This is a genomic window from Thermococcus aggregans (assembly GCF_024022995.1).
GTDB classification, from domain to species: Archaea; Methanobacteriota_B; Thermococci; order Thermococcales; family Thermococcaceae; genus Thermococcus_A; species Thermococcus_A aggregans.
This window is the reverse complement of sequence record NZ_CP099582.1, coordinates 666,709-720,675: the sequence shown is the minus strand read 5'-3', so window position 1 is coordinate 720,675 and position 53,967 is coordinate 666,709. Positions and strand designations below refer to the sequence as shown.

The window sequence follows — 53,967 nt, the reverse complement described above, 5'->3', positions numbered from 1 at the left end:
TAGTCTCCTTTTTTGTAGTAGTATTCAGCGTCGCTATAGTAGCTCTTTGCCATGGTTAAAAAGTCTTGCGCTACAGAGAAGAGGAGACTTTTTTCATGGACTGCTATCTCAAGCTTCTCAAGGGCTTTTCTTGTGATTTCAAAATACTTCTTAAGTTTCTCTTCGGTGATCTCTCGCTCCACCGGTCTCGCCTCTCTTGACTGTTTTGAGACCCATATAAATCTTAGCTTTTATACCTTTTTCGGTGAATGGGTGAGTAGGTATAAGCTCTTTACTCGGGCAGGAAAGTTTGCCAAAGGGTTTAAAACGCTGGTTTTGGTGCATCTCTCTTGCTATTGGGGGATTTTTCTCTTAAAACGAGAACCTTTCTGACTGATTTTCTTGAAGAGTTGCTTTGGTTAAGAAAATAAGAGCGGCTGAGGAGATAAAGTAGGGGGAGCACTACCATAATTTTGAGCGAAAGATTTATATTTGGACTTTTACTTTAATGCTTTGGGCGGGCCCGTGGTCTAGACTGGTTATGACGCCACCCTTACGAGGTGGAGGTCCGGGGTTCGAATCCCCGCGGGCCCACCAACACAAACTTCGCCTTCGCGAAGTTTGACCAAGGTTTGTGATTCTTCTTCAAAGAGCTATTCTGGGAGGTTTGTACTTTTGAGGTGATTTGGATGGCAGAATTCTCCTTAAAGGATGTTATGAAAAAGGGCTTTCTCTTTGAATAGCTTGTAGCTGAAGTGAGAACTTCTTAAATTGCCTTGGAGTAACGAGCTTAAGGTCAAATCGATGCCCAAAAGGTGTCAAAAGTGGGGGGACCCTGTGTCTAAGCTTGTCTTGAGTTGTTCTCCTCCCTAAAGTGAACATTATTTGGTTAAAATCTCCCACTGTGGGCACTCAAGGGGGAGCTACAAACTTTAATGGGACTGCCTTTGCAGAGGTTCTCTGCTTGCGCAAAAGCAATAAACCCCTATGCGGTGCTAAGTGTGGTGGTGATTATGAAGATTCACTATGAGTGCTTTGCCTGCGTTGCGAACCAGTGTCAGAGAATAGTTGAAATGGCTACCGAGGATATAGAGCTTAGAAAAAAGGGCATCATAGAAGCCGCTAGACTAATGAGCTCCATCAGTGAAAATTCAATTCCAGCGATCTTTGGGAGCGAGGTATTTTTAGGCGTTTACAGAACAGTTGGGAATTATGACCCATTCAGAAAATACAAAGAGCTCTCCAACAAGCTTGCAGAGGAAATCGTAAAGGATTTCGAAGATGTGGAGCTTAAAGAAGCCATCAAGCTTGCCATCATAGGGAACGTGGTGGATTTTGCCGTTGGCTATTCTCCCGAGGAGCTGGAGGACGATGTGAGGGCAATGATGAAGGAACAGCTTTACATAGATGAATCGGAGGAACTGCTTAAGGAACTTTCAATGGCTAAAAGGCTTCTCTATCTTACGGACAATTGCGGCGAGATATACTTCGACTTGTTGTTCCTTAAAAAGCTCAGGGAGACATTTCCCCACCTTGAAATCTACATCGCGGCTAAAGATGGCCCTATAATAAACGACGCTACAGTTGAAGACTTAAAAAAAGTTGGCTTCGAGGAAGTCGGCAAGGTAATCTCGACGGGAACGCGCATCGTGGGAGTTCCTTTTGGTTTGGTCTCGAAGGAGTTCATGGAGGTCTTTGAGAAAGCGGACGTGATAATAGCGAAAGGACAGGGGAACTTTGAGACCCTCAGCGAGAGGAAAGATAGAAGGGTTTTCTACCTTCTAAAGGCCAAGTGCAGGCCGATAGCCAGGGAACTCAACCTGCCTCAGGGGAGCTTGCTTTGCATTCGGGCTCGTTAGTGCTTAGGTTGGTCTTTTCTCCTCCTCAGGAAACTTCCACTTCTTGGTGATTTTTGTTACCTGTTTGACGACTTCCCTTTCTTCCTTGCCCTTCTCAAGAAGCTTCTCGAGAAAAGATATCAGGTCATCGTAAGTGCCCCTCTCAACGGGAAACGGCACCCTATCCTTTCCACCGACGGCGTAGGCGAACTTGAAGGGGTCAGGTGGATGAGTGACGGGGTCTTTCCACGATGGGTGGACGTCATAAACAAGCTCAAGAACGAGCGATAGAGCTCTCAAGGTGCTTGGCCCCAGACCTTTGATAAGCAGAAGTTCATCATAGCTGCTTACTCCAAGCTCCCTTGCCAGTTCCAGGGCTCTTTTGTTGAGCTCAATTTTTCCGAGGCTCTCGTATCTTTTCAGTATTGACAAAACCTCTCTCTTTTCATAGGGCTTATAGAACGGAATGTACCCTTTTGAAAGCGCCTCTACACTTTTGACTTCCCTTTCAATTTTTGTGGGGCTTTCTGAAACTACGTCGAGCAGAGTCTTTTGGTATTCTTTGCTTTCCCGGGCGATGGTGTTTAAAGCATGCTCTGCTTTAATTCCGCTTATACCTTTGTGCGGCTCTAAGGTAAAGGACTCAACTTTTTCAGAGAACCAGTGGAAGCGCCTGGCGAGCTTTACCTGGGGATTCATACCTTGCTGTACAATTGCCCATCTCCCTTCTTGGTCAACAAAGAAGACGTGATGATAGAGCTGGTAGCCAGTTTGGAGGGCAACGCTATCGACTTTGGCAACCAATCTTGAGGTTTTTATGTATTCCTCTGCCTCCAGATCATAGAGTCTGCTTATCTGCTTTAATTCCTCCGGTGTCTTTCTGCTCTTTGCCCCTTTGCCACCGGCCGCTTTTATCCCAAGGTCCTCTTTTGAGAGGACTTCCTTTACTATGCCAGCTGTTACGGTGGTGCTTCCCGAAGAATCCCAGTCCATGCCTATCAAGTTGTTGAGAGCTTGGAACCAAACCGGGTCTGCAAGTCTTTCAAGAACACCTTGAGTGCCATATTCGTCCACAAGAAGCTTTATAACAAGCTCAGCTAACCGCTTCATTCTCAATGCCAGCCATCTTGGCACGTGTCCACCGTGAAGGGGGAGCTCTGCGATTCCTCTTCTCATCATAAGTAATTCGAGTTTCGTTCATTAAAAGTTTTTGAGATAATTTAATAAATCCCAAATGCGGAAAGACCTCTCATGAGGGAGAAACCAAAGACTTTACCTCCAACGCTTCGCGACAAGCACCGCTACATAGCCTTTCAGGTAATTGGGGAGAGACCCTTCAACAAGGACGAAATAAAGAAAGCGCTGTGGAATGCTTCCCTTAAAACCTTGGGCGAGCTTGGCACAGCAAGGGTAAAACCATGGTTTATAAAATTTGATGAGAAAACCCAGACTGGAATAGTGAGGTGTGATAGAAAATACGTAGAAGAACTTCGCTTTGCTTTAACTATGGTTACTGAGATAAACGGTTCAAAAGCGATAATAAGAACGCTTGGAGTGTCTGGAACTATAAAGAGGCTTAAGTTAAAATTCTTGAAAGAGTTTGGGTGGAAATAACTTTAGAGAAAAATTTTAATTATTGGCCGATAACTTACACATCGGAGGGTATATAAAGGGAATTAAGGAATTCCTAATATAACCTATTACGATAACTTTAGAGGTGATGAAAAATGGCGTTTGTACCACCGCAAGCTGGGTATGATAGGGCAATAACGGTTTTCAGCCCTGATGGAAGACTTTTCCAAGTCCAATACGCAAGAGAGGCAGTTAAGAGAGGAGCAACTGCCGTGGGAGTAAAGTGTAAAGATGGAGTTGTTTTGGCTGTAGAAAAGAGGGTAACAAGTAAGCTTATAGAGCCGGAAAGCTATGAGAAGATTTTCCAGATTGATGACCACATAGCTGCTGCTTCAAGTGGAATAATAGCCGATGCGAGAGTTCTTGTGGACAGGGCTCGTTTAGAAGCTCAAATCTATCGCTTAACCTATGGAGAGCCAGTTCCGCTCACCGTTTTGGTGAAGAAGATTTGTGATCTGAAGCAGATGCACACGCAATATGGCGGAGTTAGGCCTTTTGGTGTCGCCCTTTTGATGGCGGGTGTAAATGAAAAGCCTGAACTTTTTGAAACAGACCCAAGTGGTGCATACTTTGAGTGGAAAGCGGTTGCAATAGGAAGCGGAAGAAACACGGCAATGGCAATCTTCGAGGAGAAGTACAGAGACGACATGACACTTGAAAACGCTATAAAGCTTGCCGTGCTTGCTCTTGCAAAAACCATGGAGGAGCCATCTCCGGATAACATAGAAGTTGCAGTGATTACAGTAAAGGAGAAGAAGTTCAGGAAGATCAGCAAGGAAGAAGTTGCTAAGTGTCTTGAGGAAGTGTTGAAAGAAGTTGAGGCCGAAGAAGTTCCAGAGAAGGAAGAAGACTACAGCGAGCTAGACACCAACTACTGAGGTGATCAATATGCCCATAAGCGTCGACAAAGCAGTGATTGCTCGGTTAAAGACTCACGGCGAGGTTTTTGAGATACTAGTGGATCCATACCTGGCCAGAGACTTCAAAGAAGGCAAAGATGTTCCAATTGAGGAAGTCTTAGCCACTCCTTATATTTTTAAAGACGCCCACAAGGGCGATAAAGCAAGCGAACACGAAATGGAAAAGATTTTTGGAACAAGCGATCCCTACGAAGTGGCAAAGATAATCCTCAAGAAGGGAGAGGTACAGCTTACCGTACAGCAGAGAAGGGAAATGCTGGAGGATAAGAAAAAGCAGATTGCGATGATAATCCACAGGCACGCAGTAGACCCAAGAACTGGGTATCCGCATCCACCTGAAAGAATCCTGAAGGCGATGGAAGAGGTTGGAGTCAGAGTGGACATATTCAAAGACGCAGAATCTCAGGTTCCAGAAGTAATAAAAGCTCTAAGGAGAGTTTTACCCCTTAAAATCGAAAGAAAGGTCATAGCAGTGAAGATACCTTCGGAATATGCCGGAAAAGCTTATGGAGAAGTTAGAAAGTTTGGAACCATAAAGAGGGAGGAGTGGGCAAGCGACGGCTCCTGGATGTTTTTAATAGAAATTCCGGGTGGAGTTGAGGAAGAATTTTATGAAAAATTAAACGCCCTTACAAAGGGCACCGCAATAACTAAACTTATAGAGAGGAAGGGACTATGAAGAAGATTTTTGTAAAAAATAGGGAATTAGTGGTTCCAGGGACGCTTTTGGCTCAGGGACCGTTCAAAAATGGACGAGGGACTTTTAAAGAAGGAAACAGAATTTATTCAACTGTAATCGGACTGGTCAGGATTTCAAATGACACGGTGTCAGTAGTCCCACTGGAAGGTCCGTACATCCCAGAGGTAGGGGATAACGTAATAGGAAAGATAGTTGATGTAAAATTCTCAAACTGGGTAGTTGACATAGGTGCCCCCTATCAAGCTACGCTGAGAGTTCAAGATGCAGTTGAAGGGAAGATAGACATCCTAAAAACCGATTTGAGAAAGATATTTGACATAGGGGACATAATCTATGCAAAAGTGAAGGCTTTCAATGAGATTAACCAGATAGACCTGACAACAAAGGGGATGCCCTTCAATGGAGGGCCTCTAAAAGGGGGACAGCTGGTAAAGATAACGCCTTCTAAAGTACCCCGCCTTATAGGGAAAGGGGGCTCAATGATAAACATGATCAAACAGCTCACAAACACGAGGATAATTGTAGGGCAAAACGGATGGGTATGGGTTAGTGGAAGGAACGAGGAATTAGAAAAGCTGGCCATAGAGGCTATTCTAAAAGTAGACAGAGAAAGCCATACTCAAGGATTAACTGACAGAGTTAGGGAGATGGTGATTAAGAGGTTGCATGAACTTAAAGAACAGGGGATTATTGAAGAAGTTCCCCAAACTGGAGAGGGTGAAGAGAAATGATGGGAAAGCCTGAGGGACTCAAGCTTATTGATGAGAACGGCAAAAGGCTTGATGGAAGAAAGAAGTACGAGCTGAGGCCAATTAAAATGGAAGTTGGAGTTTTGAAGAGTGCAGATGGTTCTGCATATGTAGAATGGGGTAAGAATAAAATTTTAGCAGCAGTTTATGGGCCTAGGGAGATTCATCCAAAACACCTTCAAAAACCTGACAGGGCAATTTTGAGAGTTAGATACAATATGGCACCCTTTAGTGTTGAGGAAAGGAAAAAACCTGGCCCAGATAGGAGGAGTGTTGAGATAAGCAAAGTTATTAGAGGGGCCCTTGAACCGGCTGTTATTCTTGAGCTCTTTCCAAGAACTTCCATAGATGTATTCATAGAGGTGCTCCAAGCCGATGCAGGCACAAGGGTGGCTGGAATTACAGCAGCATCTCTTGCTTTGGCAGACGCTGGAATTCCCATGAAAGACCTTGTTGCAGCGTGTGCCGCTGGAAAGATAGATGGAGAAATCGTCCTTGACCTAAACAAAGAAGAGGACAACTATGGAGAAGCCGATGTTCCAGTGGCTATAATGCCAATCAAGAACGATATAACATTGCTCCAGATGGACGGATACCTAACCAAAGAGGAATTCCTCGAAGCGGTAAGACTGGCAATAAAGGGAGCTAAGGCAGTGTATCAAAAACAGAGAGAGGCGTTGAAGGAGAAGTATCTCAAGATAGCGGAAGAGGTAGGTGAGTAAAATGGAAATAATGGCCTCAATAATGAAGGATCATATCCTCAATCTTTTGAGGGAAGGTAAAAGAATCGATGGAAGGGGCGTAGAGGATTTAAGGCCTCTAACCATAGAGACGGACGTAATAGAGAAAGCTGAGGGATCTGCACTTGTGAAACTTGGCAATACTCAGGTTCTTGTAGGGATAAAAGTTGATTTTGGAGAGCCATTTCCAGATTTGCCAGAAATGGGTGTTATGACGACCAATGTTGAATTTGTGCCTTTGGCGTCTCCAACCTTTGAACCAGGCCCGCCGGATGAGAGGGCCATAGAACTTGCAAGAGTTGTGGACAGAGGAATAAGGGAAAGCCAAGCCATAGATTTGAGCAAGCTTGTAATCGTTCCAGGAAAGCTTGTAAGGGTGGTCTTCATAGACGTGCATGTTCTCGACCACGACGGAAATCTGTTAGATGCCTCTGGAATCGGTGCAATTGCGGCATTGCTAGGCACAAAAATACCCAAAGTTGAATACGATGAAGAGGCCGGCGAAGTGAAGGTTCTGGATGAATATGAACCACTGCCCGTGACAAAGATACCAATTCCGGTTAGTTTTGCCAAAATAGGCAACACCCTAGTAGTTGATCCAAACTTTGAAGAGGAGCAGGTAATGGACGGCAAACTGACAATAACAACCGACGAAAATGGATACATCTCAGCAGTGCAGAAAAGCGAAGGGGGAAGCTTCAAGCTTGAGGAAGTAATTTATGCAGTTGATCTTGCATACAAAAAGGCAGAAGAAATAAGAAAAGTAGTCCTTGAGAGCGTTAAGAAAGAGTGACCCTTTTGTTTTCCCATTTTTAAACTCATTTTAGCAAAAGTTTATAAAGGGGATAGCTTCACTATTTGCTGGCTTAACTTAAAGGAAAGGCTTTTAAATGGCTTCCTAAAATTCATCTCAGTCATACATCATTAGGGGTGATGATCATGGGAAGAACAAAGAAAGTTGGATCCGCTGGAAGATTTGGCCCAAGATACGGTCTCAAGATCAGAAGAAGAGTTGCTGCAGTGGAAGAAAAGATGAGACAAAAGCACACTTGCCCAGTATGTGGAAGAAAAGCCGTTAAGAGGATAAGCACCGGAATATGGCAGTGCCAAAAGTGTGGTGCAACCTTCGCTGGAGGAGCATACCTCCCTGCAACTCCTGCCGGAAAAGTCGCTAAGAGAATTGTAGCGGCTAAATAAACCCTCTAAAATATTTTTTGGTGGTTGTTATGGTGGAAGCATTATATAAATGTGCAAAATGTGGAAAAGAGTTTAAAATGGACCTCGCCATTGTAAGAGAAATCCGCTGTCCCTACTGTGGAGCAAAGATAATCTACAAGCCCAGGCCTAAAGTTGCCAGAAGAGTTAAGGCAATTTGAGCTCTGTCTCTTCTCTATTGAAAAGCTTTATAACCCCTTTCTGTTAAATTCCCAAGTGATCGGAGATGATACTGATAACAACATCCCACAGACCCACAAGAAGAACGAGAAGCTTTGGGCATGACCTAGAGAGGGTTTTCCCCAACTCGACCTATCTAACTAGAGGTAAGAAGACTATTCAAGACCTTCTTATGGAAGCATACGATAGGGGTTACGAGAGACTCCTTATAATCAATGTTTGGAAGGGTAATCCGCTCAAAATAACATTCATAAAGGTTTCTCCAGATGACTGGGGCTACTTGGGTTATCTCTACCTTCATGGAATTAAGCTGCAAAGAGAAATGGGGTTTAGAAACATCCCCCCAATTAGGGAGGAGATGCCCTTTATAGTTACGACTGCCAAAAGAGTTGGGCTTGACCACATTGTCTTTGGTCAGGTTTTTGCCGAGCTTACCAACGGAAAATTTGTCCCAAGGGGAGAAAAAAGCCTGCAATATATAGCCGACAAGTACAATACTGATGTCTTGGGCGTTATTGAGCGTCATCCAAGAGGAATGGCCATAAACTTCTATCGCCTTGATATCTCGCGAGAAAGACCTGTAGGACCTTTGATAAGTGTCAAAATATGGATAATGGAAGATGGAAGAAGATGGGACTACAAGGAAAAGCTTGGCATCAAAAGGGATGGGAAATGATAAGAGGAGTTATCGAGATTGAGTTCCCCAGCGAGGAGATAGCGAAAGTTGTTTATGAGAGTGTTCTTTTTGAGCATAAAACCGTCCCTTACCGAAGAAGCAAGGTGGACTTTTCTCTGAGAGAAAACAAAATTGTAATGGAATTTACCGCAAAGGATAACTCCGCTTTGAGGGGAACCTTAAACTCTTATCTCCGATGGATTAAAGTTGCCCTTGATGTAGTTGAGCTTTAGTTAATTATTTAAAGCTTCTCTGAGAGTATAGCCTCGGACTAAAAGGAGGTGTTGTCATGCAGAACATTCCACCTCAGGTGCAGGCTTTATTGGGACAACTTGAGAGTTATCAACAGCAGCTTCAACTTGTAATCCAACAGAAGCAAAGAATCCAAGTAGAGCTTAACGATGCCAAAAAAGCCCTTGAAGAGATTGAGCAAGTTGAGGAAGGAGCTCCAATATACAAGACAGTGGGCACTCTGATAGTCAGGTCAACAAAGGAGAAGGCATTGGAAGAGCTTAAAGAGAAAGTCGAAACCCTGGAGGTTCGCCTAAGGGCATTGGAGAGACAGGAGCAGAAGCTTAATGAAAAAATTAAGGAGCTTACACAACAGATACAGAGCTCTCTGAGAGGAACAGCCGGGTGAACTTTCTTTTTAAAATTTTATGGGGGGTGCAAATGAAGAAGGTACTCCATATAGGGCTTCCAGAGCTCAGCGAGGAGGAGTTAATATCCATCGGAGAGCTAGCCCAAGAGGTTATTATAGATTACATCTTCGAGCATTTGACGAGAAGTGAAGTGAAAGACATAGAGGTAACTACGAGGATAAACCGTGAAGACACTCTGGATTTGGAGATAGAGGTCTATCTTGAGGTGCCGATATTCGTAAAAGTTGATGTTGAGAAGTTGATCGACGAAGCGCTTGAAAAAGCATATGAAAAAGTTGAAAAAAGGTTGAGGGAAATTGCGGGGCAAAATAAAGCTCAAGAACTTCCTGAATAAAGCAAAGGAAAATAATTATTCTTTCTTGTTGTTATGCCATCATAACGCTGACCCAGACTCTTTGGGTAGTGCTATTGCTTTTTCAAGATACCTCACGAGTATGGGCTTAAAGAATAGGATAGGCGTTGCTCAAAGCGTTTCATCCTACGCAAAACGCCTCCTTCAATTTGCCCAGGTAGAGAAGAACCCATCTGTTTTGGAAGACGTTATTATGATTTTTGACACTTCCTCTCTTGAACAGCTGGAGCCAATTGAAATTCCTAAGGACAGGTACATCATCGTAATTGACCATCACATTGAAAAGGAGAATCCAATAAAGGCTGACATAAGGATTGTTGACTCATCGAGAACTTCAACTGCAGAAATTGTGTGGGAACTTTTGGAGTACTTTGGTTTTTATGATGAAGTTTCTGCCAAGGCTATTTTAGCGGGGATAGTTACGGATACTGCCAATTTTAGATACGCGAACTCAAAAACATTCAAAACAGTGGCTAAAGTCTTAGAAAAGTTCAATATTCAGATGGGAGAAATATATAACCTGGTCGCTCCAGTTACCGATGAAAACATAGACCAGGCAAAGAGAATGGCCATATTAAAGGCGTGTCAGAGAATGGAAATCAAAAAAGTCGGCAATTATATAATAGCTATTTCAAAGGTTTCTGCTTATGAGTCTTTGGCTTGTAAGGTCTTCCTCCAGCTTGGAGCCGATGTTGCTATTGTTGGGAGCGAGAAAAAGGGTGTTAGGATTTCCGCGAGGGCAAAAGAAAGCTTGGTTAAAAAAGGTCTTCACTTAGGCAAGCTTATGGAGAAAGTTGGTCCTATCATAGACGGTTCCGGCGGAGGACATTCGGGAGCGGCTGGTGCAAATGGAAAAAGAAATCTTGAGGAAGCCGTTAAGTTTTTAGTGAAAGAAATCGAAATGTTTCTAAAGAAGTTGAGGTGATTTAATGTCCAGATGCCCCGTATGCGGGAAAACGATTAAATGGGAAGACTTAATAGAGCAGATGCTCATCGTTGATAATTTTAGGGAACTGCTTAAAGATAAAAGCGTGTTCCTCTCAGCTTTAGAGGAATTTGTATTTAAATGTCCTGAGTGCAGTGAGGAATTTTATGGGAGGAATCTTAATCTCAAAGAAGCTGAAAAAGTTTTTGAGCTGCTAAATGAATTTAATGGTTCAATTGACTACGACAATGGTAAGGTCAGGCTTAAGCTCACGAATCTTCTGGCTTTGGACTTAATGCTTGAGGAGTGGGATAAGAGGGTTAAAGGTGCTCGGTGATATTTATGATGGACGACATCTCAGACCTTCTACAAAAAGGAGACTTTTCAAGTGCTCTTGAACTTGCCCTTCGAATTGATGACCTCTTCTCAAGGCTTGAGGCTCTCTCTTTCATCTATCAATATGTGGAAGAGAATGAGTACAGGGAGGCAGTACTGGGGAGGATGCTTGAAATAGTTGACTCTTTTGAGGGACTTTTGGAAAAGGCAAGGGCATTGGCGTTAATTGGGTATACTCTCTCCATTACCGGCGACAAAAAAGGGGAATACTTCTTCAAAAAGGCTCACCAAGTTGTTAGGGCTATTGACTATTCCCTATGGAAGGCCCAGGGTTACGGCTACCTCGCGTATTACATGGCGCTTGCAGGGAAGGTTAGCGACGCCTTTTACTATTACAATATAGCATATGAAAGTGCTCAAAGGTCTTCTGAACCGTACTCAAAGGTTCTAGCGTTTTTATATCGCTTAGCCGAGCAGATTCGGGAAAGCGCTGAAAAGATACGCTCCTTTGAAGCCAAGGAATTCTATGAACTTGCTGCAGAAATTTATGAAGACATAAAGCGACATTTAAGTGCCCAAGAACTAAAAAAGAAGGCATCATTAATAGAGATGGCACTTGAAAAAGGTAGCAAGCTCGTTTCTGAGTTCCTTGAGAGAAGGGATGTTGACAATGCGGTGTTTGTGATCAAATATCTGCCAGATGAAGAAAAAGTCTTGGCGCTCTTGGAGATAGCGTACTGGCTCTTTCTCCACGACAAAAGAGGTCTGGCAAAGGGCATTGTTGAAGACGCATTTAGAATGACCGCAGAGAGAAAAATAAAGCCAAACGATGAAAAGTTGGAAAAAATTGCACTAAAATTCCTGAAAATAGGGCAACTCGAAGAGGCTTTAACTGTAGGAGCGATAATTTCGAATGAGAGAATAGCATCTAGAGTTTTTGAAAAGATTGCTTTAACTTATGCAAAAAGAGGTGAGAAGCTCAAGGCAATTACGGTTGCCGAGGCGATTTCGGACGAAAATATTAAGAGAGATGTTTTAAAAGCGATTGAGGGTGAGGAAAATGTGGGACACGAGTAAAGATTACAGGCTACTGGTTGCTGAGAAAGCAGTTGAGCTGTTCTTGAAAACTATTGAAGGTGCTAAATTTAAGGGTAAGTGGGACAAAAAGAAGGTAATAAAGTTAGCAAAAGAGATGATCCCAGAGATTCAGGCGTTACGCTACTCCTATCTGGAGCCTCAAGAGTTAATCGATACGCCCCAGATGAAGGAGCTGAAGGAAAAAGCCTTGGGAATAATCGAGGCGCTGGGCGGTGAAGATTGGTACGTTAAGTTCCTCGAACTTGCCGACAAAAACGAGAGGGAAAAGGTCGAGGAAAGCGTTGCCAAGGTCCGCTTTTTCTTGAACACGATTCTTAACCTCGATAAGAGGCTGGCCTTAGGTAAGATAAACGATCCCGTCATTGCCGTGGACATAAAAGTGGGCGAAGTCATGAGCGCTGGCAAACACCCAAACGCGGATAAGCTCCTCGTATGCAATGTTAACATAGGCGATAGGGCCGTTACGGTAGTTACAAACGATTTGAGCGTTAAGGAAGGGCATAGAGTTGCGGTAGCCCTTCTGCCCCCAGTGAACTTTAGAGGAATAACGAGTGAGGGAATGTTCTTGGGAGCGGGAGAAGGTGTTTTGAAGGATGTGAAAGGTGAAATCGGTGGTCTTCCAAAAGGAATCCCACTGGAAGCCCTAAAAGAAACAAGGAACTTGGTTGAGTCATTTTTGAAGAGTTGAGTTTACTTCTTTTTTATTAGTTTTTGCCCATTGTTGAGATTCCAAGCTGTTGGAGTGCCAAAAACCTATAAACCCCAAAGCTTGAGAATATACTGGTGCTGGGGATGGTGAGCTCACATTTCAAAAATCTTCTTCTTGAGTTGGGCATTAGTCGGGAGCGTATTGAAATACTGGAAAGTAAAGGGGGTATAGTCGAGGACGAGTTTGAAGGGATAAGGTACCTTAGATTTAAAGATTCTGCCGGAAGCTTAAGGAGGGGAACTGTGGTTTTTGACTCTCACAACATAATACTTGGCTTTCCCCATATAAAGAGAGTAGTTCATCTGGAAAACGGAATAAAACGGGTATTCAAGAGAAAGCCGTTCTATGTGGAGGAAAAAGTTGATGGATACAACGTAAGGGTTGCCCAGATTAATGGTAGAGTTTTCGCCTTTACTAGAGGTGGTTTTGTATGTCCTTTTACAACGGAACGGATTGAAGATTTTGTAAACATGGAATTCTTTAAGGATTATCCCAACTTGGTTCTCTGCGGAGAAATGGCGGGGCCTGAAAGTCCCTACCTTGTTGAGGGGCCGCCCTATGTAAAGGAGGACATAGAGTTCTTTCTTTTTGATATCCAAGAAAAGAAAACTGGACAGTCTCTTCCTGTAGAGGAGAGACTCAAGATTGCGGAAGAATACGGAATTCCAAGTGTTGAAGTGTTTGGGTTATATGATATATCCAAAATCAACGACCTCAGGGAGCTTATAGAAAGGCTAAGTAAAGAAAAGCGAGAAGGAATAGTAATGAAAAGCCCAGATATGAAAAAAATTGTAAAATACGTGACCCCTTATGCGAACATCAACGATATCAAAATTGGCTCGAAAATATTTTTCGACCTTCCACATGGGTACTTTATGCAGAGAATAAAGCGGCTCGCTTTTTATTTAGCTGAAAAAAGAATAAGAGATGAGGAATTTGAAAAATACGCAAGTGCTTTGGGAAGGGCTCTCCTACAGCCCTTTGTGGAAAGTATATGGGATGTCGTTGCTGGAGAAGAAATAGCAGAGGTTTTCACGGTAAGAGTAAAGCACGTAGAAACTGCTTATAAAATGGTGTCTCACTTTGAACGTTTAGGATTAAAGATTCACATAGAGGACATAGAAGAAACTCCCCAAGGCTACTGGAGGATTACATTTAAGCGAGTTTACCCCGATGCTACAAGAGAAATTAAGGAGCTTTGGAACGGACATCCTTTCGTCGATTAGCTTAAAGTTTTTATATTTTGCCATTAAATCAAAAGCAGAGGTGAAAAAATGGATTGGAAGCGAGGTGCATATCCAGAATTTGAAATTGAAGATGTTGTGGTCGTGCTTTTCTTGTTAAAAACACCTAAAGGACGAAAACAGATTTCTGAAGAGTTAAATCTTGGAGAGGGAACTGTTAGAACGCTCTTAAAGAAACTTTCTTCAATTGGATTGGTTGAATCCCAGCAAAAAGGACATTCTTTAAGCGAAAAAGGCGCTGAAGTCGTAAAGGAGATATCAAGATTGTTCTCGGAACCTTTGGAAGCGACTCCTCTCGATGGTTTTGTAACTTATGCACTTGTTGTGAAAAATCCCCCAGAATTTAAGAGCATAGAGCTCAGGGACGAAGCAATTCGATTTTTTGCGCGAGGAGCCATGATTTTAGTAGTCCAGGATAATGAAATAATCTTTCCGGAGGATAGAAGACCTTTAAAGGAGACTCTTCCCAAACTCTCCGAGGATCTTAAAAAACTTCCCATTGAAAATGGCGATCTTGTAATTGTTACATGGGCTGACACTAAAGCCGATGCCTTGAAAAGTTTAATTCACGTTGCGTTGACCTTAAAGGGAGAACTGCTACCTGAAGAAATCAAAAAACTTGTTGAGTGAGGTGCTAGGGATGAAAATAAAACATCCTCTCAGCAAAAAAGAAGTTAAGAAAATAATAAGCGAAATGGCTAAAATATTTGGAGAAGAAGTTGCTGAGAAGTTAATATCAAAGAACGATCAGGTTTTAGTAGGCGAATTTGACAAAACTACCCAGATTTTGTTTGTTAATGGAAAGCCTCGGTTTATACGGCGGGAAGGGCTTATATTTCCGCTTGTTATAACTCTATACGAGCTTTCTGACAAGGAAGACTTAAGGAAATGGAAGCGCAGAGTTGTTGTAGATAAAGGGGCAGTACCGTATATATTGAACGGTGCCGATGTAATGGCTCCAGGCATAGTAGATGCAGATGAGGAAATAAAAGAAGGAGATTTTGTGTTTGTGGTAGAAGAGGAATATGGAAGGCCGTTGGCAATCGGGATTGCACTGATGGATGGAAAAAGCATGAAAGAGAAAAAGAGAGGAAAGGCAGTAAAAGTAATACACCACGCAAAAGATAAAATCTGGGAGTTGACTGCAGTATGAATGAAACAAAGGAAAAGAAAAAGATAAGAGTTGTTGTTGGGGGAGTGTTTGATATTCTCCATGTTGGGCATGTTCACTTTCTTAAAAAGGCAAAGGAAATGGGTGATGAGCTCATAGTAATAGTTGCCCACGATGAGACAGTAAAACGGAGGAAAGGCAGACCTCCGATAAACTCTATGTATGAGAGGGCTGAGCTGTTAAAAGCACTCAAAATGGTAGATGAGGTTGTAATCGGTGAACCCGATCACATAAGTTTCGAACTTGTTAAAAAGCTTAAACCAGATATTATTGCCCTTGGACCTGACCAAAACTTCGATATATGTGCCCTTAAGGAAGAACTCAAAAAACACGGTATTGAAGCTGATGTCATTAGAATACCCTATGCATACAAAACAGATGTGGCTAAAACAAGTAAAATAATCCAAAGAATAGTAGAACTATTCTGTAAGTGATTTTAGCGAGTTCTGATTTTAACACTCTGATTTTACTCTTTCTGTTGATTATTATAAAGGAGATGATTATATGGTAAAAGGATTTAACTTAAGTCGTAATCTACAGCTCCTTTCACTATTCTCTCAATTTCGGGATTAATAATCACGTTTGCTTTTTTCTTCCTTGAAACTCCATCGAATAGGTTTTCAATTTCTGAATCCTTGCTTATTCTTCTATTTATTGGGTTTGAGATTATCACATTGTCTTCCGTTGTTAATGCATCAACTTCACTGCTGAGAATGTGCGGAGACTTTACCCCAGTCATAATGACCATTGCTCTGACTACTTTTCCAAGATCCTTGTCTATCCTTGCTCCCCATTTTATCTCTGACTTTGCTCCAAGCTTCTCATATACAATCTGCATAGCATCGTTTATTTCACCAAGGCTGACATCCGGACCGACGGTAAAGTGCACTAGAGCAGCTTCCCCACTTCCAAACTCCACTTCGAGCATTTTATTGTTTAAGGCGTTATTTATGGCATCAACGGCTCTCCTGTTTGAATCGCTTTCTCCTATTCCAATTAACGCAGCTCCACCGTTTTTCATGACGCTGTAGACATCTGCAAAATCTATATTTACCATTGAAGGAAGCATTATTGTTTCTGTTATGCCTTTAACCATTCTCGCTATTATCTCATCGGCAAACCTAAAAGCCGCACTAATTGGAAGCTTAGGTACTAATTCAAGAAGCTTATCGTTTTCTATTATTACAACTGTGTCTGAATACTTTAGAAGGGCTTGTATACCTGCCTTTGCTTTTTCGAGTCTCCTTGTTCCCTCATTCTTGAAAGGATAAGTGACAACACTCACAACAAGAGGTTCTTGAATTCTTCCGGAGTTTCTTGCCTCCTCCTTTATTACCTTAGCAACAACAGGCGCTGCTCCTGTTCCGGTTCCATTACCCATACCAGCGGTTATGAACACGAGATCTACGTCCCTAACAGCCTCTGCTATTTCATCTCTACTAGCTTCTGCAGCCAAATAACCAATTCTTGGATCTCCCCCTGAGCCCTTTCCGTGAGTAATGTTCTTCCCGAGGAGGATTTTCTTGTGAGCTTTAGTTCTTGAAAGATGCTGTGCATCCGTATTCATAGCTATTAACTCTGCCCCCTCAACGCCCAGTTCATACAGCCTTGTTATTGTATTGTTCCCAGAACCTCCAACGCCTATGATTGCTATTTTAATGAATGATTTTGACATTTCCAAATCACTGAAAGCTTCTTGTGCTTTGCTATCGTTGTTATTCATATCCAAATTAATACCGGCTTGTTCCAGCAGTTTAAACACCATCTCAATACCCCCCACTATCCTTATTCGACCACGTACTCTGGGAGTTCTTTCTCCTCTGCTTCTGTCGTATACAACTCTTTCTTTATGAGTTCCCTGATAGCTTCTCGAATTGCTTCGCTTCTGTTGGGATATACCCCTCTTTTGACTAAGACATCAAGGGCGTTTATGAGTCCTTGCGGCAACTGAACACTAATGATTCTCATCTTCGCCATTCTGCCCACCATTACACGACTGCATCTACAGTGAGTTTGGTTTTAATTAGTTAAATACTTTTTGCCTCTGTTTTAATATTGACGTATTATTAATTTCAAAAAATTTTTAGAAAACTTATGCGATGATTAAAATATTGTTACTGGATACCCAATTCTGTATAAGCAAAAAATTTAATAAACAACAAATCAATAAGCTTGGGGAGATAAAATGAAGGTATTAAACTACGGCACAATTAAAATCGCAGTTGCAAGGATTCTACTCGAAGATACATCAAATATTTTTGAAATTCTTCCAGATAACGTCCAGATATTAAACCTAGAATGTTGGGAACATGCAGTTTTTTCCACGATATTAGCATTAAGGTCGTTTGAAAGGAGTACAAACAAAGCAAAAACGATTAAGGGCGAGATACTTCTTAGGGCAAGCGGAACACTTCAGATCAAAGATGCTATTGAAGCTGTTGGAGCAAAAAAGGGAGAGAACTTCATAGTGGCATTTGGAGAGAATGCAGAAAAAGATCTCCACGAACTGCTCTCAAAGATACCTGCTAAGGAAATTCCGTTCGGAGACTGTGAAAAGGAATACGTTAAGAAACTCTTTGAAAAGGCTGCTTTAGTTGATGTCCGTTGATGTCGACTTAATTGCGTATTTTTTGTTAGAATTTCGAAGAATGTTTATGATTTGTGCCAAATTTTGGAACTTTTCTCTCGATAAGTTTATAAGAATCTGACATCACTCATAAAATGCTCTTGGAGGGATGAATCATGCGTTATAAAAAGCATAAATATTTCGTTGCAAGCCGTATAAACCTTATCCAGAGATCAAAGATTAGAGAACTCTTTGAAAGAGCCTCGAAGATGGAAAACGTTATTTCCCTTGGAATAGGTGAACCCGACTTCGACACTCCCCAAAATATAAAGGAAGCTGCAAAAAGAGCCCTTGATGAGGGATGGACTCACTACACACCAAACGCAGGAATTCCGGAGCTTAGAGAAGCTGTCTCAGAGTACTACAAAAATCACTATAACTTGGAAATTCCGCCAGAAAGGGTAATCATAACGGCTGGAGCTTACGAAGCAACTTATTTAGCCTTTGAAACCCTGTTGGAAAGCGGTGATGAGGTAATAATTCCAGACCCTGCTTTTGTGTGTTATGTCGAAGATGCAAAAATTGCAGAGGCAAAGCCAGTTAGGTTGCCTTTAAAGGAGGAAAACGGCTTTCAGCCAGATCCGGATGAACTTCTTGAACTTATAACCAAAAGAACTAGGATGATCGTGGTTAATTATCCAAACAATCCTACCGGCGCTACGTTGGATGAGGAAGTTGCAAAGGCTATCGCGGATATTGCTCAAGACTATAACATTTACATTCTCAGCGACGAGCCGTATGAACACTTCTTATATGATGGGGCAAAACACATTCCAATGCTGAAATACGCCCCAGACAACACAGTCTTGGCAAACAGTTTTTCAAAAACTTTCGCAATGACTGGATGGCGTTTAGGATTTACAGTGGCTCCAGAAGAGATAATAAAGGACATGATAAAGCTTCACGCTTACATCATTGGAAACGTTGCCTCCTTTGTTCAGGTTGCTGGGATTGCAGCTCTTAGAGAGGAGGCAAGCTGGAAAGCTGTGGAAGAGATGCGCAGGGAGTACGCAGAGAGAAGAAAACTTGTCTTAGAGTACTTGAGGGAAATGCCCTACATCAAGCCATTTGAACCAAAGGGAGCGTTCTACATCTTTGCCAATATAAAGGATACTGGAATGAAGAGCGAGGAGTTTGCAGAATGGCTGTTGGAGAAAGCGAGAGTAGTTGTTATCCCGGGAACGGCATTTGGACCTAATGGTGAAGGTTACATCAGAATAAGTTATGCAACAAAGAAAGAACAGCTTGTAGAGGCTATGGAGAGAATGAAGAAAGCCCTTGAGGAGCTTTGATTTTCTATATCTTTTTTAAGGATTTAGCTACATAATCTGGAACGCATCAACTAGGGCTCTCTATGAAAAGAAGACCTGAGGTGATAGTGTGAAGGAAGTCCTTTACGTCTTTGTTGCAATATTCCTCGCAGAATTGGGAGACAAGACTCAACTTGCTACGATAGCCTTTGCTTCTAAGTATGGATGGGCTAAGGCATTTTTGGGTGCAATTTTGGGTTTAGCGTTGGTTAATTTGATAGGGGCATTTTTGGGAGACAAACTAGGTGACACCTTGCCTGCTGAGCTTGTCCACAAGGTAGCTGGCATTTTGTTCATCATCTTTGGCGTGCTGATGCTCTTTGGAAAGCTGTAAGGTGATAAATATGAAGCGCTGGAAGTCTGTGATATTGGATACACTCGTTATGACTGCGGGATTTGGGACTCTGAGCATGATGAGCGTTGCAAAGCCAGACATAATTTCCCACTTTGGAATAAGCGCTGAGGCCTATGACCTTCAGCATGTGGCATATGTATTCGGTCTCTTTATAGCGTTCTTGCTTGGACATACGAGACTTTACGAAGGAAGCTTCAAGAGAAGCGTCGCTATAGCTCTCAGCTTTGCCGCAATTCCACAAGCCTTAATACCTTACGTGGGGAACTGGTATCTGGTTGTATTTCTCAGGTTTATTCAGGGTTTTGTCGTGAGCCTGGTTCCTCTCTTCAGCACACAAATAGCCAATTACTTTGTGGCAGAGCGGCCGTTTGCTAAGGGTATTATCCTTTCGGGTATATTCTGGGGAGGAGTCTTTGGATCAATAAGCGCCAAATATCTGGTAAGTGCCTTTGGGTGGAAGATGGCTTTCTTAATAACGGTTGTTATAATGTACGCCGTTCTTTTGATATGGTGGCTCTTTACAGAAGACTTTGAGATAATTCACAAGAAAGAGGGCGGAGAAAAAGTAAACATCTGGAAGATGAAGTTTACCTGGGTGCTCGGGTTTACTTTCTTTCCCGCGCTTTGGGTTATCTTCACAATAGTTGGATTTTCATCTTCCTTAGGCTACGAAGCTGGATGGAGTAAAGACCAAGTGACCACTCTAAGCACAAACCTCAATGTGTCAAAAGCACTGTGGTCAATAGTTATGGGGTATGTGGGCTTCCAGCTTTCCAAGAAAAATCCAAGCCCAAGAGGGCTATTTAAGGCCATCGTTCAGGTTATGATGCTCTCCTACGCAGTGGGGTTTATTGGACTGGGTATTTATTCCTGGGCAATGCTCGAAAGTAAATACTCATTAGCATTGGCATCAGTGTGGCTGATTGGCGCTCTTCAAGGTACCGGTCCAGCGTTCTGGACTTCTGCCCCTGCGACTTATCCAAAGAGCATTTATCCAAAGGCATCCTTTGCATTGGGATTGATCTCTAACTCAGCGAACGCAATTGCCCCCTCCATAACGGAAGCCCTAGCAAGATACAGCGAAGCATTGGCACTTGCAGAGCTTGCGTTTATGCCGATATTGGGAATACTGACTTTAATAGCAGTGTCAAGAATGAAGCTGCCAGTGGAGGAGCTTGGAGATGAAGCTTAAGCCCATTGTTTCTCTCTTCTTTTTCCTAATGGGGATTTATTTCGCAGGAATGGGCGTTTTGAGTCTTGAAGAAAGATCAACTTCATTGGGGTTTTTTGTAATTGCATTGATACACTTCCTTGTTTTATTGGGGATTTTGCTGAGCAAGGAGTTTGTTATTCAAATCGGAACTTACATAACTCTTCTAGACCTTATTTTTGGCATATTGTGGGTACTTGTAAGTTTCGAGCCCGCATCCGCCAGCTTGACGTTTTTGGCTGCAATTTCCCTTGTGCTGATAACCAGCGACGAGTTTAAAAATGAGATAAAGTTTGGTTATTAGTGAGGGTAATGAAGGGAAAAGGCTACATAACAAAGGTAAGTCCAGACGGCTACGGCGTGTTAAAACTTGAAAAAGAGATTTACGTTCCTTACACTGTTACTGGGGATTTTGTAGAGGTTAGACAAACATTTAGGAGGTTTGGACGTTTAATTGCAAGGGACTTTGAAATTCTTGAGGAATCCCCCTTGAGGCAAAATCCCAGATGTCCGCATTTCTCAAAATGCGGGGGTTGTTCTTGGCAGCACATAAAATACAAAGAGCAGTTAACTCTTAAGAAGAAAATTTTCGAAGAGATAACCGGGATTGAAGCTCCAATAAAAGGTTCTCCCAAAATTTGGGGTTTTAGAAACATCAGCAATTTTATTGTCTCAACGAACGGTATTGGATTTAAGCAAAGAGATTCTCAAAGCGTTGTTGGGATTAAGCACTGTCCCGTTTTTTCCACCCGCACTTCGGAATTCATAAAAGCTTTAAAGCGCTTTATGGATGAAGAAGGGCTTTATCCTTGGGATCCGAAAAGGAAAATTGGCGATGTTCACTACCTTTCCATCAGGGAAGGGAAGTTTACTGGGGAAGTTATGGTTAATGTGATTTCACACCGGGAAGAAGTTCCGCAAAGCTTTTTAGATTACTTTGAGTTTGCGGATTCCCTTTATTGGAGCTTTAACGAAGACCCAAGAGACGACCCCAGAGGCGTACCGAAACTTGTAGGTGGCTCGCCGTTTATAAGGGAAAGAATTGAAGGGATTACCTACTTAATACATCCAAACAGCTTTTTCCAGACAAATTCTTATGCTCTCCCTATCCTTTTAAGAGAGGTTTTAAATTTTGTTGAAGGGGACAGAATCCTTGACCTTTATTCCGGTGTGGGAACTTTTGGAGTGTTTTTAGCAAAAGAAGGGTTTAAGGTTGAAGGAGTGGATATGAATTCCTTTGCCATAGACATGGCTAACAAAAATGCTGAAATAAATGGTGTGAGCGCTTCTTTTCTTGTAAAGGACGCTGAATCCTTCCCTGTGGGAGAGTATGATACAGTTATTGTTGACCCACCGCGCAGAGGTTTAAAAGAAGCTGTAAAAAGCCTAAAAAAAGAGAGGCCGGAAAACATCGTTTATGTCTCATGCAACCCTCAAGCATTTAGCAGGGATTATTCTCACCTGAAGGACATTTATAGAGTGGAGGACGCTATTTTAGTTGATATGTTTCCGCATACTCACCATGTAGAGGCAGTTATAAAGCTCAAGCGGTGGTAACCCCCTTTATCAATTCCTCAGCACTTTTGGGAATCCTTATCCTGATGTAACTTTTTACGAGCATCTGCATCACCAAAAATAAAATTTAAGGGGTCGAAGCCTTCGAAAGTCTGTGGAGAGCCCATATCAGCGGTCCGTATACTATCAATACCACAAATAGGGCTATTATGTAGACCACGTCCATTTGATCATCCCAGCAGGAACTGTGAGACGTATATGACTGCTATCACTATCGGGTACAGGTATTTTACCCATGGCTTCCAGAGCTCCGACACCTCTATAAGGGCTCCTTTCTTGAGTTCCTCGTATGCCCTATCCACTCCAAGTTTTATCAGCGCCAAAGCGGCTATCAAGGCCCCCAATGGTCCTATGTAAACCGTTGAGATGTTGATTAACCAGTCGAAGTAAGATGGGTTCACTGTGGAAGGTGCCCCCACTAAGAAAGTCAAAAGCCCTAGAAGGATTGAAGCGTTTCTTCTGCTCATGTTAAGCTTTGTTATGGCAGAGTCCACATAGACTTCGAGCATCGAGACTGTTGAAGATAGTCCAGCGAATATTAGCAAAAGGAAGAACAACGCCCCAAAGAACGCTCCTCCCGGCATTTTCTGGAAGACCATTGGCAGCGTCACAAACACTAAACCCGGGCCGGCTGTGGGCTCAAGGCCAAATGAGAAAACTGCCGGAAATACCAAGAATCCTGCCGTAACAGCCACTGCTGTATCTCCAAAGGCCGTTGCTATTGCCGACAAAGGAATATCGTCTTCCTCCTTTAGGTAGCTTCCGTAAACTACCATCGTCGTTCCCAGGACGCTTAGAGAGAAGAACATCTGGGATAGGGCTACTATCCAGGTTTTTCCGCTCATCAGTTTGCTCCAGTCTGGGAGGAGATAGAACTTTAAGCCCTCATATGCGTTTGGCAATGTAACGCTCCTTATAGCCAATACCACCAAAAGCACAAACAAAGCGGGCATCATGATTTTGTTGGCCCTCTTAATTCCCTTTTGAACTCCCATGGCAACTATTGCTACCGTCATCACTATCATGATAAACTGCCATAAGAGAGCTTCTTTGCTGAACGCCAAGCTATCGAAGAATGCTCCCGGGTTAACCCCTGTTAGTTCTCCCGTAAGAGATGCTATGAAATATCTTAGTATCCAACCAAGTACCAGAGAGTAAAAGGCAAATATCATAACCATTATCGCATTCACGAGTATTCCAAGGTATTTTCCGCCCGGCAGTGTTTTAGCGAACGCTTCTATTGGCCCTCCTCTAGTAGCCCTTCCTAGAGTCAACTCTACGGTAAGTCCAACTACCCCTATCGCAAAAAGCACTATCAAGTAAGGAATTAGGAATGCCGCTCCACCGTAAAGACCTGCCCTCATTGGGAACATCCAAATGTTTCCCAGCCCTACTGCACTTCCTATAGCCGCTGCAACAAACCCTATTCTACTTCCCCAAGTTTCTCTTGCCACAAACTACACCTCCAAAAAGTTCTATCAAATCAGTACCAAAAACAATCCCTTCCTTGAGCTAACGTGAACATGAGAAGAGTATCACCAACTATACTTCCAAAAACACTCACTCCTGAACATCATAGGGCATCAACGCATTGGAATGTCTTTGTAACATATAAGTTTTTTCCTGGTTTATTAGTCATTAAGTCAAAAGAGTTCGGAATTTGAAGGAAATTTTGGTCATCGTTATAGGCGTTGTTAAAAGTAATGGAAAATGATGTCATTCGGACTTTCTAAACGTTATGGTGAGCTTTGGCCAAGTAAGTGGAATTCCCCGTTGAGCTGGCATTTTCCTTAGCTCAGACCGCCAAGATAATGCATTCTGGGGGGACGTGCTCCACTATCCTTACATTCTTTCCTGCTTTGTATATCTTTAGCCCTTTCTTCCTCAGGCAGTCCGCGTCGATAATAAGGAGGACAACGTCCTTCCCATGCCTCCTACCGGTCTCTATTGCCTCGCTTTTGCTCGTGCTCAAGTGGACAAACTGCCGCTTCATTGGCTTTAGCCCTTCGCGCATGATGTTCTCCAAGTTCCTCCTCGGTGTGCCGTGGTAGAGGATCTTCGAATCCTTGTCTTCCTCATGGTTTAACAAGACGGGAAAACTGTGACCGTAGCGAGCGCGAATTTTGTTACCTCTAATCTCATAGCGGCCTTTTGGGTCGTGGGCAACTATCTCATGCACAAACTCTTCTGTGACGTCGGGATAAACTCTCTGGAGGGCTTTTACGAGCTCATCTAGTGGAACAAAGCCCTCAACGTCAGGTTTAAGCCCAAACTTCTCTGGCGAGTGGCGGAGAATATATGCCATCAGCTTGCTGACTTTAGTCCTTGACGGCATGGAGAAAAATGGGAGGAAGAAATTAAAAAAACCTCATGATATCTCAATTAGTGCCCATACTGGTCTGTGGTCAGATACCTCAACGTCGCAGAGACAACCGTAGTCTTTAACTTTGGCTGGCCAGTCCTTCTTGAGCAGAATGTAGTCGATGTTCTCCTTGTCTACTACGCCACCGCGCTCCCAGAGGAAGGTATATGGCGGCCTCTCTGAAAAGGCGTCCCTGTAATCACGGGTGAGTATCGCTATGGCTTTCTCGTCGGGCTCGGCGTTGGTGTCACCGGCTATTATCTGGGCCACCGGCGGTTCCTTGGCGAAATTTAAAAGTTCCTCAGCTTGCATTGCGCGCTCTTCTTCACTGAGGCCCATGTGGACGTTAACAATGGTTAGGCCGAGCTCTTCAATGGTTACCTTCTGAGCCGGCCTAGCTTGAGCAACACTCTCAAGGTTGAGCTCTCTCAGTCTTCATGTGCCAGCGGGAGAAGATCGCTACCCCATATGTACCTTCCACAGCGGGCTTGTACTCGTAGGCATAGCCGAGATAAGCGGAGACGAAGAGTGGGACGTCCTGGTAGCCGTTGCCTATCATTCCCCCCACAACTTCCTGCGCCGCCCAGATGTCTGGCTTCTGCTCCTTCAGGAGGTTCACAAGCTCATAGCCGTTGAAAGTCCCATCGTAGGGCCCAAAGCCTTGGTGGCCGTTGTACGTCCAGATTAAAACTTCCCTCTTGGCTTCAACGTAGCTCGGCCCCGTGTAGAAGAGCGCCAGGACTATAAGCGAAGCGATCACTAGGCCACCAAGTGGACCTACTATTTCTTTAGTGTTTGGAAGGCTCACCTCACAGCTCTTCCCGTAGGCAGTGAGGGCGTAGACTAGGGAGGCTCCCAAAATGAGAACCTCAAGCTTGTTCTCCATGAACTGTAAACCGATATCCCTGCCGACGTATGCGCCCAAAGCCAAAGTCGCTACAATGAACAGGTAAACTGCACCCATGACTCCTCCCCTGCTGCCCTTGGCACTCTCAAGAAGAGCAATGGCGGATGCCAAGGCAAGCGGAAGGCCTACTAGTGAGAGGGGCTTCAAGAAGAGAGTCGTCGAGCCGAGGACAAGCAGTGTTATGGCAACGTCCTGCCTTTTCGCGAGGTAGGGGCCTAGCAGTAACGCGAGAGCGATTACGAAGGAAAAGCCCACGAACGTGAGGAGGTAATAGACGTTGATTCCAGAGTAGCGGAGCACCGCGTTTGGATATATCAAGCCAAGTTCAAGCAAAGCTGCGAAGGCGTAGAGGCCGAAACCAGGCTTCTTAAGTGTCCCGGGCTCCTTCCATAAGGCATACGCTCCTAGGAGCACAAGAACCGCAAGGACAACTCTCGTGTGGGGGAAGTCCACAGGTTCACCCCCGACTGTCAGTACCCGGAGGCCTAGGTCAGCTACGAGGCCCGTCGTTAGGTATTTCACCTCAAGTTCCTTTACGAGGGAGAGTGCGACAGGAAGTGTAAATGCCGCGAGGAGGTGGGTATATTCAGTCGCATCAGTGGCGAGGAGCACGAGGGCATACGCCGCCATTAGGGTTGCCCCAGCTTTTCTGCTCAGCCTTCCTACGAGTAGTGCCCCCACGATGAAGAGTATTATCCCAATTCCGGACGGGAAGTTCACACCGTAAAAGAATGTCTTCTCAAGGCTTGCATAGGCGCCAGCCACGAAGACCCTAAGTGAAGACGCAAACAGTATTCCCGTCCCGATGCCGAGCATTAGTTTATCTCTGTCTTTATTTTCATAAAATCACCTAAAGCCTAAGTTGGAAAGAAAGCACTTAAACCTTGTTGATATTTTAACGGCACGGCTTATAAGAAAAAGGGTATCAAGAACGCCAGAGCACCGAAGACGAAAGCCACTTCCATTCTTCTGAAGGCTTCTTTCCAATCTCCCCCTCGAAGCCATTTCCAGAGCTGAAGTATGGAGTAGGTCATAAAAGGCAAGAAAGTAAGCGAGGCCTTGGGGTAATAGCCGAGGAGACAGTAAGCAACTGCCATGATCGAGGAGATAATGAAGAGAAGTGTTCCCACCTTTATAGCTCTTTCCTGTCCCAGTAAAGCCGCAGAAGTCCTCGCCCCAGACGAGAGGTCTTTCTCTATTGTCGGAACAGCTAGAAGCATGTGACCAGCTGAGAGGAATACAAAGAATGGTAGGGAGTAAACAACCGCCCACCTAACCGGAAGGCGCAGGGACTCGAAGATGAGTGCCATTACTAGAGGGCCGTACGTGAGGCCGTTAGTGAAGGAGTCGATAAAAGGCCTTGCTTTGAAGCGAAGGGGTGGTGCGGAATACGCTATAGCGAAGAACGATGCAACGAGAGTTATCCATACAGCTCGGAGGGATATCAGCTCTGCGAGAAGAACAGCAGGGATAAAGAGACTATAGCCAAGCAATTTGGCAGTTTTTAGACTTACCTCTCCCTTCACGAGGGGAAGGTCGGTTCTGTTTGATAGAACGTCAAGCTCATAGTCGTGATACTGATTGATTATGAGCCCTGCGGAAGTTACGAGGAACACCACGAGCATTGCAATGAGGAAATCCATCGTGAAGAAAACACCGTAGTGGTAGCGCGCTATTGTAAATGCAACTAACCCGGGGACAATAGAAGGGAGGGAAAATTTGAGACGGAAGAGAGAAACTATCCCTCGAAACACCGCTCAGTGAAACCTCCTAAGGGCCATCTCAGCGGCCACACATATCGGGTCTATCGTTGGGCTCACCGGCGGAGCGTAGGCGGTCTCAAGGTAGACAACGTCCTCAACGGTGGCGCCTTTCTGTGCCAAAGCTGATAATGTCATTATTCTGCCCCATACCCTCTCGCCACCGACGATCTGGGCACCGATGAGCTTCCTGTCGGACTTCCTGAAGATGACCTTGACGGTTATCGGCTTTCCGCCGGGGTAATATTCGGGCTTGGTGGAGCCCTTGAACTTGCCGACCGCTATTTCAATGCCCGCTTTCTTCGCGCGCTCTTCGGTTATTCCGAAGGCGCCTATCTCAAGGCCGAACAGCTTGGTTATGGTGGTGTTGAAGACTGGCCTGAAAGAGACGTCTTTTCCGGCTATGTGTTCAGCAGCGACCTTCGCCATCCTCACGGCGCTCGTTCCGAGCTGGCTGAGGGTCCTCTCACCGGTTACTGCATCGATTACCTCCGCACAGTCGCCTATCGCGTAGATGTCCGGGTCGCTTGTCTGGAGGTGCTCGTTAACCACTATGCCGCGGTTGACTTCGAGGCCCGCGTTCTTGGCGAGGTCAACATTTGCTCTCATACCCGCTGCCACGAGGACAAGGTCGGCCTCAACCTCTTCGTCGTCGATTTTGACAGCCTTAACAGGGCTTCCAATTATCTCGCTGGGACAGGCCCCGAAGCGGAAAGAAACCCCATGCTTCTCCATCTCCTCTTGGACTAGCTTTGCCATGTCCTTATCGAGCATTGTCGTTGCTCTGTCCCCGCGCCGGACGACCAGAACCTCCATGCCGAGCTTGGCAAAAGCCTCGGCTCCCTCAAGGCCTACCAGCCCGGCGCCAATGACGACGGCCTTCTTCGGCTTCCTCTCGGCTATGTAGGCCTTAATTCTCCTCACGTCGTCGAGGCTCTTGAGCGTGAAGACACCCTCGTTTTCCACGCCCTTTATTGGCGGGATGACTGCCTTTGAACCCACAGCCAACACGAGCTTGTCGTAAGGAACTTCTCCCTTATCGGTTATCACGACTTTCCTCTCGCGGTCTATGGCCTTGGCCTCGGTGTTGAGCATTAGGTTTATTTTCTGCTTCTCATAGAACTCGTTCGGGAAGACGATAACGTCTTCGGGCTTCTCTATAGTACCGCTGATGACGTGCGGCAGGGCACAGGGGGAGTACTGCATTGTTTTTTCTTTTCCTATTACGGTTATTTCAGCCTTTCTGTCAAGCTTTCTCATGAACAAGGCAAAGTTGCTTCCTGCTGTACCTGAACCAATAACAACTATTCTCATGTTATCATCACCATCTGACGATAGTTTTGAGTTTGAAGTATTGAGTATGCAGCTTTTGAAAAAGTTAAAGAAACAAATTTTTTGGATGTTTACTCCTTGAGGAACTCTTTCGCTATTTCATATGCCTTTGTGGCGTACATTAAGGCTGGTCCTCCGCCCATCACCACGGCAACTTTTAATGCATCGAGAATTTCTTCTTTTGTTGCCCCAGCTTTAATAGCAGCTTCACAGTGCCAGAGAATACAAGGCTCACAACGTACAACCACCGCTATTGCTAAGGATATAAGCTCTTTTGTTTTTGTATCAAGAGCCTTCGGTGCTTCAGCTGCATGGACATATTCCAGAAACTTAGACAACTCTGATGCAGAACCGACAAGCTCTCCAGTTTTTTTCTTTATTTCTTCCAAAGTAGATTTCCAGTTTTTCTCAGCGCACATAGAGTACCACCGTTATATATCTCATGCGTAGGGACTTTATAAACTTTTTTGATATTAAAAGTTTCTTACTAATGATTACAGGTATCGAAAGAGTCGGAAAAATTAACTACTGTTCGTGCCGTATTTAACTGGCAAATCTACCGAAAGCCATTCAACAAAAATTGGGTGCTCTTCTAAGCCTAACAATTCACAACACAAAAAAGTAATAAAAAGGCTCTGGAGATTAATCTTCCGGCTCGACCAAAGTCCCCTTGTGCTTACCCTTTATTGCATCGAAAAGGTTTCTTGCATCGTCTTTGCCGATGATTAAGGTTCTTATTTTGCCTCTTTGGATGAATTTGGCAGCTAGAGGATCAACAACACCGCTTCCTCCCGCTTTGCTTTCGCTTTGCATGGCTATTTCCACAAGCTTTTCAGTTGAAATCCTATCCAGCTTCTTTGCGTTTGGATTCTTTTTGGGGTCGCTATCATAAACCCCGTCCACGTTTGTTATAACCACCAGCAAATCTGCTTGGAGGTACTCAGCTAAGAGAGCAGCAACTGCATCTGTTGTATGACCCGGATGTGTTCCGCCCATTATCGGTATTTTCTTGAGTTGCATGACTTCCCATGCCTTTCTGAAGTCGCTTACCACAAACGGGTAAGCTTTTTCTCCAAGCGCCGCTATTAGGAGCATTGCATTGGCTCTCGTTATATGTATCCCGATATAGTCTTTAAAAGTTTCATTTGGAGTAAAGGCCTTCGCTGCGTGGATATATTCTCTTGCTACTTTTCCTCCTCCGACAACTACAGCTATCTCATGATCTTCGCTGATTTTTGTCAGCTGATAGGCAATCTCCTCTATGAACTCGATGTCGGGCCTATCGGGAACCAGAACAGAGCCTCCGATATCAAACACTATCCTCATGATAACCCTCCTTAAGTTGGGGTTCTTTGATTTATAACGTTTTCCAAATTAAAATAAAAGAGTCAGGACTCAAAGAATCCCTTCCACTTGATAAGGCCAAGCAAGAACTTGTGGGGGAGTTTGTCGTGGTATGGATAAACTCTAACGGCATAATGCCAGCAAGGATGGCCGAGATTCTTGAGCGCAGGTCCCTCATAGCGATAAAGCCACCTGCTGCCTCCGAGGTTTTGAGGGTGCTTGAGCTCTATAACATATGGCTTTTCTATGGCGTATCCTTCTGCTTTAACCCCGTAGTAAATCTCAACCTTGACGTCTTCTGGGCTTAGGCCATTTAGATTTACTACAACCTCAACTGCGGTGGCATCTTGAGTTACAATGCGCTCTATCTCCACGTTATCCCAAGAGCTGAGGACTTTTGCTTTCCATGATGCGATTTCTCTTGCTGCTTTAAAGTTGTCTCTCCGGAGAATTATTGCATTTGTCAGGGCTTTTGAATAGAATTTATCAACGTACTCTTTCACCATTCTGTGGGTGCTGAACTTGGGCGCAATGCTCTTTATGCTTTCTTTCATCATGTAAATCCATCTTGATCTGTTCTCGTAGTATGTGGGAATGACTTCATTTTCAAGGAGGTCGTAGAGGCTCTGAGCATCTCTGATGTCATCTTCCTCTGTTTCGGGTTCAAGGCTTTCGTCTCCTATGACCCATCCGTTTTTACCGTTGTAACCTTCAACCCACCATCCATCGTATACGCTTAAGTTCAGAACGCCGTTTAATCCTGCTTTCATTCCGCTTGTCCCACTGGCTTCTAAGGGTCTCCTTGGGTTGTTAAGCCATACATCAACTCCAGCTACCATTGCCCTTGCAGACCCCATATCGTAGTTCTCAAACACTATGATTTTGTTCTTAAACTCGGGCATCTGAGAGACTTCGTGAACCCTCTTGAGGAACTCTTTACCTGTTTCATCTCTCGGATGTGCTTTTCCACCGAAAATTATGTAGACTGGCCTTTCTGGATTGTTTACTATTTTCTTGAGCCTCTCCAGGTCAGTTAATATCAGTGTCGCTCTTTTATATGTGGCAAAACGTCTTGCAAAGCCTATTATAAGGGCGTTTTCATCTATCTCTGGCAGAGGTTCGTCAATTCCAAGCCGTTCGTTTCTCTCTTTTATCTTTCTCTTGATGAGATCTATGAACTCCCTCTTTGCCTTTAAGTGTGCTTCCCAAAGTTCCTCATCTGGAATCCTCTCTACTCCGTACCAAAGACCCTCAAGTTCTGCGTAGTCTCTCCAAACTCTTCCCACATACCTGTCAATGAGTTTCTTTATCTCATTGTGAAGCCAGGTCTTTGTGTGGACACCATTTGTGATTCCCTCTACGGGGATCTCATCTAGAGGAACACCAGGCCACAAGTGGCTCCACATTTCTTTGGTTACCTTTGAATGGAGCTTGCTTACAGCGTTCACGTAGCTTGAAGTTCTTATTGAGAGAAGCGTCATGTTAAACTGGTCTCCTTCCCTGCCCAAATTGAGAAACTCTTCCTTTGGAAGGCCTTCGAGGAATTTGGCAAGTCTCTTTTCTACCTCCGCTATGAGGAATTTGTCATGTCCAGCTGGCACGGGAGTATGGGTTGTGAAGATTGTTGTGCTTCTTACAACGGTTAGGGCCTCCAAGAAGTTTAAGCCTTCTTCCATGTACCACGCTATTCTTTGGAAGTTTGCAAATGCTGGATGTCCTTCATTGAGGTGTATAACTGCCGGTTCGATTCCCAGTGTCCTTAAAAGTCTCATTCCACCGATACCCAGTAGTATTTCTTGCTTTATTCTCTTGTCTATTTCAGCATTGTAGAGGTAATCGCATATGGTTCTATCGTCGGGAGAGTTCTGTGGAACATCGGTATCGAGAAGATACAGCTTTACCCTACCCACGTTAACCTCAAATGCCCTTGCGTACACTATCCTATTCTCTATCGGAACTTCTATGAGTACTGGCTCTCCCTTATCTGTAGTTACGGGCTTGATTGGCATTTCTTCTGGGTTGTACTCAGGGAAAACTTCTATCTGTCTTCCATCTTTGTCGATTTCCTGTTTGAAATATCCATGCTTGTAGAGAAGACCAATTCCAATAAGTGGTATCCCCAAGTCGCTGGCCGTCTTTATATGGTCTCCAGCAAGTATCCCTAGTCCGCCAGAATAAATTGGGAGGCTTTTGCTTATTCCATACTCCATACACAGGTATATTACTGGCTTTTCCCATTTTGGATAATTTGTTAAAAACCATGTGCTCTCAGGATTCATATAATGTCTGAACTGATCGATAACAAGTTCATACAAGTTTACAAAATCGTCGTCTTTCGAAAGTTCTTTCAATCTCTCTTCGGGAGTATCGAGGAGAAGTTTAACGGGATTCTTATATTCTCGCCAGTGTTCGGGGTTTATTTTTTCCCAAAGTTTTGTAGCTCTTCTGTTCCAGCTCCACCAGTAATTATATGCGAGTTCCAAAAGACCCTCCAAATTTTCCGGGAGTTTTGATTTTATTTGACTAACAGTTCTCTCCATGTTATCACCCCATGAGTCCATACAAGTTTGTTACTCATTCGCAGTGATACATTATAAGGATTTTGGGAAACTAAAAACTACGATACAACTTTGGTGCGACTGACATTAATGACCAAGTACCATGGTGGAGCAACAGAGGAGTGGAGGTTAGCGCTCTCGGTGTTGGTATACTGAGCACATATCCTGACGACACCTACGCTATATTGGACGGAACATCTATGGCATGTCCTCATGTTAGTGGTGTTGTTGCGCTGATTCAGGCGGTCTGCTACAATGACCATAGTAACGAAGATATCAGTGTTTTATCACCGGAAGATGTCAGAAATATACTCCATTCAACAGCTGATGATCTTGGAGCATCAGGATGGGATCCTGACTATGGCTATGGCATAGTCAGAGCAGACCTGGCTGTTCAGGTTGTTGGCTGATTTCTTTTTCATTTTTCAGAAACGCTTAAATGGAAGGTTCGCATATTACTATTTTGGTGATTTCCATAGAGTCTAAGACGGTGCTCAATATAAGCAGGTTCATTGTTTTCTTGGGACTTATAACAGCTCTTATCTATCGAAGGGTAGATCATATATACCGAACTTTTGTAGCGTTAATGGGTCTTTACATACCTGACATAGCTGAGAAATATCTTCCTAATTCTCCTTACAAACTCAGGCCTTTTTAGCTCCACTTTACAATAAAAACACAATAGCGCTCTTGGGGGATATTCATAGCGGTGCATGTTTCCCTCGTAAACGTTCCCTTCACTACAATTGATCTTTTTCATAAAGAGTGGAGAAACGCAGACATAGTAAGCCATTTTCTTGGAGGCATGGTTGTTTGGCTCATTACAACTGAAATCCTTCTTAACCTGTCAAATGAGGGGTATCTAAATTTAACAAGGAGAAGGCTGATTCTTTATTCGTTTTTAATTCTCTTCTTTCTAAGTTTTGGGTGGGAAGTCGCTGAAAAGCTTAGTGAGAGTGGAATCTCGTTCATCCATGAAAGCACTGTGAACAAAGTAAGGGATAGTATTATGAATGCACTTGGAGGATTATCCGCTCTGTACCTAGTTCTCAAAAGAAAATACCCATTTGAGATAAATTTGAAACATTAAGGAGGCGAAAAGTTTATTAACCTAATGTAAATAAAATCTATTTTGGAAAGGTTTAAATGGAATAAAAACCAAATAAAATTGAAGGAGGTGTCAAGAATGGTCGGGATTTCTGTCCAGGAAGTTATGACAGAAAAATTTGCAAAAATTAACATAAACGCCCCTCTTTCTGAGGCGATTGGAATTTTTGAAAAAGAAGACCCAGATTTAATTGTTGTTTTTGATGGAGATATCTACAAGGGGGTATTAACCCAAGATTTGATAATTCGCTCCCATTTGAAATGGGATCCAACCAAAGCTAAGGTTAGGGATGTGTATAAGCCTGCACCCGTTATAAAGCCTGATGAGGACCTAAGTTTGGCGGCTAAACTTATGATAGAGACGGATTTACGTTCACTCCCTGTTGGAGAGGATAAGAGCAATATTATTGGTGTAATAAGTGATATTGCCCTGCTTGAGAGAGTCTCCATGGAAGAATTCGGGAAAAAACCTGTTAAGGAGTTTATGAGCAAGGATGTCATTACACTTAACCCCGGTGATACAGTTGCCAAGGCACTCGCCACAATGAGAGATCACGCGATTTCCAGAATTCCAGTTGTAGATGAGGATGGAAAGCTTGAGGGTTTAGTGACGCTTCATGACTTAATTATCAGATTTATAAAACCCAGATTCAGAGCACAGTTTGGAGAAGTAGCTGGAGAAAAGGTCCCACCGTTCTCAACCCAACTTAGGGAGGTCATGATTAGAGGAGTTGTAACAGTGAAGCCAGAAACAAGCGTCAGGGAAGTTGTAGCACTAATGAAAGAGCACAACATCGATGGGCTTATTGTAGTGGATAGTGAAAATGTAGTTAAAGGTGTCCTTACAGTTAAAGACCTGTTGCTTCCAATTTCAAGAATGGTCGAGCAGAAAGCGAAGTTCTACCTACAGCTTGGGGGAGATGCTCACTATTTAAGCGACTTTACCAGAGAAAGAATAATCTCTGACATAAAGAGGTTCGTAGAGGGCTACGAAGAGCTACTTGGTAATGAGGGAATCATATACCTTAGAATCAGGAGATTCCCAGAAAAGCTTCGTGGAGTTCACCTGTACCAAGCAAGAATGAGGATTGTAACTGACAAAGGACAGTTTATGGCTACAGGAGAAACATGGGGTGCAATACAAGCAGTTCACGACGCTCTAAGGGCAATAGAAAGACAGATACTTCAAAAAGCAGAGCTCCAAAGAGAGACGAAGCACACCAGAAGGTTTATAGAGTACCTTGGCTTCTGAGCTTTCTCTTTTCATGTCCCTATTCTATTGCTAAACTCTCTCTCTAAAAGTGCAATTTGCTTGTCGGTTAGAGTCCTTGGATCTACTACTAGGGCTATAACCTTTCCCTCGCTTAATACCCTATCCTTTAGGTCAAACAGAAACTTAACAGCACTATCGAAGCCATTTTCTATCATTAAGTACTCAAATCCGTCGATATAAACTGCATTGTATCCACTTTTGAGGTTTTTAGTTAGGAGGTGGATTAAAACATCTATCCTTGTTGGCGACACTGTGTAAATATTTCCGTCTGCTTTTGTGTTTTCTTCCATTTTTGTGAGCCAGTAGACGAGAGTATTCTCCGGAACTTTGTTCCGTGGTAGGTCTCTCGTTATTACAACAACATTTTGGCTAAAGAAGTTTGGGATTGCTTTTTTCAGCTCTTCTTTGCTCTTGAACATAAATGCTCCTTTAATTTTTGATGGCATTTGTTCTTTTGGCTTCGCAAATATTGCCGCGGGATATATTGCAAATTTTAATGCTCCAACTGCAGCCATTAGTCGAAAGATTGCCGCTAATAAAAACATTGCTGAGGCAAATGATTCAACGTTTCTTGTAAATGGATACGTGAGGTTTATTGCTCCTAATAGGATGAGCCCTATGGGGAAAAGCTCCTCAAGAGTGCTCTTGGAGATTACATAGTTCCTCAATGTGTGTCCAAGATAAATCAAAGATGCCCCCAAGGCGAAGTAGGGAAACAAGAATTTAATTGCAAACGAAGATTCGAACTTATCAAAAAATTCTGTTGCCAGAAGGAAGAGCCAGATATAAGCTGCGGTAGCATATATCCCCAGCCCTACAACATCTTTAAACTCACTTCTCTCTTTCTTTAACTGAATCCCTCCCCAAACTAGCAGGCTAGCTATGAGAAAGTCCGGAATGCTAGATGCAATGTCATATGCTTCTTGCTTAATAGGAATGCCGAAAGGAACTAAGATATAGCTCTCTGCGTCAAGAGCATTTATAAGCAAAGCAGTAGCTATTAACCCCCACCTTTTTTCCTTGGTTTTTGTTGTTTTATACAGCACAGCAAGGAAAAGCAACCATCTCGATAAAAAATTTAGATAAGGAACAAAATCCATACTACTCACCGTTCAATAATCTCTTTTTCTTGTTTTGCGATAACCAACACATTTGGAGGAATGTTTTTGTCAACTATAATTCCGGGGCCGATAAAGGAGTTGCTCCCTATTTTTCTTCCTGGATATATTGTTACGTTAATCCCTATTTTCACGTTATGTCCTATTATTGCTCCCAGCTTTCTTCTTCCGCTATCTTCGAGTTTGCCTTTTACTTCCACCTTTACGGTTCCCTTGTCGTGTCTTAGATTGGCGGTTATTGTTCCTGCTCCTAAGTTAGTGTTTTCTCCAATAATTGAATCCCCTACATAGTTCAAGTGGGGGGCATTGCTGTGATCCATTATTATTGAGTTTTTGATTTCAACGGCATTTCCTATGTGACATTTGTCTCCAATGCTTGTGTAAGGCCTTATAAAGCAATTTGGCCCTATCTTTGAGTTTTTGCCAATTTTTACTGGCCCTATGATGTATGCTCCACTCCTAACAACTGTTCCTTCCCCGATTTCCACGGGAGGAAGGATTACTGCTCCTTCCTCTACAATCCCCTTTATGCTGTGCTGGAGATGGTTTTTGAGGATATACTCATTTAGCTCCAAAAGATTCCATGGCCTTCCTATATCGTTCCAGTAACCATCATAAACAGCGTATGTGACTTTTTTGCCCTCTTTTATCATGAGATTTATTGTGTCGGTTATCTCGTACTCGCCCCGTTGGCTCTGGGGAGTGTTCTCTATGAACCTAAAAACATCTGGCTTAAAGATGTAAATTCCCAAGTTTGCATATCCAGGAACAGCCCCCGGCTTTTCTTTAATACTCTTTACGAGTTCTCCTTCCACTTCTACCATTCCGAAATGAGTTAGATCCTCAAATTCCTTCACAAGCAATGCAGCATCAGCATTACTTTTTCTGAAGGATTGTAAAAGCGTTTTTATGCCTTCCCTTTCAAAATATATGTCTCCGTTAACGGCTAAAAACTCCTCATCTTCAATATACTCAATTGCAGAGTAAATAGCTTTTGCTGTTCCTTCTCCTTCTATTTGTTCTACATAAGTTATTGGTTTTCCGCCATACTCGTCCCCTAAGTGCTCCATGAGTTTTTCTTTTTGGTACCTCACGATTACTATAAATTCATCGACGAATGGGTATATGTTTTCAAATACGTAATCTATTATCGCTTTATTTGCAACTTTGAGCATGACTTTCGGTCTATCGTCTGTGAGAGGCCTTAACCTTTCGCCTTTTCCGGCTGCGAGTACTACACCCTTCATATCAACACCCCCAGGAGAGAGACTACTAAGGCTATGAAGCCAAAGAAAATGCAGAACTTGGAAAAATCAAGCCGTCTGGCAATTCTTAGCATAGCCTCAATTGTAAGAAGGCTCACGATAAATGCAGTCATTACTGCAGTTAGAGTAATTGTTAAGGTCTCAGGAGTGCTTGAGACTTCAGGTAACTCTAAAAACAGTGCTCCAGTAATAGCCGGAATGGCCATTAAAAAACTAAGCTTTACGGCTTTTTCTTGTTTTACGCCTAAAAGCAAAAGGCTCCCTATTGTCATTCCTGATCTTGATATTCCGGGGATTACTGCTATTCCTTGGGCAACTCCTGCAACTATTGCATCGAGTATTGTAACTTCTTCTTTTTCTTTTTTTAGCCCCTCTTCCAGCTTTTCCAAGGGGGCTTTTTGGGCTTTCTTTAAAATTATGCCAGTAAGTATCAAGGCTATGCCGATTATACCATTAATGGCTTCTCCATTAAATGATGATGCGATTATCTTGAACGTTTTGTAAATAGGTAAGCCTATTATGCCCGTGAATAACGTAGAGTAAAATAAAAATCTCTCCTCTTCGTCCCATCTAAGAAGGATCAATTTAAGTAAGATCTTTCCTAAATCATACCTGAACTTAAAAAGAAGAGCCATAAGGGTTCCTAAATGCAAAAGTATTGAGTAGGAATAAGCTTGTTCTGGAGGAATCTTTAGAAGATTTATCAAAAACAGCATTATCTGCCCAGAGCTGCTTATCGGCAACCATTCTGTAATTCCTTGCAATAGCCCAATAAAAACGGCCTGGTAATACTCCATTGTAGGTCACTATAGAGACTAACTAGCATCATAGTAAATAAACCTTTCGCAGTTCAAGTGTAAAAATTAAGAGAAAAGTCGAATTTAACTCTTAGGATGACTTTTAAGGTTAAATAAACATCAGATAACTTCGGCGAAGGCGAATTTTCTCTTCACACTGTTAATGACGATCTCTACTTCATCCCCTACTTTTGTGTTTGGGACGAAGACTACAAACCCTTTGATTCTAGCAATTCCATCTCCGCCTTGGCCGATGCTCTCTATTTTTACCTTATACCTTTCTCCAACTTTAACTGGAGCTTCAAACCTTCTTCCACCAAATCTATCTCCATACATTTCCAACAATCTCCTTTCAAATTTTCAGCACTCCAGAAGAGTGCCAGATTTAGTTCTTTTGTGGGTTTATAAAGGTTTGCATTTTTGCCAAAATATTTAAAGAAGCTTCTCCGTTCCAAATTTGCGAGTAATGAATAACAACAATGTGCTTAAACGTTGCTTGATATATATTATTGGGTCATATTGGTTAATGACATGATATAAATGAACATTTTCTAACATAACCCTTGGTTAAAAACAAGGGTTTTTGTACTTTTATTGTTAATTTGGGCTTTTACAAAAGTCTTTTAAAAGAAACTGTTGAAATTTGCATCGACCATGGCAAAAACTGGTGAGAACTAAGGTTTAACTTAAGACTCGAGGTGGGAAAGATGAGTTTCCTTGTCGCATTTATATGGTCGTTTGTGCTCTGGCTTGTACTTACAGCAGGTACAAATGGGATGCTCTGGAGCACTGAGGAGCTAATAGCAGGGGCAATATTTGCAATAATAGTCGGATTTTCCACAAGGAACATCATAGGAGAAAAAACGCAGAGATTTCTAAACCCAGTAAAATGGCTCGGCTTTATTGTTTATGTTATAGGTCCCCTCTTCTGGGGAATGGCAAAGGCGAATTTAGACGTGGCTTACAGAGTGATTACTGGAAAAATAAAACCTGGAATTGTTAGAGTACCTGTTGATCTCGAAAACGATGCCCAATATACGATATTGAGCAACTCAATCACACTTACTCCAGGAACTTTGACTGTAGATGCTTGTCCAGAAGAAAAAGCTCTCTATGTCCACTGGATTTATGTAAGAGAAGAGGAACCAAAAACATCAGAGCCTGTCGCAGGTTCGTTTGAAAAATGGGCAAGGAGGTTGGGAAGATGATCTTTACTGAGTTCTTTTATGGGGCAATTGCAATCGCACTTGCGGCGTTCATAACATTGATTCGCATAATGCTTGGTCCTAGCGTTCCCGACAGGGTTGTTGGTGTTGACACCCTAAACACGCTCGTAGTGGCAGGAATGATTCTCTTAGGAGCGGCGTATGATAGAGTAATTTACATTGATATAGCCATAGTATACGCTTTGCTCAGTTATATCGGGACGTTGGTAATTGCTAAGTACCTTCAGGGGGGATTAGAGTGATTGAGGGCATAATATATGCTTTTCTGGCAGTTAGCATTACGTTCAACTTATTGGGGAGCTTTGCGCTTCACAGATTCCCTGATGTTTATACTCGTTTACACGGAGCCACAAAGTGTACTACTTTTGGGACAATATTCGCTGTTTTGGCTGTAGTTGTCCATGCAATCTGGCAGATAAAGGAAACAGGAAATCCAAAGTACCTTCAGATGGCTCTCCACAGCTTGGTTGCACTAATAGCATTGTTGCTCACAAACCCAACTGGTGCTCACGCAATAGCCAAGGCTGCACATTTGAGTGGTTATAAACCAGCAAGGGCCGTTGTAGATGCTTACGAGAGAAAGTTAAGGGGTGAGAGCGCATGAGCGTGTTAACTTTTGATATGATTATTCAAATGGGAATTCTCATAGGGATTCTGCTTTCTTCATACTGGATGATAACCACGAGGGATTTACTTTCAGCAGCTTTAGCATCTGCAGCCATGAGTCTTCTTCTTAGCTTGGAGTTTTACATGCTCCATGCCCCAGACGTTGCCATAGCAGAGGCGGCTGTTGGCGCTGGTGTTGTTACGGCTATAGTGGTTTATGGTATCTCAAAAACCGAGAGATGGGAGCGTGAAGGGCCATGAGAAAGACCTTTGGAGCGTTGGCATTGCTTTTTATATTGGGAGTATTATTGCTAATTACTCATCCAGATTATGGCTTGAAATTTGGTCTAGGGGGAGAAGACTGGCAAAAATACCGCTATACTGACCAGTACTATATTGATCACGGTATTGAAGAAGTCGGTGGAACTAACATCGTTACAGACATTGTCTTCGACTACAGAGGATACGATACCCTTGGAGAGGCCACTGTTCTCTTCACATCAATAGCGGGAGCGGTTGCATTGCTTAGAAAATGGAGGGATGAAAATGAAGAGTGATATGGGACTCATAGTTAAAACAATGGCAAGGGCAACTATACCCCTCATCGGAATTTTTGGAGCTTACGTAGTTTCTCATGGACATCTCACGCCTGGAGGAGGATTCCAGGGTGGAGCGACAATTGCTGGAGCAGGTATATTGTTCATAATAGCATTTGGATTAGATGAGGCTAAGAAAAGGATAAACAAAAACCTTTATTCAGCCCTCGAAGGATTGGGCGGCTTAGTTTTTCTAGGAGCTGCCATGCTTGGTCTCGGTGTGGCATTTTTCTACAACACCCTATGGCACAATGGCCCTATACTCAACGGAGAACCCGGTACGCTTCTATCAGCCGGATACCTTCCAATAATGAACTTGGCTGTAGGCCTGAAGGTTTACACTGGACTAATGAGTGCTGTGTTTGCAATAGCCCTTTTTAGGAGGTGGAGGAAGTGATACCCCTTCAGTTTATCACGGCATTTTTAATGGTCTTCATGGGCATTTATGCGTTCTTATACAAGAGGAACCTCATCAAGCTTATCTTGGCTCTCAATTTAATTGATGCAGGCATACACCTCCTGCTAATAAGCTTGGGATACAGACTAGAAAATGGAATTCCTCCAACGGCGCCAATTTATACTGGCTATGAAACACTGAAGGGCACTCCAATGGTTGGACCAATACCACAAGCTTTAGTGCTTACGAGCATAGTCATTGGAGTTTGTGTACTTTCACTAGCTATGGCATTAACGATAAACGCTTACAGACACTACGGCACACTTGACGTTAACAAGCTAAGGAGGTTGAGAGGATGATGCTCCCATTTCTAATTATAATCCCCTTATTCGGAGCATTTTCAATGCCAATAGTGAGCCTACTTGGCAAGAAAGTCAAGGAGTACTGGGCAGTCATCATTAGTGGTGCTACACTTGCGGTTTCCGCCAAAATATTTTACACGGTATGGAAGACCAACGAGATCATTCTCTATACACTAGGAAGCGATAGCCCAATCGGTCAAGGAGTGAAGTTCCCAATTAGAATCGTGTGGGAAGTGGACTTATTTGGTGCCCTTTTAGCTTTAACAATAGCTTTCGTGGGCTTTCTAGCGGTAGTATACTCTCTCGGATACATGAAGCATGACACAGGCTTGGAGAAATACTACACCTTAATACTTATTTTGGAACTGGGAATGTTGGGAATTGTAATCACTGGGGATATCTTCAACTTCTATGTGTTCTTGGAAATAATGAGCATTGCAAGCTACGCGTTAGTTGCTTTCAGAAACGACACATGGGAAGGCATTGAGGCAGGAGTAAAATACATGTTCGTCGGTTCACTTGCAAGTTCCTTCATTCTCTTGGGCATTGCTCTGCTTTATGGCCAGTACGGAACACTTACAATGAGCTATCTCGCCATAAAAATAGCTGAAAACCCAACAGTTGTAGCAAAAGTTGCCTTGGCATTCTTCATCGGAGGACTGCTCTTCAAGAGTGGTGCTGTTCCAGTCCACATGTGGCTAGCCGATGCACACCCAGCGGCTCCAAGTTCAATCTCAGCAATGCTTTCTGGACTGGTAATTAAGGCTGGTGGAGTTTATGCCGTGGCTAGAATAATATTCAGTATCTTCAACCCCGGACTGCATGCATACCTAAGGGCATTCAATGCTCCTGCAGTCGATATGAATGTGGTAGGTTGGGTTATAGTGTTCTTTGCTTGCCTAACGCTCCTTGTAGGAAATGCAATGGCAGTAGTGCAGACCGATATGAAGAGGCTTTTTGCCTTCTCAAGTGTAGGGCAGATAGGATATATTCTGCTCGGAATTGGAATCGGAATTCTAGCCTATGGCACTAAAGCAGGAGAATTAGCGCTGGCCGGAGCAATCTACCATATAGTAAACCACGCACTAATAAAAGCTCTCCTCTTCCTTGTGGCCGGTGCTGTTATTCACCAAGTAGGAACAAAGAACCTCAACGAGTTGAGTGGACTGGCAAAGAGAATGCCATTAACAACGTTCTCCTTCATAATCGGAGCGGCTGCAATAATTGGTCTTCCACCATTGAATGGATTTGCAAGCAAGTGGATTATCTACGAAAGCTCTGCCATGTATAACCCAATCTTAGCAGCTATTGCCGTTGTTGGTACAGTGTTCTCTCTTGCCGCCTACACTAGAGTGCTCTTTACCTTCCTAGGCAGAGAAAGCGATAGAATAAAAGAGGCAAAAGAGCCAGAAAAGAGCATGATAATTCCAATGCTGATTCTGGTAGTGGTAATAATTGTGATGGGGCTCCTTCCATGGCAGATAAACGACAAAGTGATGCTACCAACAGCAAGAATGCTTGAACAGCTAAATGGAGAGTACATAATGGCTCTCTTAAAATTCATTGGAGGTGCGTGAAATGTTCGGTTATTGGGATGCCCTCTATTTCCTTTATGCTTTCCTTATTGGTCTGGTAATTAGCTATTTGATCATGAAATGGGCAGAAAACGCTAGCATGGGAACCAGAAGGGCTGGAGACGGAACAAAAATCTACATTAGCGGTGAAGATCAAGATAAAGTTATTCCTCAGTTCGAACATCTTGAGGGATATTTCACCGGCAGGCATGTAATGTGGGGCTTAATAAGAGGAGTTCACAGGATGTTTTTGGCATTTAGAAGAGAACACACTGGGTTACTTACAGATTATGTCGTATACCTCTTGATTACTGTAGCAATAGTGCTTGGAGCGCTAGTCATTTGGGGGTGAAAGGATGAGTGAGAGGGAAACACTTGAGAAAAGACTTTCAGCACTTTGCAAGTATCTTGGAAGATCCCCTTGGGTATTTCACGTTAACAGCGGATCATGCAATGGGTGCGATATTGAAATAATAGCTGCTCTGACCCCTAGATACGATGCAGAGAGATTTGGAGTAAAGCTAGTTGGAACCCCTAGGCATGCCGATATCTTGCTGGTAACGGGGCCAGTTACAGATCAAAGCCTTGAAAGGGTTAAGCTAATCTATGAGCAAACCCCAGACCCAAAAGTGGTTGTTGCCGTAGGAGCATGCCCAACCGGGGGCAGTGTGTTCTTTGAGAGCCCATTCACAAATGCCCCCCTAGACAAGCACATTCCAGTGGATGTCTTTGTTCCGGGATGCCCACCAAGGCCGGAAGCAATCCTCTACGGTGTTGTATTAGGTTTGGAGAAGCTCATAAAAAAGATAGAAGGTGAGAAGAAATGACTCCTGAAGAGTTTTTAAACACTGTCATGGAAAAATTCCCTGACGTTGAGGGAGAAATCCGCGAGAACAAACTTCCTCATCCAAGAAAGAGAGTTTGGCTAAATGTGGATAGGACGAAGTTCAAAGAGCTTATGAGGCTTATCAAAGAGATTGACCCAAATGCGCAGCTTTCAATAATAATAGGGAGGGACGGAGGGGACTACTTGGAAGCTAAGTACCACCTTGAACTGTTCTATGAGCAAGCTCCGAGCATATCACTGGTAGTAGGGACCAAATGCCCCAAAGACGATCCAACACTTCCAAGCATTGCGGACATTCTCCCAAGTGCCCTCCCGTATGAGAGAGAAGTCCAAGAGTTCTTAGGAATATTCTATGAAGGAATACCCGATCCGAGGAGACTGTTTTTGCCGGACGACTTTCCAGAGGGCATTTATCCTCTTAGGAAAGATGAGAAAGGTATCAGCGAGTCAATGGTAAAGAACGCAGGTCATCCTTACAAAATGAAGAAGGAGGGTTAGAGATGGAAAACAAGGTGGAGTATTGGGTTAAAATTCCTTTTGGTCCTATTCATCCGGCATTAGAGGAGCCTGAGAAATTCATTATTACCCTCGATGGAGAGCGCATAGTTAACGTTGACGTAAAGCTGGGATATAACTTGAGAGGACTTCAATGGATAGCAATGAGAAGGAATTACCTTCAGGTGCTTTACCTAGCTGAAAGAATATGTGGAATCTGTTCGTTTTCTCACAACCACACCTACTCCAGAGCAGTTGAGGAAATGGCCGGAATAGAGGTGCCAGAAAGAGCGGAGTACATAAGGGTAATAATCGGAGAGCTTGAAAGAATTCACTCACACCTGTTGAACCTTGGAGTTGTTGGGCATAACATAGGCTACGACACCGTTCTCCATCTAAGCTGGCTCGCTAGAGAGAAGGTAATGGATGTCCTAGAGACAATAAGTGGCAATAGAGTCAACTACGCCATGAACACTATCGGAGGAGTTAGGAGAGACATCACAGAGAAGCACAAGCGCATAATATTGGACATGATAAAATACTACCGTGAGAAGGTTATGCCAAAGATCGAAGAGGTGTTCCTTTACGATCCAACAGTTGAGGCAAGGCTTAGGGATTCGAGTGTTATACCCAAGAAGCTGGCCATTGAATACAGCGCTCAAGGTCCAACGGCAAGGGGAAGCGGCGTTAAAAAAGACGTTAGATATAATGAAAAGCTTGGTGTATACCCTGATTTAGGGATAGAGCCAATAACTCCCAAGAAGTTCACAGGGATAGTTAAGGGAGACATCTTCGATAGAATGGTCGTTAGAGTTGGGGAGCTTTGGCAGAGCATGGAGATTATTGAGAGGGCACTAGACCAGATGCCAGAAGGAAAAATAAAGGCATTTCCAAAGGACAATGTTGTCCTTGTTAAACTTAAAAAAGCAGAAGGAGAAGGAATTGGGCGTTATGAGGCTCCAAGGGGAGAAGTAATTCACTACGTGATGGCTGAACCCGGAAGAGATGGCCCAGCCAGATGGAAAGCGAGAGAGCCCACGTTCCCGAACATCTTTGCTGTTGCCAAGGCATTAGTTGGTGAACAGCTTGCTGATGTGCCGGTTGCAATAGCGTCAATTGATCCATGCTTAAGCTGTACTGACAGAGTAGCTGTTATAGATGCTAAAACTGGAAAAAAGAAGATATTCACAGAAAAAGATCTTCTTAAAGCTTCAATTGAAAAGACAAGAGAGATAAATCCAAGCATAAAAGCAAAGCCTGAGAGAATTGGAATAGGTTGCCCGAGAGGAGGTGGTCTTTTATGAACATTATTTACATAACATTAGGACTAATTGCAATTTACCTTTACGTTTCATTCGTCTCTCTCCTTTGGGAGGGACTAGACAGAAAACTTGTTGCAAGAATGCAGAGGAGAATAGGCCCTCCAATACTCCAGCCTTTCTATGACTTCCTTAAGCTGCTTAGCAAAGAGTCAATAATTCCAAGGGATGCTAATAAGCTCTTCGAGCTTGCCCCAGTATTGGCTTTGGCATCTTCAATAGCTCTCCTAGCCTATACTCCTCTTGGATTCGAGCCACTCTTGGCAACAAAAGGAGACGTTATAGTCTTCATTTACCTGCTCACCCTTATAGCATTCATAAGGGTAATTGGTGCTGTTAGCTCAGGGTCTCCATATGCCCAGATAGGAGCTCAGAGAGAGATTGTCATGATTGCTTCCAGAGAGGTTCCCATGATGTTGGGACTATTCGCAATACTATGGCGTTTGAGCAAACTTGGAGTCGAAAAACCTTTCAGCTTGGGGACGTTTTATCAGTATAACATCTGGGAAATTGGAACCCCTGCAACAATCGTTGGTACACTTATCCTTCTTGTCGTGTTTATATTCTGGCTTGCAAGTGAAATCGAGGTAGGATACTTCAATATCCCAGAGGCAGAGACAGAAGTTGCGGAAGGTCCTATGGCAGAATACAGTGGAAGACACTTAGCTCTGTTTAAGCTAAGCAATGCACTGAAAGAATTTGCAAGTGCCAGCTTAGTTGTGGCAATCTTCTTCCCATGGGGCTTAAGTGGATACCTTGGTATAAGTGGCATCGGGGCGCTTATCATTGACTTGCTTTTCCACACGCTTAAAGTCTTTGCAGTCCTCTTCGTTAGCATGAGCGTATTCAGGGCTGTGACTGGAAGGCTCAAGATTACACAGGCAGTCGGCATGTTCTGGAGCAGAATTATTCCAATGAGCTTGATAGGAGTTATATTGCTTGCCATAGACGTTCTGGGAGGTGTGATCGCATGAAGATTCCTCCGACTCTTTCCGTAGTCCTAAGCAACCTCCTCAAGAAGCCAGCGACAAATCCTTTCCCTCACACTGACCCAGTTCCAACTCCAGAAGGATTTAGGGGAAAGGTAGTTTACCATGTTGACAAGTGCATAGGGTGTAAGCTCTGTGTCACAGTTTGTCCAGCGGGAGTGTTTGAATACGTGGAGGAAATTAAAAAGGTGACCCTATGGCTTGGAAGATGTGTCTTTTGCCAGCAGTGTGTCGATGTTTGCCCAACAAACGCATTAGAGATGAGCAATGAATTTCTTTTGGCAACCTATGATAAATACGATGACAACCTCAGATGGCTCAAAGATGAAGAAATTGAGGAACTGCGCGCAAAGCAAGGAGGAAAAACAAAGAAATACCGCATAATTCCAGACAAATGTAGGGGATGTACATTGTGTGCCAGAAACTGTCCACAAAATGCCATTGAAGGTGCGCCCGGAAAAGTGCATAAAATTGACCCCAGCAAGTGTGTCGGATGTGGAGTATGTGCTAGCGTATGTCGCTTTGGTGCAATAGAAGAATACGAAGAATGAATGTTTCTTTTTTCTTTCGTCCCTTCTAAAAGTTTTTTATCATTGAAAATTGCCCAACAACTATTAAATTTTGAAAGCTTATCCCTTCAGAGTGAGGAAAGCCACTACACTTTTCAAACAATGATGCAATAAAGGGTTAATTTTAGTACTACTTGGGAAAGGTATTTAACCTTCCTTCCTTGTATTCTTTATCATGATATTTGTTGGAACATGTGGTTTTTGTGAAGCGAGAAGGAAATATTTTAAGGACTTCACTACTGTAGAAGTTCAGCAAACTTTTTACAAAATTTTGCAAGAAGAAACTCTCCAAAAATGGAGAGAGGAAGCTCCAGAAGATTTTATATTTTCCATTAAGGCATTTCAGGGTATAACACATCCTCCAACAAGCCCCACGTGGAGACGAAGTAATGTAAAGCCATCTGGAGATGTAGGGTTTTTAAGACCTACTGGAGCAGTTTTCAAATACTGGGAGCTTACACTTAAAGAGGCTAAAGTTCTAGGGGCAAAATTTATCCTAATTCAGCTTCCCAAGAGCTTTAAAGAAAGTGAGGAGAGCTTTGCAAACGCTGAGAAGTTTTTTGCACGAATAGATAGAGACGAGTTTGAGATAGCTGTGGAGCTTAGAGGTTGGAGTGAAGAGGGAATCAAGAAGTTCGTTAGAGAATTTGACCTCATTGACGTTGCCGACCCTGTTGTTAGAAAGCCCCTTCACGGAAAAGGAATTAACTACTACCGCCTTCACGGCAGTTATCAAGGGGAAAGGATAACATACAAGCATAAATACAGCGAAAAGGAGCTGAGAGAGATAACCAAAAAAAGTTAAAGAGTGGAATAAAGAGGAAAGCTATGTTTATTTCAACAACGTCTATATGTGCGAGGACGCTAAGCGTTTTATTCAAATCCTGGCTTTCTAATTTTTAAAACATCGTTATTGACTAAATTTGGTGGGATCTCTCCTTTAGCAAAGGCTATCAAATTCTTTGCAACCAGCTCTGCCATGCCCTCCCTAGCTTCATAAGTTGCACTGCCTATGTGTGGAGCCAAGACAACGTTTTTCAGCTTGAAAAGTTCCTCATTGTAGTATGGCTCCTCTTCAAAAACGTCCAAACCCGCTCCGGCTATCCATTTCTCTTTCAATGCTTTGATTAGAGCGTTTGTATCAACAACGGCTCCTCTTGAGGTGTTTATGAGGATTGCATTGGGCTTCATGAGCTTAAGTTCTCTTTCTCCTATCATGTGGTAGGTCTCTTTAGTAAGTGGAACGTGGAGGCTTATAAAGTCGCTCTCCTTTAAAAGAGTTTCAAAATCCACGTACTCAGCACCAATTTCCTTTTCTGCTTCAGTTTTGCGAGTTCTTGAGTAGTAAATGATTTTCATTCCAAATCCCTTAGCCCTCCTTGCTAAGGCTTGACCAATTCTTCCAAAGCCGATTATCCCTAAGGTTTTTCCTTTTAGTCCATATCCCAAAAACATCAACGGATGCCATCCAACGTCACTTTTCTTCCATTCCCCGCTCCTTACAAAGGTGTCAGCTTCTACAATTCTTCTTGCCACTGCTAAAAGCAATGCAAATGCAAGGTCTGCCGTTGCATCCGTGAGCACTCCGGGCGTGTTTGTAACGTATATTCCTCTTCTTGTGGCTGCATCAATGTCGATGTTATCATAACCAACTGCATATTGAGCTATTATTCTCAACTTGGGGGCGTTTTCTAGTAACTCCTCATTTACTTTGTCTGTTACGAGAGTCACCAGCGCATCAACGTCTCTAATTTTCTCTAGGAGAACATCTCGAGGAGGTGCTTTTGGATCATTCCAGATTTCTACTTCATAGAATTTTTCAATTATCTTAATGTCATTTTCCGGAATTTGTCGAGTTATAAACACCTTAGGTTTCATGACATTCCCCTTCTAAGATAACGGTCAAAACGTATAAATATCTTTACAAAAGATTTAATCAATGGTGATGTCTGTGGATTATACCAAATACTTAGCCGGAAGGGCGAATTGGATTAAAGGCTCAGCGTTAGCTGAAGTAATGAAAAAAGCATCAGAACTTCAAAAGAAAGGAATGAAGTTGATTTCTCTCGCAGCTGGAGACCCTGACCCAGATTTAATTCCAAGAGATGTTCTCGGAGAGATAGCAAAGGAAGTTCTTGAAAAAGAACCAAAATCCGTTATGTATACTCCAGCAAACGGAATTCCTGAACTTAGAGAAGAGTTAGCAGCATTTCTAAAGAAGTATGATCATTTGGAGGTTTCTCCAGAAAATATTGTTATTACAATAGGGGGAACGGGAGCACTGGATCTTCTTGGAAGGGTTTTGATAGATCCGGGAGATGTTGTAATAACCGAAAATCCATCGTACATTAACACCTTGCTGGCATTTGAACAGTTGGGAGCAAAAATCGAGGGAGTTCCAGTTGACAATGAAGGAATGAGAATAGATTTGCTGGAGGAAAGGATAAAGGAACTTAAAGCCAAGGGACAGAAGATTAAATTCATTTACACAATTCCCACTGGTCAGAACCCTATGGGAGTTACAATGAGCATGGAGCGCAGAAAAGCTCTGCTAGAAATTGCAGCTAAGTATGACCTCTTGATAATTGAGGACACTGCTTACAACTTCATGAGGTACGAGGGAGAGGATATAGTTCCTTTAAAAGCCCTGGATAAGGAAGGAAGGGTTGTAGTGGCCGGCACACTCAGCAAAGTTCTTGGAACTGGATTTAGAGTTGGATGGATAATAGCAGAGAGAGAAATTCTCAAAAAGGTTCTCATGCAAAAACAGCCCATTGACTTCTGTGCCCCGGCAATTTCTCAGTACATCGCCCTGGAATACTTAAAGAGAGGCTATTTCGAGAAGTACCATTTGGAAGGAGCACTACTGGGCTACAAAGAAAAGAGAGACATCATGCTAAAAGCTCTGGAAGAGAACCTTCCAGATGCGGAGTTCACAAGACCAATAGCGGGAATGTTTGTTATGTTGTTCTTGCCAGAGGGTGCGGATGGAATCTCCTTTGCCAGCGAACTAATGGAGAAGAAAGGAGTAGTCGTAGTGCCAGGAAAGCCGTTTTACACAGATGAGAGCGGAAGAAATGCCATAAGGCTTAACTTCTCAAGGCCAAGCAAAGAAGATATCCCAGTGGGAATTAAGAAGCTTGCCGAACTGTACAAGGAAAAGTTTGGGAAGTAGTTTTGTTTTTCTATTTTCATACTTTCCATAAAACTGTTTTAGTAGGAGTTTATTCTCGGCCAATAATAATTCCGCAGACTATCATTATTAGTCCTACAACCGTTGATGGAGCTATCGTTTCACCCACAATCACCGAAATGAAAACTAAAGATAGAAATGGGACTACATATGCTAGATTTGACGCAAAAGCTACATCGTCATTTACTGCCTGATACCAGAGCAAAAATGTTATGCCCATTTCAAAGAGACCAATGTAGACAGCTCCCATCAGGGCTTTTAGTTCTGGGATAATTAAGGCCCCAGTAACGAAAGCTACAATTGCTACATAGATAAAGCCAAAAAAGAAGTTCCAGAACATCTTCTCAACTAATGGCCTTTCATCGCGGAGGTTAAGTATCCAATAAGTCGCCCATATCACGGCACTTCCAAGGCCCAACATGATACCAAAAGGATTGGTAAAGTTTAGTTCGGTTGGATTTCCCTTAGCTACAACAACCAGAACTCCCAAGAAGCCAAGAGATAAGCCAGCTATTGTTTTAGCTTTGGGCTTCTTTTTGAAGACAATTGCGTAGAGAATAACCAGCATTAGGGGCCATGTATAGTTAAGGGCCTGTGCCTCTTGAGCTGGCAGGCGGTCGTAAGCTGAGAAAAGTACCACGTAATAAACGAGCGGATTAATCAGACCAAGGTAAGCAGAATGAAGATTCTCTCTTTTTAGTCTAAAATCCTTAGCGTAGAAAACACCAAAAATAAGCAGTGAAGTTAATGAGGCATAAAAGACTAGCTGAAGGGGCGTTAAATATTGAAGCGAGAGCTTGAACGCAGATGCAACCGTTGACCAAAGAAAAACTGCTCCAATTGCATGCTTTTTGGACATGATGAAAGTATTTGAAAAAGCGATTAAAAATCTTACTTATCTATCAAACCGACCAGAACTAACGAAGAATTTTGGTGCGGGGGCGGGGATTTGAACCCCGGAACCCCTACGGGACGGGACCCTCAATCCCGCGCCTTTGACCAGGCTCGGCAACCCCCGCAAGAGCGTCGTTTATTTGTCTTCTTAGTTTGTTTATAAATTTTTCTATTTTCCTTGACCGAAAGGTTTATAAATAGTCTTCAATCCTTATTGGATTGGGCGTGGGCCGGTAGCTTAGCATGGTTAGAGCGGCGGACTCTTAATCCGCAGGTCGGGGGTTCAAATCCCCCCCGGCCCGCCAAATAGGCTCTTCTGTAAGGCATTCAGTTTTCCAAAAAATTTATGTATGGTATTTGCTTATAATCAAACTGGAGGTAGATGTTATGAAACCTCATGAATTCAAGCTAAATGAGGAGGGTTTAAGGGCAGTTTTGCCTCCGATGGAAGCTGAGATAATGGAGTATATGTGGAAAGCAAAGGTTGCAACTGCTGGAGAGGTTTATGAGTACTTAAAAAGAAGACATGAAAACCTAAGGCGTTCCACAGTTAGCATATTAATGAACAGGCTGTGTGAAAAGGGCTTGTTAAAGAGGAGCGTGGACACTGGTAGGGGAGGAATGAGATATGTTTATAGCATAGCCACGAGCAAGGAAGAATTCGAGAAAAAAGTCGTTGAGAGCATTTTGAATGCTCTTATGAGCAATTTTAAAGAAGCAACAGTCGCATACCTCTCAAAAATCAAGAAGTGATAGCAGATGTTTGTGCTTGAGCTTATACTCCTCGCCCAAGTGTTGATTACGCTTTTATACTTGGGAAAAATCGGGCTGTGGTTAATATTAGGGGTATTTCTTACTCTCGTCGGATTGTACTTGTGGACTGTTAAGAACTTCCTAAAGAAGAAACACAGAAAGATCTCATATGAAGACTTGCCGTGGCTTTATAAGGGAATAATGAAAATGGCAAACAAAGCGGGAATAAAGACTCCCGAAGTTTACCTGCTGGATGATTATATCCCAAACGCCTACTCCTTTAGGAACTCAATTGTGCTTTCTCTGGGTCTGTTTGAAGTTCTCGATGAAGAAGAAATTCTTGCCGTTGCAGCTCATGAGATAGGTCACATAAAGAATAGAGACACGCTTCTTTTCCCGCTGGTTTCTTGTGGAAGGTATTTCATGTTGGTTATGGCCTTTTTGAATCTCTTATTCTTATTTTCCAGAAGCACCTTTGGTTCATTAGCTTCTTTCACCCTTTACCTTCTATATGAAGTGTGCAGGTCACATTGGCTAAAACAGAGAGAATTTAAGGCTGATGAAACAGCACTGCACTTGATCCCCGTCCCGTTGGCCTTAAAGAGAGCTCTTGAAGAGCTTAAGTATTATGAGGACTTGAGAGTTAGAGTCAAGGAGTCTGCGCTCCCATCTATCGAACCAACGATAGAGCGCCCTCACCAAAAGTCGCTTTTTGAGACACATCCAACTTATGAAGAAAGAATCTGGAGGATTATGGCGGAAATTGAGGCTATGAACCCCAGAGAAAGGATGTTCAGTTGATCAAAAATTCTTTTAAGTTCTTTGGTTCCTCTTTATTAGGTGGTGATATGGGAGTGGAGATATTTCTAGATAAAGAGCGGGCGGAACATATAAAGAGAATTCGTCCCACAAAAGATGAGTACTTCATGCTTATTGCAAAACTCGTGAGCCTAAGGGCTACATGTCCTAGACTTAGGGTTGGGGCAGTTGCAGTAAAAGATGGCTACATTTTAGCAACCGGATATAACGGAGCCCCGAGGAATATGGATCACTGTATAGATGGGGGGTGTTTAGTAGTAGATGGTCACTGTCACAGAGCTGTCCATGCGGAGCAGAACGTCATAGCAATGGCCGCTAGAAAAGGCATAAGCTTGGAAGGAGCAACGCTTTATGTTACTCATTTTCCCTGTGATATCTGCTTTAAATTGCTGGTAAATGCGGGAATTAAAGAGATAGTTTATGAGGAAATGTACCCAAATGAGGCTACTGAGATCTTGCTAAAAGAAGCCCAAGAAAAAGGGATTGTAAAAATAAGGCAATTCAAAGTCCCCAAGGAGAGAGTTAGAATATTTCTGGAAGAACTCTTTGGAAAAGATTAATCTTTCTCAAGTTTTTTCAACATTTCCCGAATTTCCTGAAATTCTATTGCGATCTGACGTGTCAGCTCGGTTATCTCCCTTTCAGCTTTGTCTATTGCGATGTAAAGTCTAAACAGCAGCAAATAGCTGAGGCCTATAGCAACTACGAACAATGCATCTAATCCCCTGCCGAGTCCCAGGATTTTTCTTATTGTCGTCGATATTTCCACTGGTTTCAGGGAAACTACCAGCATTATAAAGAGCAAAGCCTCCCAAAACACCAAATCCTGCCAATCAAGTTCATTTCTCCCATACTTTCCGAGCACATATACCATGAGTGCCAAAACAATGATGACGGCAATATACTGAACCGCGTACATTTTTATCACCTCATCCTATCTAACAGTAAATTAAATGCTATTTTTACACCCTCTATGATATTTGTCCCTTTCTTTTTGGCATACTCTGTGTAAACAGCCTTTATAGGGACTTCAACTATTCTGCACCCGTGCTTTGAGGCTTCGATTATTAGCTCACTTGAAACAGCATATCTATCGCATGTAATTTTTATTTTGGAGGCGCATTCTTTGTTCAGACATCTTAAACCGCTTTGGGAGTCGGTAACGTATTTCCTTGCAAATATCGCCGTTATAAAGTCAAGAACAAAATTCCCAAAGCGTTTTACAAACGGCATTGCGCTTATGTCTCCTTTCAGTCTTGAGCCGACGGCAAAATCTGCTTTTCCCTCTGCAACTAGCTTCATA

At 43.1% G+C, this 53,967-nt stretch carries 70 protein-coding genes, 3 tRNA genes and 1 pseudogene (2 of these 74 cut by a window edge); 52 read left to right on the top strand and 22 right to left on the bottom strand.

What is annotated here, in order from left to right; translation table 11 throughout:
* Positions 1 to 182, bottom strand: the 5' portion of a protein-coding gene (locus tag NF865_RS04140) for a DUF357 domain-containing protein (protein WP_253305325.1). It extends 106 nt beyond the left edge of the window; only the first 182 of its 288 coding nucleotides appear in the window; the start codon lies at positions 180 to 182; its stop codon lies beyond the left edge, outside the window.
* Positions 183 to 498: 316 nt separating this feature from the next.
* On the opposite strand from NF865_RS04140, the gene NF865_RS04135 reads away from it, so the two are divergent.
* Positions 499 to 576 (top strand) — tRNA-Val (locus tag NF865_RS04135).
* A 416-nt stretch (positions 577 to 992) separates the two neighbouring features.
* The gene (locus tag NF865_RS04130; protein ID WP_253305324.1) at positions 993 to 1,838 is read left to right on the top strand and encodes a damage-control phosphatase; all 846 of its coding nucleotides are present in this window, start codon (positions 993 to 995) and stop codon (positions 1,836 to 1,838) included.
* Between the two features lie 3 nt (positions 1,839 to 1,841).
* Here the strand turns inward: NF865_RS04130 and NF865_RS04125 are convergent, their stop codons facing one another.
* Complete coding sequence (locus NF865_RS04125; RefSeq protein ID WP_253305323.1) at positions 1,842 to 2,996, bottom strand: DUF763 domain-containing protein; 1,155 nt, start codon at positions 2,994 to 2,996, stop codon at positions 1,842 to 1,844.
* 72 nt (positions 2,997 to 3,068) lie between these two features.
* On the opposite strand from NF865_RS04125, the gene NF865_RS04120 reads away from it, so the two are divergent.
* From NF865_RS04120 to NF865_RS04025, 20 genes are all read left to right on the top strand, one after another.
* Positions 3,069 to 3,431 (top strand): ribonuclease P protein component 2, encoded by a 363-nt coding sequence (locus NF865_RS04120; RefSeq protein WP_253305322.1) that lies wholly within the window; start codon positions 3,069 to 3,071, stop codon positions 3,429 to 3,431.
* Positions 3,432 to 3,544: 113 nt separating this feature from the next.
* On the top strand, positions 3,545 to 4,327 hold the full coding sequence (gene psmA, locus NF865_RS04115) for an archaeal proteasome endopeptidase complex subunit alpha (protein ID WP_253305321.1): 783 nt from the start codon (positions 3,545 to 3,547) through the stop codon (positions 4,325 to 4,327).
* A 10-nt stretch (positions 4,328 to 4,337) separates the two neighbouring features.
* Positions 4,338 to 5,048 carry a ribosome assembly factor SBDS gene (locus NF865_RS04110; protein ID WP_253305320.1) on the top strand — a complete coding sequence of 237 codons (711 nt, stop codon included), beginning with the start codon at positions 4,338 to 4,340 and terminating at the stop codon, positions 5,046 to 5,048.
* Entirely contained in the window at positions 5,045 to 5,800 is a 756-nt protein-coding gene (gene rrp4 / locus NF865_RS04105) for an exosome complex RNA-binding protein Rrp4 (protein ID WP_253305319.1), read from the top strand. The genes NF865_RS04110 and rrp4 overlap by 4 nt, the downstream gene beginning before the upstream one ends.
* A complete protein-coding gene (gene rrp41 / locus NF865_RS04100) occupies positions 5,797 to 6,540 on the top strand; it encodes an exosome complex exonuclease Rrp41 (RefSeq protein WP_253305318.1) in 744 nt (247 codons plus the stop codon). Before rrp4 ends, rrp41 begins: the two co-directional genes overlap by 4 nt.
* Before the next feature lies 1 nt (position 6,541).
* Positions 6,542 to 7,351, top strand: a complete 810-nt coding sequence (gene rrp42 / locus NF865_RS04095) for an exosome complex protein Rrp42 (RefSeq protein ID WP_253305317.1) — start codon at positions 6,542 to 6,544, stop codon at positions 7,349 to 7,351.
* A 146-nt stretch (positions 7,352 to 7,497) separates the two neighbouring features.
* Positions 7,498 to 7,755 carry a 50S ribosomal protein L37ae gene (locus NF865_RS04090; RefSeq protein ID WP_253305316.1) on the top strand — a complete coding sequence of 86 codons (258 nt, stop codon included), beginning with the start codon at positions 7,498 to 7,500 and terminating at the stop codon, positions 7,753 to 7,755.
* A 29-nt stretch (positions 7,756 to 7,784) separates the two neighbouring features.
* Positions 7,785 to 7,934 carry a DNA-directed RNA polymerase subunit P gene (locus NF865_RS04085; RefSeq protein ID WP_253305315.1) on the top strand — a complete coding sequence of 50 codons (150 nt, stop codon included), beginning with the start codon at positions 7,785 to 7,787 and terminating at the stop codon, positions 7,932 to 7,934.
* A gap of 65 nt (positions 7,935 to 7,999) precedes the next feature.
* Positions 8,000 to 8,629: a ribosomal biogenesis protein gene (locus NF865_RS04080; protein WP_253305314.1), complete on the top strand. Its 630-nt coding sequence runs from the start codon at positions 8,000 to 8,002 to the stop codon at positions 8,627 to 8,629.
* On the top strand, positions 8,626 to 8,862 hold the full coding sequence (gene pcc1 / locus NF865_RS04075) for a KEOPS complex subunit Pcc1 (protein ID WP_253305313.1): 237 nt from the start codon (positions 8,626 to 8,628) through the stop codon (positions 8,860 to 8,862). Before NF865_RS04080 ends, pcc1 begins: the two co-directional genes overlap by 4 nt.
* A gap of 56 nt (positions 8,863 to 8,918) precedes the next feature.
* Positions 8,919 to 9,269 (top strand): prefoldin subunit beta, encoded by a 351-nt coding sequence (locus tag NF865_RS04070; protein WP_253305312.1) that lies wholly within the window; start codon positions 8,919 to 8,921, stop codon positions 9,267 to 9,269.
* 32 nt (positions 9,270 to 9,301) lie between these two features.
* On the top strand, positions 9,302 to 9,625 hold the full coding sequence (locus NF865_RS04065) for a DUF3194 domain-containing protein (RefSeq protein WP_253305311.1): 324 nt from the start codon (positions 9,302 to 9,304) through the stop codon (positions 9,623 to 9,625).
* Positions 9,588 to 10,568 (top strand): DHH family phosphoesterase, encoded by a 981-nt coding sequence (locus NF865_RS04060; RefSeq protein WP_253305310.1) that lies wholly within the window; start codon positions 9,588 to 9,590, stop codon positions 10,566 to 10,568. Before NF865_RS04065 ends, NF865_RS04060 begins: the two co-directional genes overlap by 38 nt.
* Positions 10,569 to 10,572: 4 nt before the next feature.
* Positions 10,573 to 10,905 carry a hypothetical protein gene (locus tag NF865_RS04055; protein ID WP_253305309.1) on the top strand — a complete coding sequence of 111 codons (333 nt, stop codon included), beginning with the start codon at positions 10,573 to 10,575 and terminating at the stop codon, positions 10,903 to 10,905.
* Between the two features lie 5 nt (positions 10,906 to 10,910).
* A complete protein-coding gene (locus NF865_RS04050; RefSeq protein ID WP_253305308.1) occupies positions 10,911 to 11,981 on the top strand; it encodes a hypothetical protein in 1,071 nt (356 codons plus the stop codon).
* On the top strand, positions 11,965 to 12,690 hold the full coding sequence (locus NF865_RS04045; RefSeq protein ID WP_253305535.1) for a tRNA-binding protein: 726 nt from the start codon (positions 11,965 to 11,967) through the stop codon (positions 12,688 to 12,690). The genes NF865_RS04050 and NF865_RS04045 overlap by 17 nt, the downstream gene beginning before the upstream one ends.
* A 104-nt stretch (positions 12,691 to 12,794) precedes the next feature.
* Complete coding sequence (locus tag NF865_RS04040; RefSeq protein ID WP_253305534.1) at positions 12,795 to 13,937, top strand: RNA ligase; 1,143 nt, start codon at positions 12,795 to 12,797, stop codon at positions 13,935 to 13,937.
* Between the two features lie 48 nt (positions 13,938 to 13,985).
* Entirely contained in the window at positions 13,986 to 14,585 is a 600-nt protein-coding gene (locus NF865_RS04035) for a DUF4443 domain-containing protein (RefSeq protein WP_253305307.1), read from the top strand.
* A gap of 10 nt (positions 14,586 to 14,595) precedes the next feature.
* Positions 14,596 to 15,108: an RNA-binding protein gene (locus tag NF865_RS04030; protein ID WP_253305306.1), complete on the top strand. Its 513-nt coding sequence runs from the start codon at positions 14,596 to 14,598 to the stop codon at positions 15,106 to 15,108.
* Positions 15,105 to 15,560 (top strand): FAD synthase family protein, encoded by a 456-nt coding sequence (locus NF865_RS04025; protein WP_253305305.1) that lies wholly within the window; start codon positions 15,105 to 15,107, stop codon positions 15,558 to 15,560. The genes NF865_RS04030 and NF865_RS04025 overlap by 4 nt, the downstream gene beginning before the upstream one ends.
* Before the next feature lie 83 nt (positions 15,561 to 15,643).
* On the opposite strand, the gene ftsZ is transcribed toward NF865_RS04025, so the two are convergent.
* Together ftsZ and NF865_RS04015 are read right to left on the bottom strand one after the other, a co-directional pair.
* A complete protein-coding gene (ftsZ, locus tag NF865_RS04020) occupies positions 15,644 to 16,891 on the bottom strand; it encodes a cell division protein FtsZ (RefSeq protein WP_253305304.1) in 1,248 nt (415 codons plus the stop codon).
* A 20-nt stretch (positions 16,892 to 16,911) separates the two neighbouring features.
* The gene (locus NF865_RS04015; RefSeq protein WP_253305303.1) at positions 16,912 to 17,103 is read right to left on the bottom strand and encodes a ribbon-helix-helix domain-containing protein; all 192 of its coding nucleotides are present in this window, start codon (positions 17,101 to 17,103) and stop codon (positions 16,912 to 16,914) included.
* 208 nt (positions 17,104 to 17,311) lie between these two features.
* Between NF865_RS04015 and cgi121 the strand changes: the two genes are divergently transcribed.
* The 6 genes from cgi121 (at position 17,312) to rlmD (ending at position 22,184) form a co-directional block, all read left to right on the top strand.
* Positions 17,312 to 17,734, top strand: coding sequence for a KEOPS complex subunit Cgi121 (gene cgi121 / locus NF865_RS04010; protein ID WP_253305302.1), 423 nt, complete (start codon positions 17,312 to 17,314; stop codon positions 17,732 to 17,734).
* Positions 17,735 to 17,868: 134 nt separating this feature from the next.
* On the top strand, positions 17,869 to 19,044 hold the full coding sequence (locus tag NF865_RS04005) for an aminotransferase class I/II-fold pyridoxal phosphate-dependent enzyme (protein ID WP_253305301.1): 1,176 nt from the start codon (positions 17,869 to 17,871) through the stop codon (positions 19,042 to 19,044).
* Positions 19,045 to 19,132: 88 nt separating this feature from the next.
* Positions 19,133 to 19,396: a TMEM165/GDT1 family protein gene (locus tag NF865_RS04000; RefSeq protein ID WP_253305300.1), complete on the top strand. Its 264-nt coding sequence runs from the start codon at positions 19,133 to 19,135 to the stop codon at positions 19,394 to 19,396.
* Positions 19,397 to 19,406: 10 nt separating this feature from the next.
* A complete protein-coding gene (locus tag NF865_RS03995) occupies positions 19,407 to 20,609 on the top strand; it encodes an MFS transporter (protein ID WP_253305299.1) in 1,203 nt (400 codons plus the stop codon).
* Complete coding sequence (locus NF865_RS03990) at positions 20,599 to 20,931, top strand: hypothetical protein (protein ID WP_253305298.1); 333 nt, start codon at positions 20,599 to 20,601, stop codon at positions 20,929 to 20,931. The genes NF865_RS03995 and NF865_RS03990 overlap by 11 nt, the downstream gene beginning before the upstream one ends.
* 8 nt (positions 20,932 to 20,939) lie before the next feature.
* Positions 20,940 to 22,184 (top strand): 23S rRNA (uracil(1939)-C(5))-methyltransferase RlmD, encoded by a 1,245-nt coding sequence (gene rlmD, locus NF865_RS03985; RefSeq protein WP_253305533.1) that lies wholly within the window; start codon positions 20,940 to 20,942, stop codon positions 22,182 to 22,184.
* Positions 22,185 to 22,372: 188 nt separating this feature from the next.
* On the opposite strand, the gene NF865_RS03980 is transcribed toward rlmD, so the two are convergent.
* The 9 genes from NF865_RS03980 to malP form a co-directional block, all read right to left on the bottom strand.
* Positions 22,373 to 23,656, bottom strand: a complete 1,284-nt coding sequence (locus NF865_RS03980) for a sodium-dependent transporter (RefSeq protein ID WP_253305297.1) — start codon at positions 23,654 to 23,656, stop codon at positions 22,373 to 22,375.
* Positions 23,657 to 23,997: 341 nt separating this feature from the next.
* Complete coding sequence (locus NF865_RS03975) at positions 23,998 to 24,537, bottom strand: RNA 2'-phosphotransferase (protein ID WP_253305296.1); 540 nt, start codon at positions 24,535 to 24,537, stop codon at positions 23,998 to 24,000.
* Positions 24,538 to 24,570: 33 nt separating this feature from the next.
* A complete protein-coding gene (locus NF865_RS03970; protein WP_253305295.1) occupies positions 24,571 to 24,876 on the bottom strand; it encodes an exonuclease/endonuclease/phosphatase family protein in 306 nt (101 codons plus the stop codon).
* Positions 24,877 to 24,976: 100 nt separating this feature from the next.
* A complete protein-coding gene (locus NF865_RS03965; protein ID WP_253305294.1) occupies positions 24,977 to 25,924 on the bottom strand; it encodes an exonuclease/endonuclease/phosphatase family protein in 948 nt (315 codons plus the stop codon).
* Positions 25,925 to 26,379: 455 nt separating this feature from the next.
* The gene (locus NF865_RS03960) at positions 26,380 to 27,225 is read right to left on the bottom strand and encodes a UbiA family prenyltransferase (RefSeq protein ID WP_253305293.1); all 846 of its coding nucleotides are present in this window, start codon (positions 27,223 to 27,225) and stop codon (positions 26,380 to 26,382) included.
* Positions 27,226 to 27,228: 3 nt separating this feature from the next.
* Positions 27,229 to 28,545, bottom strand: a complete 1,317-nt coding sequence (locus tag NF865_RS03955; RefSeq protein WP_253305292.1) for an NAD(P)/FAD-dependent oxidoreductase — start codon at positions 28,543 to 28,545, stop codon at positions 27,229 to 27,231.
* A gap of 89 nt (positions 28,546 to 28,634) precedes the next feature.
* Complete coding sequence (locus NF865_RS03950; protein ID WP_253305291.1) at positions 28,635 to 28,982, bottom strand: carboxymuconolactone decarboxylase family protein; 348 nt, start codon at positions 28,980 to 28,982, stop codon at positions 28,635 to 28,637.
* Positions 28,983 to 29,205: 223 nt separating this feature from the next.
* Positions 29,206 to 29,889, bottom strand: coding sequence for a UMP kinase (pyrH, locus tag NF865_RS03945; RefSeq protein WP_253305290.1), 684 nt, complete (start codon positions 29,887 to 29,889; stop codon positions 29,206 to 29,208).
* A gap of 62 nt (positions 29,890 to 29,951) precedes the next feature.
* Positions 29,952 to 32,447 (bottom strand): maltodextrin phosphorylase, encoded by a 2,496-nt coding sequence (gene malP, locus NF865_RS03940; protein WP_253305289.1) that lies wholly within the window; start codon positions 32,445 to 32,447, stop codon positions 29,952 to 29,954.
* 140 nt (positions 32,448 to 32,587) lie between these two features.
* On the opposite strand from malP, the gene NF865_RS03935 reads away from it, so the two are divergent.
* The 4 genes from NF865_RS03935 (at position 32,588) to NF865_RS03920 (ending at position 34,824) form a co-directional block, all read left to right on the top strand.
* On the top strand, positions 32,588 to 32,875 hold the full coding sequence (locus NF865_RS03935; protein ID WP_436317665.1) for a S8 family serine peptidase: 288 nt from the start codon (positions 32,588 to 32,590) through the stop codon (positions 32,873 to 32,875).
* Positions 32,876 to 32,931: 56 nt separating this feature from the next.
* A complete protein-coding gene (locus NF865_RS03930; protein ID WP_253305288.1) occupies positions 32,932 to 33,123 on the top strand; it encodes a hypothetical protein in 192 nt (63 codons plus the stop codon).
* A gap of 51 nt (positions 33,124 to 33,174) precedes the next feature.
* On the top strand, positions 33,175 to 33,555 hold the full coding sequence (locus NF865_RS03925) for a DUF2238 domain-containing protein (RefSeq protein ID WP_253305287.1): 381 nt from the start codon (positions 33,175 to 33,177) through the stop codon (positions 33,553 to 33,555).
* Positions 33,556 to 33,651: 96 nt separating this feature from the next.
* On the top strand, positions 33,652 to 34,824 hold the full coding sequence (locus NF865_RS03920) for a CBS domain-containing protein (RefSeq protein ID WP_253305286.1): 1,173 nt from the start codon (positions 33,652 to 33,654) through the stop codon (positions 34,822 to 34,824).
* Between the two features lie 11 nt (positions 34,825 to 34,835).
* Here NF865_RS03920 and NF865_RS03915 read toward each other — a convergent pair whose 3' ends face one another.
* The 4 genes from NF865_RS03915 to NF865_RS03900 all read right to left on the bottom strand — a co-directional run bounded on the left by NF865_RS03915 (position 34,836) and on the right by NF865_RS03900 (position 38,361).
* A complete protein-coding gene (locus tag NF865_RS03915; protein WP_253305285.1) occupies positions 34,836 to 35,891 on the bottom strand; it encodes a DUF835 domain-containing protein in 1,056 nt (351 codons plus the stop codon).
* 59 nt (positions 35,892 to 35,950) lie between these two features.
* Complete coding sequence (gene glmU / locus NF865_RS03910; RefSeq protein ID WP_253305284.1) at positions 35,951 to 37,210, bottom strand: bifunctional sugar-1-phosphate nucleotidylyltransferase/acetyltransferase; 1,260 nt, start codon at positions 37,208 to 37,210, stop codon at positions 35,951 to 35,953.
* The gene (locus NF865_RS03905; RefSeq protein ID WP_253305283.1) at positions 37,207 to 38,025 is read right to left on the bottom strand and encodes an undecaprenyl-diphosphate phosphatase; all 819 of its coding nucleotides are present in this window, start codon (positions 38,023 to 38,025) and stop codon (positions 37,207 to 37,209) included. The genes glmU and NF865_RS03905 overlap by 4 nt, the downstream gene beginning before the upstream one ends.
* 120 nt (positions 38,026 to 38,145) lie before the next feature.
* A complete protein-coding gene (locus NF865_RS03900; RefSeq protein WP_004066496.1) occupies positions 38,146 to 38,361 on the bottom strand; it encodes a TRAM domain-containing RNA chaperone in 216 nt (71 codons plus the stop codon).
* Positions 38,362 to 38,732: 371 nt separating this feature from the next.
* On the opposite strand from NF865_RS03900, the gene NF865_RS03895 reads away from it, so the two are divergent.
* The 15 genes and pseudogenes from NF865_RS03895 (at position 38,733) to NF865_RS03825 (ending at position 47,901) form a co-directional block, all read left to right on the top strand.
* Positions 38,733 to 39,233 (top strand): monovalent cation/H+ antiporter subunit E, encoded by a 501-nt coding sequence (locus tag NF865_RS03895; protein WP_253305282.1) that lies wholly within the window; start codon positions 38,733 to 38,735, stop codon positions 39,231 to 39,233.
* A complete protein-coding gene (locus NF865_RS03890; protein WP_253305281.1) occupies positions 39,230 to 39,493 on the top strand; it encodes a cation:proton antiporter in 264 nt (87 codons plus the stop codon). Before NF865_RS03895 ends, NF865_RS03890 begins: the two co-directional genes overlap by 4 nt.
* Positions 39,490 to 39,855: a monovalent cation/H(+) antiporter subunit G gene (gene mnhG / locus NF865_RS03885; protein WP_253305280.1), complete on the top strand. Its 366-nt coding sequence runs from the start codon at positions 39,490 to 39,492 to the stop codon at positions 39,853 to 39,855. The genes NF865_RS03890 and mnhG overlap by 4 nt, the downstream gene beginning before the upstream one ends.
* Positions 39,852 to 40,118, top strand: a complete 267-nt coding sequence (locus NF865_RS03880; protein ID WP_253305279.1) for a DUF4040 domain-containing protein — start codon at positions 39,852 to 39,854, stop codon at positions 40,116 to 40,118. The genes mnhG and NF865_RS03880 overlap by 4 nt, the downstream gene beginning before the upstream one ends.
* A complete protein-coding gene (gene mbhE / locus NF865_RS03875) occupies positions 40,115 to 40,414 on the top strand; it encodes a hydrogen gas-evolving membrane-bound hydrogenase subunit E (protein ID WP_253305278.1) in 300 nt (99 codons plus the stop codon). Before NF865_RS03880 ends, mbhE begins: the two co-directional genes overlap by 4 nt.
* Entirely contained in the window at positions 40,404 to 40,850 is a 447-nt protein-coding gene (locus NF865_RS03870) for a Na(+)/H(+) antiporter subunit B (protein ID WP_253305277.1), read from the top strand. Before mbhE ends, NF865_RS03870 begins: the two co-directional genes overlap by 11 nt.
* Positions 40,847 to 41,209 carry an NADH-quinone oxidoreductase subunit K gene (locus NF865_RS03865; RefSeq protein WP_253305276.1) on the top strand — a complete coding sequence of 121 codons (363 nt, stop codon included), beginning with the start codon at positions 40,847 to 40,849 and terminating at the stop codon, positions 41,207 to 41,209. Before NF865_RS03870 ends, NF865_RS03865 begins: the two co-directional genes overlap by 4 nt.
* Complete coding sequence (locus tag NF865_RS03860; RefSeq protein WP_253305275.1) at positions 41,206 to 42,789, top strand: proton-conducting transporter transmembrane domain-containing protein; 1,584 nt, start codon at positions 41,206 to 41,208, stop codon at positions 42,787 to 42,789. Before NF865_RS03865 ends, NF865_RS03860 begins: the two co-directional genes overlap by 4 nt.
* Before the next feature lies 1 nt (position 42,790).
* A complete protein-coding gene (mbhI, locus tag NF865_RS03855; protein ID WP_253305274.1) occupies positions 42,791 to 43,138 on the top strand; it encodes a membrane-bound hydrogenase complex subunit MbhI in 348 nt (115 codons plus the stop codon).
* Positions 43,139 to 43,142: 4 nt separating this feature from the next.
* A complete protein-coding gene (locus NF865_RS03850) occupies positions 43,143 to 43,613 on the top strand; it encodes an NADH-quinone oxidoreductase subunit B family protein (RefSeq protein ID WP_253305273.1) in 471 nt (156 codons plus the stop codon).
* Positions 43,610 to 44,131, top strand: a complete 522-nt coding sequence (locus NF865_RS03845; protein ID WP_253305272.1) for an NADH-quinone oxidoreductase subunit C — start codon at positions 43,610 to 43,612, stop codon at positions 44,129 to 44,131. The genes NF865_RS03850 and NF865_RS03845 overlap by 4 nt, the downstream gene beginning before the upstream one ends.
* Before the next feature lie 2 nt (positions 44,132 to 44,133).
* Positions 44,134 to 45,432 (top strand): hydrogenase large subunit, encoded by a 1,299-nt coding sequence (locus tag NF865_RS03840; RefSeq protein ID WP_253305271.1) that lies wholly within the window; start codon positions 44,134 to 44,136, stop codon positions 45,430 to 45,432.
* Positions 45,429 to 46,421 (top strand): respiratory chain complex I subunit 1 family protein, encoded by a 993-nt coding sequence (locus NF865_RS03835; protein ID WP_253305270.1) that lies wholly within the window; start codon positions 45,429 to 45,431, stop codon positions 46,419 to 46,421. The genes NF865_RS03840 and NF865_RS03835 overlap by 4 nt, the downstream gene beginning before the upstream one ends.
* The gene (locus tag NF865_RS03830; RefSeq protein ID WP_253305269.1) at positions 46,418 to 46,987 is read left to right on the top strand and encodes a 4Fe-4S binding protein; all 570 of its coding nucleotides are present in this window, start codon (positions 46,418 to 46,420) and stop codon (positions 46,985 to 46,987) included. Before NF865_RS03835 ends, NF865_RS03830 begins: the two co-directional genes overlap by 4 nt.
* Positions 46,988 to 47,180: 193 nt before the next feature.
* A pseudogene (locus NF865_RS03825) lies at positions 47,181 to 47,901 on the top strand (DUF72 domain-containing protein).
* Here the strand turns inward: NF865_RS03825 and gyaR are convergent.
* Positions 47,879 to 48,883 (bottom strand): glyoxylate reductase, encoded by a 1,005-nt coding sequence (gene gyaR, locus NF865_RS03820; protein ID WP_253305268.1) that lies wholly within the window; start codon positions 48,881 to 48,883, stop codon positions 47,879 to 47,881. The pseudogene NF865_RS03825 and the gene gyaR overlap by 23 nt on opposite strands.
* Before the next feature lie 61 nt (positions 48,884 to 48,944).
* Between gyaR and NF865_RS03815 the strand changes: the two genes are divergently transcribed.
* Entirely contained in the window at positions 48,945 to 50,180 is a 1,236-nt protein-coding gene (locus tag NF865_RS03815; RefSeq protein WP_253305267.1) for an aminotransferase-like domain-containing protein, read from the top strand.
* 49 nt (positions 50,181 to 50,229) lie between these two features.
* On the opposite strand, the gene NF865_RS03810 is transcribed toward NF865_RS03815, so the two are convergent.
* Together NF865_RS03810 and NF865_RS03805 are read right to left on the bottom strand one after the other, a co-directional pair.
* The gene (locus tag NF865_RS03810) at positions 50,230 to 51,057 is read right to left on the bottom strand and encodes a DMT family transporter (RefSeq protein ID WP_253305266.1); all 828 of its coding nucleotides are present in this window, start codon (positions 51,055 to 51,057) and stop codon (positions 50,230 to 50,232) included.
* Between the two features lie 72 nt (positions 51,058 to 51,129).
* Positions 51,130 to 51,217, bottom strand: a tRNA-Leu gene (locus NF865_RS03805).
* 102 nt (positions 51,218 to 51,319) lie between these two features.
* Here NF865_RS03805 and NF865_RS03800 point away from each other — a divergent pair.
* The 4 genes from NF865_RS03800 to NF865_RS03785 all read left to right on the top strand — a co-directional run bounded on the left by NF865_RS03800 (position 51,320) and on the right by NF865_RS03785 (position 53,224).
* Positions 51,320 to 51,397, top strand: a tRNA-Lys gene (locus tag NF865_RS03800).
* Between the two features lie 82 nt (positions 51,398 to 51,479).
* On the top strand, positions 51,480 to 51,845 hold the full coding sequence (locus NF865_RS03795; RefSeq protein ID WP_253305265.1) for a BlaI/MecI/CopY family transcriptional regulator: 366 nt from the start codon (positions 51,480 to 51,482) through the stop codon (positions 51,843 to 51,845).
* 6 nt (positions 51,846 to 51,851) lie between these two features.
* The gene (locus NF865_RS03790) at positions 51,852 to 52,646 is read left to right on the top strand and encodes a M48 family metallopeptidase (protein ID WP_366513839.1); all 795 of its coding nucleotides are present in this window, start codon (positions 51,852 to 51,854) and stop codon (positions 52,644 to 52,646) included.
* A 47-nt stretch (positions 52,647 to 52,693) separates the two neighbouring features.
* Positions 52,694 to 53,224: a deoxycytidylate deaminase gene (locus NF865_RS03785; protein ID WP_253305264.1), complete on the top strand. Its 531-nt coding sequence runs from the start codon at positions 52,694 to 52,696 to the stop codon at positions 53,222 to 53,224.
* On the opposite strand, the gene NF865_RS03780 is transcribed toward NF865_RS03785, so the two are convergent.
* The gene (locus NF865_RS03780; protein WP_253305263.1) at positions 53,221 to 53,583 is read right to left on the bottom strand and encodes a DUF2304 domain-containing protein; all 363 of its coding nucleotides are present in this window, start codon (positions 53,581 to 53,583) and stop codon (positions 53,221 to 53,223) included. The genes NF865_RS03785 and NF865_RS03780 overlap by 4 nt on opposite strands.
* Before the next feature lie 5 nt (positions 53,584 to 53,588).
* Positions 53,589 to 53,967, bottom strand: partial view of an HAD-IA family hydrolase gene (locus tag NF865_RS03775; protein WP_253305262.1) — the end only. It continues 944 nt past the right edge of the window; the window shows 379 of its 1,323 coding nt (coding positions 945–1,323); its start codon lies beyond the right edge, outside the window — the gene reads right to left on this strand; its stop codon occupies positions 53,589 to 53,591.

Coding starts and splice junctions, on each gene's coding strand:
- NF865_RS04130 (WP_253305324.1), top strand. CDS start 993: ATGAAGATTCACTATGAGTGCTTTGCCTGCGTTGCGAACCAGTGTCAG.
- NF865_RS04125 (WP_253305323.1), bottom strand. CDS start 2,996: ATGATGAGAAGAGGAATCGCAGAGCTCCCCCTTCACGGTGGACACGTG.
- NF865_RS04120 (WP_253305322.1), top strand. CDS start 3,069: ATGAGGGAGAAACCAAAGACTTTACCTCCAACGCTTCGCGACAAGCAC.
- psmA (WP_253305321.1), top strand. CDS start 3,545: ATGGCGTTTGTACCACCGCAAGCTGGGTATGATAGGGCAATAACGGTT.
- NF865_RS04110 (WP_253305320.1), top strand. CDS start 4,338: ATGCCCATAAGCGTCGACAAAGCAGTGATTGCTCGGTTAAAGACTCAC.
- rrp4 (WP_253305319.1), top strand. CDS start 5,045: ATGAAGAAGATTTTTGTAAAAAATAGGGAATTAGTGGTTCCAGGGACG.
- rrp41 (WP_253305318.1), top strand. CDS start 5,797: ATGATGGGAAAGCCTGAGGGACTCAAGCTTATTGATGAGAACGGCAAA.
- rrp42 (WP_253305317.1), top strand. CDS start 6,542: ATGGAAATAATGGCCTCAATAATGAAGGATCATATCCTCAATCTTTTG.
- NF865_RS04090 (WP_253305316.1), top strand. CDS start 7,498: ATGGGAAGAACAAAGAAAGTTGGATCCGCTGGAAGATTTGGCCCAAGA.
- NF865_RS04085 (WP_253305315.1), top strand. CDS start 7,785: ATGGTGGAAGCATTATATAAATGTGCAAAATGTGGAAAAGAGTTTAAA.
- NF865_RS04080 (WP_253305314.1), top strand. CDS start 8,000: ATGATACTGATAACAACATCCCACAGACCCACAAGAAGAACGAGAAGC.
- pcc1 (WP_253305313.1), top strand. CDS start 8,626: ATGATAAGAGGAGTTATCGAGATTGAGTTCCCCAGCGAGGAGATAGCG.
- NF865_RS04070 (WP_253305312.1), top strand. CDS start 8,919: ATGCAGAACATTCCACCTCAGGTGCAGGCTTTATTGGGACAACTTGAG.
- NF865_RS04065 (WP_253305311.1), top strand. CDS start 9,302: ATGAAGAAGGTACTCCATATAGGGCTTCCAGAGCTCAGCGAGGAGGAG.
- NF865_RS04055 (WP_253305309.1), top strand. CDS start 10,573: ATGTCCAGATGCCCCGTATGCGGGAAAACGATTAAATGGGAAGACTTA.
- NF865_RS04050 (WP_253305308.1), top strand. CDS start 10,911: ATGATGGACGACATCTCAGACCTTCTACAAAAAGGAGACTTTTCAAGT.
- NF865_RS04045 (WP_253305535.1), top strand. CDS start 11,965: ATGTGGGACACGAGTAAAGATTACAGGCTACTGGTTGCTGAGAAAGCA.
- NF865_RS04040 (WP_253305534.1), top strand. CDS start 12,795: ATGGTGAGCTCACATTTCAAAAATCTTCTTCTTGAGTTGGGCATTAGT.
- NF865_RS04035 (WP_253305307.1), top strand. CDS start 13,986: ATGGATTGGAAGCGAGGTGCATATCCAGAATTTGAAATTGAAGATGTT.
- NF865_RS04030 (WP_253305306.1), top strand. CDS start 14,596: ATGAAAATAAAACATCCTCTCAGCAAAAAAGAAGTTAAGAAAATAATA.
- NF865_RS04025 (WP_253305305.1), top strand. CDS start 15,105: ATGAATGAAACAAAGGAAAAGAAAAAGATAAGAGTTGTTGTTGGGGGA.
- ftsZ (WP_253305304.1), bottom strand. CDS start 16,891: ATGGTGTTTAAACTGCTGGAACAAGCCGGTATTAATTTGGATATGAAT.
- NF865_RS04015 (WP_253305303.1), bottom strand. CDS start 17,103: ATGGCGAAGATGAGAATCATTAGTGTTCAGTTGCCGCAAGGACTCATA.
- cgi121 (WP_253305302.1), top strand. CDS start 17,312: ATGAAGGTATTAAACTACGGCACAATTAAAATCGCAGTTGCAAGGATT.
- NF865_RS04005 (WP_253305301.1), top strand. CDS start 17,869: ATGCGTTATAAAAAGCATAAATATTTCGTTGCAAGCCGTATAAACCTT.
- NF865_RS03995 (WP_253305299.1), top strand. CDS start 19,407: ATGAAGCGCTGGAAGTCTGTGATATTGGATACACTCGTTATGACTGCG.
- NF865_RS03990 (WP_253305298.1), top strand. CDS start 20,599: ATGAAGCTTAAGCCCATTGTTTCTCTCTTCTTTTTCCTAATGGGGATT.
- rlmD (WP_253305533.1), top strand. CDS start 20,940: ATGAAGGGAAAAGGCTACATAACAAAGGTAAGTCCAGACGGCTACGGC.
- NF865_RS03975 (WP_253305296.1), bottom strand. CDS start 24,537: ATGCCGTCAAGGACTAAAGTCAGCAAGCTGATGGCATATATTCTCCGC.
- NF865_RS03970 (WP_253305295.1), bottom strand. CDS start 24,876: ATGCAAGCTGAGGAACTTTTAAATTTCGCCAAGGAACCGCCGGTGGCC.
- NF865_RS03955 (WP_253305292.1), bottom strand. CDS start 28,545: ATGAGAATAGTTGTTATTGGTTCAGGTACAGCAGGAAGCAACTTTGCC.
- NF865_RS03950 (WP_253305291.1), bottom strand. CDS start 28,982: ATGTGCGCTGAGAAAAACTGGAAATCTACTTTGGAAGAAATAAAGAAA.
- pyrH (WP_253305290.1), bottom strand. CDS start 29,889: ATGAGGATAGTGTTTGATATCGGAGGCTCTGTTCTGGTTCCCGATAGG.
- malP (WP_253305289.1), bottom strand. CDS start 32,447: ATGGAGAGAACTGTTAGTCAAATAAAATCAAAACTCCCGGAAAATTTG.
- NF865_RS03920 (WP_253305286.1), top strand. CDS start 33,652: ATGGTCGGGATTTCTGTCCAGGAAGTTATGACAGAAAAATTTGCAAAA.
- glmU (WP_253305284.1), bottom strand. CDS start 37,210: ATGAAGGGTGTAGTACTCGCAGCCGGAAAAGGCGAAAGGTTAAGGCCT.
- NF865_RS03905 (WP_253305283.1), bottom strand. CDS start 38,025: ATGGAGTATTACCAGGCCGTTTTTATTGGGCTATTGCAAGGAATTACA.
- NF865_RS03900 (WP_004066496.1), bottom strand. CDS start 38,361: ATGTATGGAGATAGATTTGGTGGAAGAAGGTTTGAAGCTCCAGTTAAA.
- NF865_RS03895 (WP_253305282.1), top strand. CDS start 38,733: ATGAGTTTCCTTGTCGCATTTATATGGTCGTTTGTGCTCTGGCTTGTA.
- NF865_RS03890 (WP_253305281.1), top strand. CDS start 39,230: ATGATCTTTACTGAGTTCTTTTATGGGGCAATTGCAATCGCACTTGCG.
- NF865_RS03880 (WP_253305279.1), top strand. CDS start 39,852: ATGAGCGTGTTAACTTTTGATATGATTATTCAAATGGGAATTCTCATA.
- mbhE (WP_253305278.1), top strand. CDS start 40,115: ATGAGAAAGACCTTTGGAGCGTTGGCATTGCTTTTTATATTGGGAGTA.
- NF865_RS03870 (WP_253305277.1), top strand. CDS start 40,404: ATGAAGAGTGATATGGGACTCATAGTTAAAACAATGGCAAGGGCAACT.
- NF865_RS03860 (WP_253305275.1), top strand. CDS start 41,206: ATGATGCTCCCATTTCTAATTATAATCCCCTTATTCGGAGCATTTTCA.
- mbhI (WP_253305274.1), top strand. CDS start 42,791: ATGTTCGGTTATTGGGATGCCCTCTATTTCCTTTATGCTTTCCTTATT.
- NF865_RS03850 (WP_253305273.1), top strand. CDS start 43,143: ATGAGTGAGAGGGAAACACTTGAGAAAAGACTTTCAGCACTTTGCAAG.
- NF865_RS03845 (WP_253305272.1), top strand. CDS start 43,610: ATGACTCCTGAAGAGTTTTTAAACACTGTCATGGAAAAATTCCCTGAC.
- NF865_RS03840 (WP_253305271.1), top strand. CDS start 44,134: ATGGAAAACAAGGTGGAGTATTGGGTTAAAATTCCTTTTGGTCCTATT.
- NF865_RS03835 (WP_253305270.1), top strand. CDS start 45,429: ATGAACATTATTTACATAACATTAGGACTAATTGCAATTTACCTTTAC.
- NF865_RS03830 (WP_253305269.1), top strand. CDS start 46,418: ATGAAGATTCCTCCGACTCTTTCCGTAGTCCTAAGCAACCTCCTCAAG.
- gyaR (WP_253305268.1), bottom strand. CDS start 48,883: ATGAAACCTAAGGTGTTTATAACTCGACAAATTCCGGAAAATGACATT.
- NF865_RS03815 (WP_253305267.1), top strand. CDS start 48,945: ATGGTGATGTCTGTGGATTATACCAAATACTTAGCCGGAAGGGCGAAT.
- NF865_RS03810 (WP_253305266.1), bottom strand. CDS start 51,057: ATGTCCAAAAAGCATGCAATTGGAGCAGTTTTTCTTTGGTCAACGGTT.
- NF865_RS03795 (WP_253305265.1), top strand. CDS start 51,480: ATGAAACCTCATGAATTCAAGCTAAATGAGGAGGGTTTAAGGGCAGTT.
- NF865_RS03790 (WP_366513839.1), top strand. CDS start 51,852: ATGTTTGTGCTTGAGCTTATACTCCTCGCCCAAGTGTTGATTACGCTT.
- NF865_RS03785 (WP_253305264.1), top strand. CDS start 52,694: ATGGGAGTGGAGATATTTCTAGATAAAGAGCGGGCGGAACATATAAAG.
- NF865_RS03780 (WP_253305263.1), bottom strand. CDS start 53,583: ATGTACGCGGTTCAGTATATTGCCGTCATCATTGTTTTGGCACTCATG.